The 54070-nt window shown below is 73.7% G+C and carries 56 protein-coding genes and 1 riboswitch (1 of these 57 cut by a window edge); of the genes, 25 read left to right on the top strand and 31 right to left on the bottom strand.

Going from position 1 to position 54070, the window contains the following annotated elements; all coding sequences use genetic code 11:
- Both ACFVU7_RS34475 and ACFVU7_RS34470 read right to left on the bottom strand, forming a co-directional pair.
- Window positions 1-2822 carry the 5' portion of a sacsin N-terminal ATP-binding-like domain-containing protein gene (locus tag ACFVU7_RS34475; protein WP_380740368.1) on the bottom strand. Its footprint begins 475 nt before the window's first position, so the window shows 2822 of its 3297 coding nt (coding positions 1-2822); it begins with the start codon at window positions 2820-2822; the stop codon falls past the left edge of the window.
- A gap of 225 nt (window positions 2823-3047) precedes the next feature.
- Window positions 3048-3929: a DUF3027 domain-containing protein gene (locus ACFVU7_RS34470; protein WP_049659506.1), complete on the bottom strand. Its 882-nt coding sequence runs from the start codon at window positions 3927-3929 to the stop codon at window positions 3048-3050.
- Window positions 3930-4501: 572 nt separating this feature from the next.
- On the opposite strand from ACFVU7_RS34470, the gene ACFVU7_RS34465 reads away from it, so the two are divergent.
- From ACFVU7_RS34465 to ACFVU7_RS34450, 4 genes are all read left to right on the top strand, one after another.
- Window positions 4502-5854 (top strand): MFS transporter, encoded by a 1353-nt coding sequence (locus tag ACFVU7_RS34465; protein WP_049659510.1) that lies wholly within the window; start codon window positions 4502-4504, stop codon window positions 5852-5854.
- Window positions 5855-5927: 73 nt separating this feature from the next.
- Window positions 5928-6458 (top strand): hypothetical protein, encoded by a 531-nt coding sequence (locus ACFVU7_RS34460; RefSeq protein ID WP_049659504.1) that lies wholly within the window; start codon window positions 5928-5930, stop codon window positions 6456-6458.
- A 10-nt stretch (window positions 6459-6468) separates the two neighbouring features.
- Window positions 6469-7218 carry a futalosine hydrolase gene (locus tag ACFVU7_RS34455; RefSeq protein ID WP_388049132.1) on the top strand — a complete coding sequence of 250 codons (750 nt, stop codon included), beginning with the start codon at window positions 6469-6471 and terminating at the stop codon, window positions 7216-7218.
- Window positions 7219-7229: 11 nt separating this feature from the next.
- Entirely contained in the window at window positions 7230-8081 is an 852-nt protein-coding gene (locus ACFVU7_RS34450; RefSeq protein ID WP_388049129.1) for a 1,4-dihydroxy-6-naphthoate synthase, read from the top strand.
- Between the two features lie 49 nt (window positions 8082-8130).
- Here the strand turns inward: ACFVU7_RS34450 and ACFVU7_RS34445 are convergent, their stop codons facing one another.
- Window positions 8131-8514, bottom strand: a complete 384-nt coding sequence (locus ACFVU7_RS34445; RefSeq protein WP_049658465.1) for a cold-shock protein — start codon at window positions 8512-8514, stop codon at window positions 8131-8133.
- 470 nt (window positions 8515-8984) lie between these two features.
- Between ACFVU7_RS34445 and ACFVU7_RS34440 the strand changes: the two genes are divergently transcribed.
- A complete protein-coding gene (locus tag ACFVU7_RS34440) occupies window positions 8985-9224 on the top strand; it encodes a hypothetical protein (RefSeq protein ID WP_049658468.1) in 240 nt (79 codons plus the stop codon).
- A gap of 45 nt (window positions 9225-9269) precedes the next feature.
- Here the strand turns inward: ACFVU7_RS34440 and ACFVU7_RS34435 are convergent, their stop codons facing one another.
- Window positions 9270-9899: an HAD family hydrolase gene (locus ACFVU7_RS34435; RefSeq protein ID WP_049658472.1), complete on the bottom strand. Its 630-nt coding sequence runs from the start codon at window positions 9897-9899 to the stop codon at window positions 9270-9272.
- Window positions 9900-9998: 99 nt separating this feature from the next.
- Between ACFVU7_RS34435 and ACFVU7_RS34430 the strand changes: the two genes are divergently transcribed.
- The 4 genes from ACFVU7_RS34430 to ACFVU7_RS34415 all read left to right on the top strand — a co-directional run bounded on the left by ACFVU7_RS34430 (window position 9999) and on the right by ACFVU7_RS34415 (window position 14026).
- Complete coding sequence (locus tag ACFVU7_RS34430; RefSeq protein WP_049658474.1) at window positions 9999-11042, top strand: iron ABC transporter permease; 1044 nt, start codon at window positions 9999-10001, stop codon at window positions 11040-11042.
- The gene (locus tag ACFVU7_RS34425; RefSeq protein ID WP_074005464.1) at window positions 11039-12133 is read left to right on the top strand and encodes an iron chelate uptake ABC transporter family permease subunit; all 1095 of its coding nucleotides are present in this window, start codon (window positions 11039-11041) and stop codon (window positions 12131-12133) included. Before ACFVU7_RS34430 ends, ACFVU7_RS34425 begins: the two co-directional genes overlap by 4 nt.
- Entirely contained in the window at window positions 12133-12951 is an 819-nt protein-coding gene (locus ACFVU7_RS34420; protein WP_074005463.1) for an ABC transporter ATP-binding protein, read from the top strand. The genes ACFVU7_RS34425 and ACFVU7_RS34420 overlap by 1 nt, the downstream gene beginning before the upstream one ends.
- A gap of 85 nt (window positions 12952-13036) precedes the next feature.
- A complete protein-coding gene (locus tag ACFVU7_RS34415; protein ID WP_388049126.1) occupies window positions 13037-14026 on the top strand; it encodes an ABC transporter substrate-binding protein in 990 nt (329 codons plus the stop codon).
- A gap of 421 nt (window positions 14027-14447) precedes the next feature.
- On the opposite strand, the gene ACFVU7_RS34410 is transcribed toward ACFVU7_RS34415, so the two are convergent.
- A complete protein-coding gene (locus ACFVU7_RS34410) occupies window positions 14448-14816 on the bottom strand; it encodes a hypothetical protein (RefSeq protein ID WP_388049123.1) in 369 nt (122 codons plus the stop codon).
- A 170-nt stretch (window positions 14817-14986) separates the two neighbouring features.
- Between ACFVU7_RS34410 and ACFVU7_RS34405 the strand changes: the two genes are divergently transcribed.
- Window positions 14987-15256 carry a GntR family transcriptional regulator gene (locus ACFVU7_RS34405; RefSeq protein WP_388049120.1) on the top strand — a complete coding sequence of 90 codons (270 nt, stop codon included), beginning with the start codon at window positions 14987-14989 and terminating at the stop codon, window positions 15254-15256.
- A 97-nt stretch (window positions 15257-15353) separates the two neighbouring features.
- On the opposite strand, the gene ACFVU7_RS34400 is transcribed toward ACFVU7_RS34405, so the two are convergent.
- The 3 genes from ACFVU7_RS34400 to ACFVU7_RS34390 form a co-directional block, all read right to left on the bottom strand.
- Entirely contained in the window at window positions 15354-15584 is a 231-nt protein-coding gene (locus tag ACFVU7_RS34400; protein WP_388049118.1) for a hypothetical protein, read from the bottom strand.
- A gap of 32 nt (window positions 15585-15616) precedes the next feature.
- Window positions 15617-16129: an NUDIX domain-containing protein gene (locus tag ACFVU7_RS34395; protein WP_388049115.1), complete on the bottom strand. Its 513-nt coding sequence runs from the start codon at window positions 16127-16129 to the stop codon at window positions 15617-15619.
- A gap of 513 nt (window positions 16130-16642) precedes the next feature.
- Window positions 16643-16894 carry a hypothetical protein gene (locus tag ACFVU7_RS34390; RefSeq protein WP_388049112.1) on the bottom strand — a complete coding sequence of 84 codons (252 nt, stop codon included), beginning with the start codon at window positions 16892-16894 and terminating at the stop codon, window positions 16643-16645.
- Between the two features lie 115 nt (window positions 16895-17009).
- On the opposite strand from ACFVU7_RS34390, the gene ACFVU7_RS34385 reads away from it, so the two are divergent.
- Window positions 17010-17882 carry a Scr1 family TA system antitoxin-like transcriptional regulator gene (locus tag ACFVU7_RS34385; protein ID WP_388049109.1) on the top strand — a complete coding sequence of 291 codons (873 nt, stop codon included), beginning with the start codon at window positions 17010-17012 and terminating at the stop codon, window positions 17880-17882.
- Entirely contained in the window at window positions 17842-18045 is a 204-nt protein-coding gene (locus ACFVU7_RS34380) for a DUF397 domain-containing protein (protein WP_388049106.1), read from the top strand. Before ACFVU7_RS34385 ends, ACFVU7_RS34380 begins: the two co-directional genes overlap by 41 nt.
- Before the next feature lie 78 nt (window positions 18046-18123).
- On the opposite strand, the gene ACFVU7_RS34375 is transcribed toward ACFVU7_RS34380, so the two are convergent.
- On the bottom strand, window positions 18124-19059 hold the full coding sequence (locus ACFVU7_RS34375) for a major capsid protein (protein WP_388049103.1): 936 nt from the start codon (window positions 19057-19059) through the stop codon (window positions 18124-18126).
- A 629-nt stretch (window positions 19060-19688) separates the two neighbouring features.
- On the opposite strand from ACFVU7_RS34375, the gene ACFVU7_RS34370 reads away from it, so the two are divergent.
- Window positions 19689-20066, top strand: coding sequence for a hypothetical protein (locus tag ACFVU7_RS34370; protein WP_388049100.1), 378 nt, complete (start codon window positions 19689-19691; stop codon window positions 20064-20066).
- A 12-nt stretch (window positions 20067-20078) separates the two neighbouring features.
- On the opposite strand, the gene ACFVU7_RS34365 is transcribed toward ACFVU7_RS34370, so the two are convergent.
- From ACFVU7_RS34365 to ACFVU7_RS34355, 3 genes are all read right to left on the bottom strand, one after another.
- Window positions 20079-20312 (bottom strand): HNH endonuclease, encoded by a 234-nt coding sequence (locus tag ACFVU7_RS34365; RefSeq protein WP_388049097.1) that lies wholly within the window; start codon window positions 20310-20312, stop codon window positions 20079-20081.
- A 628-nt stretch (window positions 20313-20940) separates the two neighbouring features.
- A complete protein-coding gene (locus ACFVU7_RS34360) occupies window positions 20941-22608 on the bottom strand; it encodes a recombinase family protein (RefSeq protein WP_388049094.1) in 1668 nt (555 codons plus the stop codon).
- Window positions 22609-22767: 159 nt separating this feature from the next.
- A complete protein-coding gene (locus ACFVU7_RS34355; protein WP_388049091.1) occupies window positions 22768-23550 on the bottom strand; it encodes a DUF6597 domain-containing transcriptional factor in 783 nt (260 codons plus the stop codon).
- A gap of 65 nt (window positions 23551-23615) precedes the next feature.
- Between ACFVU7_RS34355 and ACFVU7_RS34350 the strand changes: the two genes are divergently transcribed.
- Complete coding sequence (locus tag ACFVU7_RS34350) at window positions 23616-24203, top strand: TIGR03086 family metal-binding protein (RefSeq protein WP_388049089.1); 588 nt, start codon at window positions 23616-23618, stop codon at window positions 24201-24203.
- A 69-nt stretch (window positions 24204-24272) separates the two neighbouring features.
- Here ACFVU7_RS34350 and ACFVU7_RS34345 read toward each other — a convergent pair whose 3' ends face one another.
- Window positions 24273-25148, bottom strand: a complete 876-nt coding sequence (locus ACFVU7_RS34345) for a LysR family transcriptional regulator (RefSeq protein WP_388049087.1) — start codon at window positions 25146-25148, stop codon at window positions 24273-24275.
- A 107-nt stretch (window positions 25149-25255) separates the two neighbouring features.
- Between ACFVU7_RS34345 and ACFVU7_RS34340 the strand changes: the two genes are divergently transcribed.
- The 3 genes from ACFVU7_RS34340 (at window position 25256) to ACFVU7_RS34330 (ending at window position 27518) form a co-directional block, all read left to right on the top strand.
- A complete protein-coding gene (locus ACFVU7_RS34340; RefSeq protein WP_049657787.1) occupies window positions 25256-25618 on the top strand; it encodes a nuclear transport factor 2 family protein in 363 nt (120 codons plus the stop codon).
- 149 nt (window positions 25619-25767) lie between these two features.
- Window positions 25768-26307, top strand: coding sequence for a hypothetical protein (locus ACFVU7_RS34335; RefSeq protein ID WP_388049084.1), 540 nt, complete (start codon window positions 25768-25770; stop codon window positions 26305-26307).
- The gene (locus tag ACFVU7_RS34330) at window positions 26304-27518 is read left to right on the top strand and encodes a sensor histidine kinase (RefSeq protein WP_388049081.1); all 1215 of its coding nucleotides are present in this window, start codon (window positions 26304-26306) and stop codon (window positions 27516-27518) included. The genes ACFVU7_RS34335 and ACFVU7_RS34330 overlap by 4 nt, the downstream gene beginning before the upstream one ends.
- Window positions 27519-27540: 22 nt before the next feature.
- On the opposite strand, the gene ACFVU7_RS34325 is transcribed toward ACFVU7_RS34330, so the two are convergent.
- From ACFVU7_RS34325 to ACFVU7_RS34315, 3 genes are all read right to left on the bottom strand, one after another.
- Window positions 27541-28341: a hypothetical protein gene (locus tag ACFVU7_RS34325; protein WP_388049078.1), complete on the bottom strand. Its 801-nt coding sequence runs from the start codon at window positions 28339-28341 to the stop codon at window positions 27541-27543.
- Between the two features lie 134 nt (window positions 28342-28475).
- On the bottom strand, window positions 28476-29534 hold the full coding sequence (locus tag ACFVU7_RS34320; protein ID WP_079272734.1) for an acyl-CoA desaturase: 1059 nt from the start codon (window positions 29532-29534) through the stop codon (window positions 28476-28478).
- A gap of 163 nt (window positions 29535-29697) precedes the next feature.
- Window positions 29698-30303, bottom strand: a complete 606-nt coding sequence (locus ACFVU7_RS34315; protein WP_388049075.1) for a TetR/AcrR family transcriptional regulator — start codon at window positions 30301-30303, stop codon at window positions 29698-29700.
- Between the two features lie 68 nt (window positions 30304-30371).
- Between ACFVU7_RS34315 and ACFVU7_RS34310 the strand changes: the two genes are divergently transcribed.
- Entirely contained in the window at window positions 30372-31244 is an 873-nt protein-coding gene (locus ACFVU7_RS34310; RefSeq protein WP_388049072.1) for an alpha/beta fold hydrolase, read from the top strand.
- Between the two features lie 8 nt (window positions 31245-31252).
- Here ACFVU7_RS34310 and ACFVU7_RS34305 read toward each other — a convergent pair whose 3' ends face one another.
- Entirely contained in the window at window positions 31253-31870 is a 618-nt protein-coding gene (locus ACFVU7_RS34305) for a TetR/AcrR family transcriptional regulator (protein ID WP_388049069.1), read from the bottom strand.
- A gap of 97 nt (window positions 31871-31967) precedes the next feature.
- On the bottom strand, window positions 31968-32741 hold the full coding sequence (locus ACFVU7_RS34300; protein ID WP_388049067.1) for an SDR family NAD(P)-dependent oxidoreductase: 774 nt from the start codon (window positions 32739-32741) through the stop codon (window positions 31968-31970).
- A gap of 134 nt (window positions 32742-32875) precedes the next feature.
- Here ACFVU7_RS34300 and ACFVU7_RS34295 point away from each other — a divergent pair, with 134 nt between their 5' ends.
- Window positions 32876-33514, top strand: coding sequence for an NAD(P)-dependent oxidoreductase (locus ACFVU7_RS34295; protein ID WP_063780391.1), 639 nt, complete (start codon window positions 32876-32878; stop codon window positions 33512-33514).
- Window positions 33515-33640: 126 nt separating this feature from the next.
- On the opposite strand, the gene ACFVU7_RS34290 is transcribed toward ACFVU7_RS34295, so the two are convergent.
- Window positions 33641-34621 (bottom strand): hypothetical protein, encoded by a 981-nt coding sequence (locus ACFVU7_RS34290; RefSeq protein ID WP_388049064.1) that lies wholly within the window; start codon window positions 34619-34621, stop codon window positions 33641-33643.
- 171 nt (window positions 34622-34792) lie between these two features.
- On the opposite strand from ACFVU7_RS34290, the gene ACFVU7_RS34285 reads away from it, so the two are divergent.
- A complete protein-coding gene (locus tag ACFVU7_RS34285) occupies window positions 34793-37294 on the top strand; it encodes a helicase-associated domain-containing protein (RefSeq protein WP_388049061.1) in 2502 nt (833 codons plus the stop codon).
- 21 nt (window positions 37295-37315) lie between these two features.
- On the opposite strand, the gene ACFVU7_RS34280 is transcribed toward ACFVU7_RS34285, so the two are convergent.
- A complete protein-coding gene (locus ACFVU7_RS34280; RefSeq protein WP_049652328.1) occupies window positions 37316-37570 on the bottom strand; it encodes a hypothetical protein in 255 nt (84 codons plus the stop codon).
- Window positions 37571-37694: 124 nt separating this feature from the next.
- Here ACFVU7_RS34280 and ACFVU7_RS34275 point away from each other — a divergent pair, with 124 nt between their 5' ends.
- Window positions 37695-39332, top strand: coding sequence for a DNA repair helicase XPB (locus ACFVU7_RS34275; protein WP_049652330.1), 1638 nt, complete (start codon window positions 37695-37697; stop codon window positions 39330-39332).
- Between the two features lie 58 nt (window positions 39333-39390).
- On the opposite strand, the gene ACFVU7_RS34270 is transcribed toward ACFVU7_RS34275, so the two are convergent.
- On the bottom strand, window positions 39391-39552 hold the full coding sequence (locus tag ACFVU7_RS34270; RefSeq protein ID WP_158077777.1) for a hypothetical protein: 162 nt from the start codon (window positions 39550-39552) through the stop codon (window positions 39391-39393).
- A 337-nt stretch (window positions 39553-39889) separates the two neighbouring features.
- On the opposite strand from ACFVU7_RS34270, the gene ACFVU7_RS34265 reads away from it, so the two are divergent.
- Window positions 39890-41977, top strand: a complete 2088-nt coding sequence (locus ACFVU7_RS34265) for a HelD family protein (protein WP_388049057.1) — start codon at window positions 39890-39892, stop codon at window positions 41975-41977.
- Window positions 41978-42042: 65 nt separating this feature from the next.
- Here ACFVU7_RS34265 and ACFVU7_RS34260 read toward each other — a convergent pair whose 3' ends face one another.
- The 3 genes from ACFVU7_RS34260 to ACFVU7_RS34250 all read right to left on the bottom strand — a co-directional run bounded on the left by ACFVU7_RS34260 (window position 42043) and on the right by ACFVU7_RS34250 (window position 44171).
- Window positions 42043-42729, bottom strand: a complete 687-nt coding sequence (locus ACFVU7_RS34260) for a copper homeostasis protein CutC (RefSeq protein WP_049652332.1) — start codon at window positions 42727-42729, stop codon at window positions 42043-42045.
- Window positions 42730-42816: 87 nt separating this feature from the next.
- The gene (locus ACFVU7_RS34255; protein ID WP_388049054.1) at window positions 42817-43791 is read right to left on the bottom strand and encodes a hypothetical protein; all 975 of its coding nucleotides are present in this window, start codon (window positions 43789-43791) and stop codon (window positions 42817-42819) included.
- Window positions 43788-44171 carry a PadR family transcriptional regulator gene (locus ACFVU7_RS34250; protein WP_049652335.1) on the bottom strand — a complete coding sequence of 128 codons (384 nt, stop codon included), beginning with the start codon at window positions 44169-44171 and terminating at the stop codon, window positions 43788-43790. Before ACFVU7_RS34250 ends, ACFVU7_RS34255 begins: the two co-directional genes overlap by 4 nt.
- A gap of 78 nt (window positions 44172-44249) precedes the next feature.
- On the opposite strand from ACFVU7_RS34250, the gene ACFVU7_RS34245 reads away from it, so the two are divergent.
- Window positions 44250-44960 carry a hypothetical protein gene (locus ACFVU7_RS34245; protein WP_388049051.1) on the top strand — a complete coding sequence of 237 codons (711 nt, stop codon included), beginning with the start codon at window positions 44250-44252 and terminating at the stop codon, window positions 44958-44960.
- Between the two features lie 6 nt (window positions 44961-44966).
- Here ACFVU7_RS34245 and ACFVU7_RS34240 read toward each other — a convergent pair whose 3' ends face one another.
- The 6 genes from ACFVU7_RS34240 to thrC all read right to left on the bottom strand — a co-directional run bounded on the left by ACFVU7_RS34240 (window position 44967) and on the right by thrC (window position 50026).
- Window positions 44967-45140, bottom strand: a complete 174-nt coding sequence (locus tag ACFVU7_RS34240) for a hypothetical protein (RefSeq protein ID WP_181970643.1) — start codon at window positions 45138-45140, stop codon at window positions 44967-44969.
- A 63-nt stretch (window positions 45141-45203) separates the two neighbouring features.
- Complete coding sequence (locus ACFVU7_RS34235) at window positions 45204-45560, bottom strand: hypothetical protein (RefSeq protein ID WP_049652339.1); 357 nt, start codon at window positions 45558-45560, stop codon at window positions 45204-45206.
- A gap of 159 nt (window positions 45561-45719) precedes the next feature.
- A complete protein-coding gene (gene groL / locus ACFVU7_RS34230) occupies window positions 45720-47342 on the bottom strand; it encodes a chaperonin GroEL (protein WP_049652341.1) in 1623 nt (540 codons plus the stop codon).
- Window positions 47343-47689: 347 nt separating this feature from the next.
- Complete coding sequence (locus tag ACFVU7_RS34225; RefSeq protein ID WP_030289665.1) at window positions 47690-47893, bottom strand: cold-shock protein; 204 nt, start codon at window positions 47891-47893, stop codon at window positions 47690-47692.
- 538 nt (window positions 47894-48431) lie between these two features.
- Entirely contained in the window at window positions 48432-48710 is a 279-nt protein-coding gene (locus ACFVU7_RS34220) for a MoaD/ThiS family protein (protein WP_049652344.1), read from the bottom strand.
- Window positions 48711-48745: 35 nt separating this feature from the next.
- Window positions 48746-50026 (bottom strand): threonine synthase, encoded by a 1281-nt coding sequence (gene thrC / locus ACFVU7_RS34215; protein ID WP_074005446.1) that lies wholly within the window; start codon window positions 50024-50026, stop codon window positions 48746-48748.
- A 16-nt stretch (window positions 50027-50042) separates the two neighbouring features.
- Window positions 50043-50179, bottom strand: a riboswitch (SAM riboswitch).
- Between the two features lie 111 nt (window positions 50180-50290).
- Here thrC and ACFVU7_RS34210 point away from each other — a divergent pair.
- Window positions 50291-51328 (top strand): glucosyl-3-phosphoglycerate synthase, encoded by a 1038-nt coding sequence (locus ACFVU7_RS34210; protein ID WP_388049049.1) that lies wholly within the window; start codon window positions 50291-50293, stop codon window positions 51326-51328.
- 60 nt (window positions 51329-51388) lie between these two features.
- Window positions 51389-52855, top strand: coding sequence for a trehalose-6-phosphate synthase (locus ACFVU7_RS34205; RefSeq protein ID WP_388049046.1), 1467 nt, complete (start codon window positions 51389-51391; stop codon window positions 52853-52855).
- Here the strand turns inward: ACFVU7_RS34205 and otsB are convergent.
- Complete coding sequence (gene otsB, locus ACFVU7_RS34200) at window positions 52842-53681, bottom strand: trehalose-phosphatase (RefSeq protein ID WP_375876431.1); 840 nt, start codon at window positions 53679-53681, stop codon at window positions 52842-52844. The two genes, ACFVU7_RS34205 and otsB, sit on opposite strands and share 14 nt — an antisense overlap.
- Window positions 53682-54070: the final 389 nt, after the last annotated feature.

Raw genomic sequence — 54070 nt, 5'->3', positions numbered from 1 at the left:
GGGTGCAGCAGCTGGACCAGGTCGGGGGCGTCGGCGACGACCGCCTCGGTGGCGTCCACCACCACGGTGTGGGCCGGCCGGCGCCCGGTGTCCGGGTCCATCGGCGGCAGCGCCCGCACCACGTCCAGCGGCTCGATCCGCTCGCGGTCCACCCGGGCCAGCGCGGTGTGGATGCCGTGCAGCTGGCGGTGGCCGACCTCGGCGTCCGGGTCGGTCATCCGGTCCAGCACCTCGTCCGGCCCGTGCGGCTCGGCGAGCAGCGCGGCCAGCGTGGTGCGCACCCCGAGCGCGTGCAGGAACTGCTCGTCCAGGGTGGTGCGGGCCTCGTCGTACAGGCCGCGCAGCAGCGGGTCGGCCCCGGCGGCGCGCAGGCCGGCCGGCTCACGGCCCGCCAGCACCGGGTGGTCGCGCAGCCACCAGGCGGTGTACGGCGGCAGGTCGGCGTACGAGCCGTCCGGCAGCAGGGTGCGCACCGGGCCGACCACGGCCTCCCGGTACGGCGGGCGGGCCAGCGCGGCGAGCGCCTCCGGCCAGGCGTCGTCGTCCACCAGGTCGAGGTCGCGCACGGCCAGCAGCTCGGCGGCGACCGGCGGGACGCCGACCGCCTCGTCGGCCTGCAGCGCCTCCAGCGCGTCCTCGGCCCACTCGGCGAGCCCGTCCGGCGCCTCGTCCAGCAGGCCGGTGGGGTGGCCGCCGGCCGCGCGGTCGGCGGGGACGGTCGGGTCGAGCCGCTCCAGGTCGTCCGGGTCGAGCACCACGTCCTCGGCGCGCACCAGCACGAAGTCGGCCAGCACGCCGACCGCGGCGAGCACCTCGGACCCCCAGCGCTCCAGCAGCTCGTCGTCCACCCAGCCGGCGTCCTCCTCGCGGGCGAGCGCGGCGAACGGGCTTCCGGGCAGCACGAGTTCGCCGGCCCGGGCGGGCTCGCCCTCGTCGTCGAGCAGGGCCAACCGGGCCAGCCAGGGGTGGGCGCCCGGCTCCGGGGCGGCGGCCTTCACCAACGCCAGGACGGCGTCGGCGAGTTCGAGCGCCGCGTCGAGGTCGTCCTCGGCCAGCTCGTAGGAGCGGGCGACGGCGGCCCGCGCCTCGGGGGTGTCCAGCACCCCGGCCGGGGTGGCGGTGCCGGCGCCGAGCCTGGCCAGCAGCGGGTGGGCGGCCTCGGGGTGGGCCAGCCGCAGGTCGAGCGCCGCGAGCGCGCCCGCGAGCGACCCGGGATAGCCGGGGAAGGCCGCCCAGTCGGCGTCCTCGGAGGGCAGCAGGACGCGCCGCGGCCCGGTGACCGTCCGCCCGTCGGCGAGCGGGACGGGCAGCGCGCCGAGCGCCTCCGGGTCGGCCGCGCCGAGCGCCGCGTACAGGTTGCGCCACCACGCGGGCTCGCGGTCCAGGCCGCCGAGCTGGTCCACCACCTCGGCCAGCGGCACCCGGCGCACGTTCAGCACCCGCAGCTCGGTACGGCGCTCCAGGCCGGCCGGCAGCAGCCCGGGGAAGATCGGCGAGAGCGCCTCGACCACCGAGCCGTCCGCGCCCTCCAGCAGCGTCGCGTCCCGGGGCCGCAGCGCGGGCGTGCCCTCCTCGACCGGCGCCGGGTGCGGCAGGAACGGCGTGTCGGGCAGCCGGGAGAGCACCCCGGCGCGCAGCGCGTTGTCCAGCGCGCCCTGGCCGAGCGGGGCCGGGACGAGGCCGAGCGAGCCGAGGTCGGCGCCACGGGCGCGCAGCAGCTCGGCGTAGCTGTCGGCGGCCCGCTCGGTGAGGAAGTCGGCCAGCGGGCCGGGGGCGACGTGCCGGCGGGTGGAGTCCAGCGGGTAGGAGGCGATCAGCAGCGCGGGCAGGCCGACCGGCTCGTCGCTGGGGGTGGGCGCGTGCAGCACGGAGGCGATCCGGGGCCGCTGCGGGGCGCCGTCCTCGCCGACCGGGACGGCCCAGGTCACCGTCCAGTACGGGCGGGCGCGCTCCTCGGTGGGCCGGTCGGCCAGCAGCTCGGCGGCGAGCGTGCCGGAGGCGCCGGCGGTCTGCCAGACCGTCCGCCGCGGCCGGCCGTCCGCGTCGTCGGTGACGGTCACCTCGGTGACCCCGTCCGGGCGGGTCTCGGCGGCGTCCCGGGTGAGCGTCCGGACGCCGTCCGGGGTCTCCACCACGACCTCGCGCAGGCCGGGCAGGGTGAGCAGCAGCGCGTCGTCGATCCCGGCCAGCAGACGGCGGGTCAGGTCCTCGGCGGCGGCGTCCCGCAGCGGCAGCACGACCACCGTGTCGTAGCCCTCCGGGGCGGTGCCCTCGGCCGCGAACGGCAGCCGCAGCAGCGGCACGTGGCCGTCCCGGCGGCGCAGCTCCTCGGCCAGCTCGGGCTGGGCCCCGGCCAGCGACCGGGCCTCGCCGAGCGACCAGCGCACCCCGCCGCCGGCGCCCAGCACGGCGGGCTCGTCGGTGACCGCGAGGACGGCGGCGAAGCCGACCCCGAACCGGCCCACGGCGGGCGCCTCGCCGCGCTTGGAGGAGGCGCGCAGGGTGGACAGCGACTCGACGGCGGCCGCGTCCAGCGGGGCGCCGGTGTTGGCGGCGGCGAGCACGCCGTCGGCGAGGGTCAGCCGCAGCCGGCCGGGGCCGTGGCCGGCCCGGACCGCGGCGTCGGCCGCGTTCTGCGCCAACTCGACCACCAGGCGGTCCCGGTAGCCGCCGAGCGCCAGCTCCTCCTCGGCGTTGGCGTCCTCCCGGAACCGGGACGGCGAGGCGGCCCAGGCGTCCAGCACCCGCCGGCGCAGCGCGGCGCTCCCGAAGGGGTCCGCGAGGTGCTCGTCCGTGCCGCTGCCGATGATCCGAGGTTCCACTGGACCTGCCACCTTCCGCTGCCCTGTTCGTCGTAGGGCATTCTTCCCTGCCCCACCGACTGCTCCCGACCACGGACCCCGCCGGCGTCGGCCCCGGGACGGCGCCGACGGCGCCTCCCGCCACCCGCCCGGAGCCGCGCGGAACCGTCCGGACAGCACCGCGGCCCGCACCGGTCGGTGACCAGTGCGGGCCGCGGAAGACAGACCCGAGGGAAGGCCCGGGGCTCAGGAGTGGCCGAGCTCCTCGGCCGGGCCGTCGGGCTCGACAGAGCCGGAGGCACGGTCCGGGTGCAGCGGCAGCGGCTCGACCACCAGCTCGTCCAGGATCAGCTCGGACGGCGCCGGCGGAGCCGGGATGACGGCCGCCTCGGAGTGCCCGCCGCAGCCGTACGCGAAGGAGACGATCTGGCCGTCGGCCGGACCGAACTCGTTGCCGCACACGCCGAAGGCCTGCCCGAGCGAGCCGCCGATCGGCACCAGGAAGCCGCAGCTCGCGCACGAGGCCGGGGCGGCCTGCGCCATCGGGGTCTGCGGGCCGTGGGACTTCTCCCAGCGCTCGGCGGCCAGGTGCAGGCCGAGCCGGGAGAGCACCCGGCTGCGGCCGAGGCCCAGCTCCTCGGCGACGGCGTTGATCCGGGCACGGGCCGGAGCGGGCTGGACGTGCGGGTCGGTGACGACCAGGTCCTCGTCGTCCACCAGGGCGACCGCGGAGTTCGGCGCCGGCTCGTCCTCGCCGGTCCAGCCGGGCTCCAGCCGCAGGTCGTCGGCGCCGGTGGGCAGCAGGTCGCCCGGGCCCATGTCGCCGGGGCGCAGCCGGTCGCTCCACGGCACCCACTCGGGGGCGAGCACCGCGTCGGCGCCCGGCAGCAGCACGACCTCGTCCAGGGTCACGTTCTTGGCGCGCGGGGCGCGGGCGACGGTGACCGCCCAGTGCCACCCGCGGTAGGCCGCGTCCAGGCACTCGAAGGTGTGGGTGACGACGCGGTCGGCGTCGGCCTGGACGCCCAGGTGCGGCCCGACGGCCTCCGCACCGACGGCCTCCTCGGCGGCCTGGCGGGCGAGTTCGACGGCCTCGGCACAGAGCCGGTCGGGGGTACGGCTTCGCATCGCAGCACTCACGGCGTCGATTCTCTCCCAGTTCTTCTGTCGCCCACGGCGTGTTGCCTGTTCCGTCGCGGCTCGGTGTCCCTCGTCCATTCTGCGCGACCGGGAGCCCCCTCGGGTACCGGCCGCGCCGCTCGACCGGCCTGCCGGCGCCCCGGCGCTCCGGCGGGTCGACCTTGGGCAGGCTACCCGTCGGCCGGTGCCCCGGCACAGTCCGGGGCGGACACGGCCGCTCCGGGGCCGCGCCGAGCGGAGTCCGGTCCCGCGTCGGCTCGGCGTTTCTGGGGCAGGATGGGCTTGTGGCGGACCACGACCCGTCGCAGCACGCACTGCGCGCCCCGCAGGCCGGCAGCCCCGACCAGGCGGACGCCGTGCCGCGACAGCAGCCCCCGGTCCCCGGCGCGGACGAACCGCAGCCGGCGGACGGCCCCGAGGCGCCCGCCGGCCCCCCGGACCGGCCCGGGAACGAGGCCCCGGAGACGCCAGGAGCCCCCGACCGGACCGCGCGGCAGCCGGACGGGCACGGGGACGACGACGAGTTCGGGGACGAGGTCCCCGAGCCCCGCCGGCACTTCCTGGTCCGCACCGCCTCCGCCGCCGGCTCCCGCACCGGCAAGGTGGTGCACGGCACCGGCCGGCGGATCCGCCGGGCCACCGCCGCCGAGGGCGCGGGCGAGTCCGGCCTCGCCAAACTGATCGAGCTGCACGCGCTCAACTCCTTCGGCGACATGCTGATCACCATCGCGCTGGCGTCCACCATCTTCTTCTCGGTGCCCACCGGCGAGGCCCGCGGCCGGGTCGCGCTCTACCTGCTGATCACGATGGCCCCGTTCGCCCTCCTCGCCCCGGTGGTCGGCCCGCTGCTGGACCGCCTCCCGCACGGCCGCCGGGCGGCCATGGCGATGGCCATGCTGGCCCGCGCCGTGCTGGCCTGGACGATGGCCGGGGTGATCGCCGGCGGCGGCATCGCGCTCTACCCGGAGGCGCTCGGCGTGCTGGTCGCGTCCAAGGCGTACGGGGTGGTGCGCAGCGTGGTGGTGCCCCGGCTGCTGCCGAGCCGGCTGTCCCTGGTGAAGGCGAACTCCCGGGTCACCCTGGCCGGGCTGCTGGCCACCGGCGTGGCCGCCGCGGTGGGCGGGCTGCTGCACCTGATCGGGCCTGGCTGGCCGCTGCGCGGCGCCTTCCTGGTGTTCGTCGTCGGCACCCTGATGGCCTTCCACCTGCCGCCCACGGTGGACTCCGCCAAGGGCGAGCAGCGGGCCGTCCTGCACGCCGAGGTGCACGGCGAGGGCTCGCACCTGATCCACCACCGGCCGCCGCCGGTCAAGGCCTCGCTGCGCACGGTCGGCCCCTCGGTGATCCTGGCGCTGCGGGCGATGTCGGCGATGAAGTGGCTGGTCGGCTTCCTGGTGATGTTCCTGGCCTTCCTGCTGCGGGAGGAGCCGATCGGCGGGCTGCGGCCGACGGTGGCGCTGGGCCTGGTGGCGCTGGCGGCCGGGACGGGCAACGCGCTGGGCTCGGTGCTCGGCTCCTGGCTGCGCACCCGGGGCCCGGAGGCGACGGTCGCCGCGATGCTGCTGCTGGCGACCTGCGTGACGGCGGCGGCCGCGCTCTGGTACGGCGTGGTGACGGTGGTTCTGGTCGCCGGGGTGGCCGGGATGGCGGCCTCGCTGGGCAAGCTGGCGCTGGACGCGCTGATCCAGCGGGACGTCCCGGAGGCGGTGCGGACCTCGGCGTTCGCCCGGTCGGAGACCCTGATGCAGGTGTCCTGGGTGGCCGGCGGCGCGGTCGGCATCCTGCTGCCGCTGAACGGGGAGCTGGGCCTGTCGATCGCCGCCGGGGTGGTCGGCCTGGCGCTGCTGTGGACGCTCCGCTCGCTCTTCCGGGTGGGCCTGCGGCGGCACCCGGCGACCCCCCGGGTGGCCTGAACGGGGCGGTGCGGCAACACGCGGTGCCTACCCCCGCGTCGCGTGATCGGCCCGGCCCGGTAGATTCTGACGCATGAGCCTCAATTCCCGTGCCATCGCCGCCCTCGGCGCCGTCGTCGTGGTCGGCGCCGCCACGGTGGGCACCTCCGTCGCCATCGCCGCCGGCCAGACCGAGCACATCTCCCACCAGGCCACGCTCACGGTGGGCAACTCCTCGGTCGTCGCGCAGCCGCTGTGCTGGAACGGCGGCAGCCCGCTCACCGAGGACCAGCAGCAGCAGTGCCAGGAGGACGCGACCAAGGCGCTGAAGGACGGCTCGCTGCCCTCCTCGGACGTCGTGGGCAGCGACCGGGTCGGCGTCGGCGTCTCGCCGAACGTGGCCGACACGGGCTGGTGGGCCTTCACCAACGGCGGCTCGGCCAACCAGGGCGGGCGCTACAGCCTGTTCTCGGCCGCCAAGGGCCAGACCTGGTCCGGCGCCCAGGCCGCGGGCAAGCTGCTGAACTCCAGCGGCAAGACCGTGGTGACCGTGGTCGAGGGCGACCCGAACCAGGAGGCCCCGATCGCCGTCTGGTACTTCCAGCTGAACACCCAGGACAGCTGACGGTCCCGCGATGACCGCGCACGCCGTCGCCGACGGCCGGGGCGAGCGGTCGGACCCCGCGGGGGCCCGGCTGCTCGTCGTCGTCGCGGTCGCCGCCGAGGCCGAGGCGGTGCTGCGCGGCCTGCCCGGCGGGTCCGCCGCGCTGCCGCTGCCCGGCGGCACGCTGCACCGGGCCCTGGCGGTGCCGGTGGACGTGCTGGCCGCCGGGGTCGGCCCGGCCGCCGCCGCGGCCGCCGCCGCCACCGCGCTGGCGGCCCACCCGTACGCCCTGGCCGTCTCGGCCGGGATCGCCGGCGGCTTCGCCCCGCTCGCCCCGGTCGGCGCCACCGTGCTGGCCGACGCGATCGTGGCCGCGGACCTCGGCGCCGAGACCCCCGAGGGCTTCGCCGACGTCACCGAGCTGGGCTTCGGCACCGTCCAGCACACCCCGCCGCCGGCCGCCGTCGCGCTGGCCGCGCGGGCGCTGGACGCCGTGACCGGCCCGGTGCTGACCGTCTCCACCGTCACCGGCAGCGCCGAGCGCGCCGCCGCGCTGGCCGCCCGCCACCCGGGCGCCGTCGCCGAGGCGATGGAGGGCTTCGGCGTGGCCGAGGCCGCCGCCCGGTACGGCGTGCCGGCCCTCGAACTGCGCACCGTGTCCAACCCGGTGGGCCCGCGCGACCGGGCCGCCTGGCGGATCGGCGAGGCCCTGGGCGCGCTGGAACGGGCCTTCGCCGCCCTGCCCGTCCACGAGCTGGCATCCGCACCACGAACCGATTGAGGAGGCCGGCCGTGGCTGAACGGCTGAGCATCGCGTACTCGCCCTGCCCGAACGACACCTTCGTCTTCCACGCCTGGGCGCACGGCCTGGTGCCCGGGGCGGACGCCCCCGAGGTGACCTTCGCCGACATCGACATCACCAACGGGCAGGCCGAACGCGGCGAGCTGGACGTCCTGAAGATCAGCTACGGCGCGCTGCCCTGGGTCCTGGAGCAGTACGCCCTGCTGCCCTGCGGCGGCGCGCTGGGCCGCGGCTGCGGCCCGCTGGTGCTCACCCTGCCGGGCGTGGACTCCCCCGCCGACCTGGCCGGGAAGACCGTCGCGGTGCCCTCCGAGCGCTCCACCGCCTACCTGCTGTTCCGGCTCTGGGCGGCGAAGGCGGTGCCGGGCGGCTTCGGCGAGATCGTCGTCCTGCCGTTCCACGAGATCATGCCCGCCGTCCGGGACGGCCGGGTGGACGCCGGCCTGGTCATCCACGAGGCCCGCTTCACGTACCAGCAGTACGGCCTGCACAGCCTGGCCGACATGGGCGAGGCCTGGGAGCGGGAGACCGGCCTGCCGATCCCGCTGGGCGCGATCGTCGCCCGGCGCTCGCTCGGCGCCGAGCGGCTGCGGGAGATCGCCGACGCGATCCGCTCCTCCGTCCGGCAGGCCTGGGCGGACCCGGCCGCGAGCCGGGGGTACGTGCTGGCGCACGCCCAGGAGATGGACCTGGACGTCGCCGAGCAGCACATCGGTCTGTACGTCACCGAGTTCACCGAGGACCTCGGCGAGGAGGGCTACGCGGCCGTCCGCGCGCTGCTCACCCGGGCCGCCGCGGAGGGGCTGGTGCCCCCGCTCGACCCGGGTGTGCTGGCGTTCTAGAGCGTTCCGACTTCAGCGCGTTCCGGCTCCAGGGCTGTCCGGCTCCCCGTCAGACGTCGAAGTTGTCGGCCACCGCGCGCAGCAGGCCGGCCAGCTTCTGGCCGGTCGGCTTGGCGGGGTAGCGCCCGCGCTGGAGGCCGGGCAGCACCGCGTCCAGCGTGGTGATCAGGTCCTGGACGATCGGCGCCATGTCGTCGGCGCTCCGCCGCTGGGCGGCGGCCACCGAGGGCAGTGCGTCCAGCAGCTGCACGGCCATCGCCTGGTCCCCGCGGTGGCCGGCGACCACGCCGAACTCGACCCGCTGACCCGGCTTCAGCGACGTGACACCGTCGGGCAGCGCCTTGGTGTGGACGAAGACGTCCCCGCCGTCGTCGCGCGACAGGAAGCCGAAGCCCTTCGTCTCGTTGAACCACTTGACCTGGCCGGTGGGCATCTCGAACAGTCCTCGAATGGGTGTGAGGGATCCCGGCCCTGGCCGGGGATCACTGGGTGGTGGGGAAAGGCGGCCGACCTCGGCTCGGCGCCCGTGGGCGCTCGTGGCCGGCACGCGGTCAGGAGCAGACTAACCGTCCGTCACTGCCTCATCCGCGTTCCGCGAGGGACCCGCGTTCCGAGGCCCGGTGGGGGCGGCGGGAACGGGATCTCGCGGTCACGGGCGACCCGGCACTGGCACGGCCGGGGCGCGGCTCCGCGCGGTCCATCGGCTCACACCCCCGGGTCTGAGGACGCGGGGCGCACCTGTAGCGCCCCTCGGCACCCCGTGCATACCCCCGCTCAACAGGGATCAAAACGTTCAGCTGCCGGGAAACTGCGCAACGTGACCGGCCCGCTCCGGTGGGCCTCCCCGGCGGCCGCTCTGCCAGACTGGGGGCAGTTCCGACCGGCCCGTAGGAGTGAGCAGACGTGAGCAGCCAGAGCGCCGACCCCGGCGACGTGTACGTCAAGGCCGGGGTGATCGTCTTCGGTCTCGGCGCGCTCGCCACCCTGGTCACCTTCGTCCCGCTGTTCCTGCACCTGACGCCGCTGCCGACGGCCGCGTACTGGCTGAGCATGCTGATGCCGGCCGGCTTCCTGGCCGCGCTGACCGGACTGCTGCTGAACGCGCGGGCCCAGCGCCGCCGGATCGAGCCGGTCGAGTCCTGAGGCCCTCCGGCTCCTGAGGCCCGCGGGCCTGCTCCGGCGCCCGCCCTAGCGGTCGGCCAGGTGGCCGGCGAGCCAGTCCGGGAAGCCGGTGAGGTCGTCCAGCACCACGTCCGCGCCCGCCTCGTGGAGTTCCCGCGCGCTGTACGGGCCGGTGGGCACGCAGACCGCGAGGGCGTCGGCGTGCCGGGCCCCGCGGATGTCGCCGAGGTGGTCGCCGACGTAGACGCTCGCGCCGTGCTCGCGCAGCGCGTCGCCCTTGGTCTCCGCCCACAGGTCGCCGATCACGGTGTCCGCGGCCAGCCCGGCGTGCTCCAGGTGGAGGCGGGCGTTCGGCTCGTACTTGCCGGTGATCACCGCGACCCGGCCGCCGTGGGCGCGGACCGCCTCGACGGCGGCGTGGGCGCCGGGCAGGGCCACGGTCGGGGCGAAGGCGTGGTCGCGGTAGAGCTCGCGGTAGCGGGTGACGGCCCGCTCCACCTCGTGCTCCGGGAACCAGTTGCGGATCTCGTCCAGCAGCGGCGGGCCGAGCCGGGTGACCACCAGGTCGGCGTCGATGGGGGTGCCGGTCTCGGCGGAGAGCGCCAGGTAGGTGGCGCGGATACCCGGCCGGGTGTCCAGCAGCGTCATGTCGAGGTCGAAGCCGACGGTGAGCGGGGCGGGTGAGGTCGCGGGCATGCCGCCAGGCTACCCAACGGGTGCCCCGGGCCACGAGGCGATTTGCCCGGGCTTCACGGCGGAACTTAGGTTTGCCTGAGTTGTCAGCGGAGAGGGCCCATGACCGACACCAGCGCACCACCCGGTGCGCCCCGCGCGCCGTACCGCGCGCCGCGGCGCCGAATACTGTGGCTGGCCGCCGCACTCGTCGTGCTGGCCGCCGCGGTGCTGCTGAGCCTGGCGGTCGGCAGCCGGACCATCCCGTTCGGCGACACGCTGGACGCCCTGCTGCACGGCGGCGACACCGCGAACGCCGTGGTGGTCCGCGAACTGCGGGTGCCGCGCACCGTCGTCGGACTGGCCGTCGGCGCGGCGCTCGGCCTGGCCGGGGCCGTCATGCAGGGCCTGACCCGCAACCCGATCGCCGACCCCGGCATCCTCGGCGTCTCCCAGGGCGCGGCGGCCGGCGTGGTGGTCGCCATCTCCGGCTTCGGCGTCTCCACCCTCACCGGGTACGTCTGGTTCGGCTTCGCCGGCGCGGTGATCGCCACCGTGCTGGTGTACGGGCTCGCCGGGCGCGGCCGGGGCGGGGCCACGCCGATCAAGCTGGCGCTGGCCGGCTCGGCGACGTCCGCCTTCATCGCCTCGCTCAACACCCTGGTGCTGACCACCGACGCGGCCACCATGGACCAGTTCCGCTTCTGGCACGTCGGCTCGCTCTCCGGGCGGACCTCGGACGTGGCCTGGCAGCTGCTGCCGTTCCTGGCCGTCGGCACGGTGCTGGTGGTCGCGGTGGCGCGCGGACTGGACGCGCTGGCGCTCGGCGACGACACCGCGAAGGGGCTGGGCGCCAAGACCGGCCTGGTCCGGGCGGTCGGCGCGCTCGGCGCGACCGTCCTGACCGGCTCGGCGGTCGCGGCGGCCGGCCCGATCGCCTTCGTCGGCCTCGCCGTCCCGCACGCGGCCCGCGCGCTGGCCGGCGCCGACCACCGCTGGATCCTCGCCTTCTCCGCCGTCCTCGGCCCGGCGCTGCTGCTGCTCGCCGACACCCTCGGCCGGGTCCTGTTCCCGCCGTCCGAGGTCCCGGCGGGCGTGATGACGGCGCTGGTCGGCGTCCCGGTGCTGGTGGCCCTGGTCCGCCGCCGCAAGGTGGTGGCGGCATGACTTCCGTCCCCGGTACGAGCTCCGTCCCCGGCACGGCATCCGTCTCCCGCAAGGTCTCGCTGCGCGGCTACACCGTCGTCCGGGCCGGGCGGGCGTCGTTCCTGGTGCACCGGCGCTCGCTGGCCGTCACCGTCGGGCTGCTGGTGGCGCTGGCGGCGACCGTGGTGGCCTCGCTCTGCCTGGGCGAGTCCACCGTCGCGCCGTCCGAGGTGGTCAAGGTGGTGCTCGGCCGGCCGAGCCCGCACGAGCTGGTGGTCGGCGAGTTCCGGCTGCCCCGGGTGGTGGTCGGGCTGCTGGTCGGCCTGGCGCTCGGGCTGGCCGGGGCGCTGATCCAGACCGTCGCCCGCAATCCGCTGGCCAGCCCCGACGTGGTGGGCGTGACCTGGGGCGCGACCGCGACCGTGGTCGGTCTGATGGCGTACGGCGTGGTCGGCTCGACCGGCCAGGCCCCGTACGCGGCGGTGGCCGGCGGCCTGGTGGCCGGGCTGCTGGTGTACGCGCTGGCCTGGCGGCGCGGCCTGCACGCGCAGCGCTTCGTGCTGATCGGCATCGGCATCAGCGTCGCGCTGTCCTCGCTCACCTCCGTCTTCCTCACCAAGGGCGACGGCTTCCAGGCCCAGGCCGCCAAGGTCTGGATGACCGGCAGCCTGAACGGCGCCGGCTACGACCAGGCCGACTGGCTCGCCTGGGTGCTGCTCGCCGCCGTGCCGGTCGCGCTGTGGGCCGCCCGCGCCCAGCGGTCGATCTCCTTCGACGACGCCACCGCCGTCGGCCTCGGCCTGCGCCTGGACCGGATCCGCCTCGGCATGGCGCTGCTCGGCATCGTGCTGGCCTCGTGCGCGGCCGGGGCCGCCGGGCCGGTGGACTTCGTCGCGCTGATGGCCCCGCAGATCGCGCTGCGGCTGGCCCGCTCGGCACAGGTCCCGCTGTTCTGCTCGGCGCTGACCGGCGCGCTGGTGGTGGTCCTCGCCGACCTGGTCGCCCGACGGCTGCTGGCTCCGACGGAGCTGCCGGTGGGCGTGGTGACCGGCCTGGTCGGCGCGCCGTACCTGATGTGGCTGCTGATCCGATCCCGCCGTGGAGGTTCCTGATGTCCGAACACCGCCTGGAGGCCCGGGGCCTCACCCTGGCCTACGAGGCGCGCACGGTCGTCGAGGACCTGGACGTGGCCGTCCCGGACGGGCGGGTGACGGTGATCGTCGGCCCGAACGCGTGCGGCAAGTCGACCCTGCTGCGGGCCCTCGGCCGGCTGCTGAAGCCGGTCCGGGGCGCGGTGCTGCTGGACGGCGAGGAGCTGGCGCGGATCCCGACCAAGCGGATCGCCCAGCGGCTCGGCCTGCTGCCGCAGTCGCCGTCCGCCCCGGAGGGCATCTCGGTGGCGGACCTGGTCGCGCGCGGCCGCCAGCCGCATCAGAGCTGGTGGCAGCAGTGGTCGCCGGAGGACGAGGCGGCGGTCGCGGAGGCGCTGGAGCGCACCTCCACCGCCGAGCTGGCCGAGCGGAGCATGGACGAGCTGTCCGGCGGCCAGCGCCAGCGCGCCTGGATCGCGATGGCGCTCGCCCAGGGCACCGACATCCTGCTGCTGGACGAGCCGACCACCTACCTGGACATCGCGCACCAGGTGGAGGTGCTGGACCTGGTCCGCCGGCTGAACGTCGAGCGCGGCCGGACGGTCGTCGCGGTGCTGCACGACCTCAACCAGGCCGCCCGGTACGCGGACCACCTGGTGGCGATGCGGGACGGCCGGGTGGTGGCGCAGGGCGCGCCCGGGGACGTGGTGACGGCCGAACTGGTACGGGAGGTGTTCGGACTGGACTCGGTGGTGGTGCCGGACCCGGTGACCGGCACGCCGCTGGTCGTGCCGGGCGCCCCGTGGGCGGCGCTCGCCCCGGACGCCACTCGCGCCTGACGGCCCGCGCTTAACGGCACTTTAAGTGCCATTTCGGACATAATCGACGGCGCCCCGACCCCACCGCGCCGCCAGAGGACCGCCGATGCCCCGGATCTCCCGCCGCACCCTCCTCACCGGCCTCGGCGCGGGCGCGCTCGCGGCGGCCACCGGCTGCACCGCCGCCCGGCGGCCGGCCCCGGCGACCGCGGACGGCCCCGCCGGCGGCGCCTCGCCGTCCCCGACCCCGGTGCCGTCGGTGACGGTGAACGCCGCCACCGGCCCCGTCGTGGTGCCGGGCGCGCCGATGCGGGTGGTCGTGCTGGACACCGACGTGCTCGACTCCGCGCTGACCCTCGGCATCACCCCGGTCGGCGCCGCGCTCCCGGCCCGCGACACCCGCTACCCCGAGTACTGGCCGACCTCCCGGACGGCCGGGATCCGGCTGGTCGGCCCGGCCGGCTCACCCGACCTGCCGACCGTACGGGCGCTGCGGCCGGACCTGATCCTCTCCAACCAGACCCGCGACGGCGACCGCTACGAGCAGCTGCGCGAGATCGCCCCGACCGTGCTCACCCAGACCGCCGGGGCGCCGTGGAAGGCCGACTTCCAGCTGCACGCCCAGGCGCTCAACCGGGAGGCGGCCGCGGCGGCCTTCGCCGGCGCGTACCAGAAGCACGCCGGGCAGGTGGCCCAGGCGCTGGCGGCGGCGAAGCTGTCCGGGCGCAAGGTGAGCCTGGTGCGGTTCGTGGAGGGCGGCGGCATCCGGCTGTTCGGCCGGCAGAGCTTCCCCGGCACGGTGCTCGCCGACGCCCAGGTCGGCCGGCCGGACGCGCAGAACGTCGACCAGTCCGACACCGAGATCCCGCCGGACCAGCTCGCCAAGGCCGACGGCGACCTGCTGCTCTACGCGACGTACGGCGATCCGGAGCTGTCCGGGGCCAACGCCGCCCTGGCGAGCCCGGGTTGGCAGGCGCTGGGGGCGGTCAAGGGGCACCGGGCGTTCCCGGTCGACGACCAGCTGTGGTTCCAGGGGATCGGGTACACCGGGGCCAACTACGTCCTGGACGAGCTGCAGCGCTTCCTCGGAGCCTGACCCGCCCCCGCGTAGCGGGCCGGGGGCACGCCGACGGCGGCGGCGAAGTCCCGGGTGAGGTGCGCCTGCTCCCCTTAGACGTAGCATACGCGGCCGCCTCTGATCCGGGGTCAGACCGCAGAAAGCCCCGTCCGGAGAGGTTCCGGACGGGGCAAGGTGGGGTCTCACTCGGGACAGGACAGCGAGCACGCCCACAGGGTGTACCCGGGCCCGCTTGCGGCTTCCTGGTGGCCAATCGGGACCGGGGTGGTAGTTGGGCCCTTGCAGCGCGTGCAACGCACGGGAGCGAGACGGGGCCACGTTTCACCGAGCCGGTTCGCGTGGTCGTCTCCGTGGAACGGCTCACGGTTGCACGGCGCACCGACGGGACGTCCGGGGCGAGGGGCACCGCACGTCGGCTTCGCGGCGGTCGCCGGGGTCATCACGCCACCGCCCCGGAGAAGGTAGGCGCACCCGGGTAGGTGTACCCGGTGTCCGGCCGGTTCCTGGCCACCGCGCGCAGTGCTTCGCGCCGTTCGCGCTGACGCTGCCTCTCGTTGTAGTCGCGCTGCATCTCGTCCAGCTCGGCGAGCCACGCGGCGTGGTCGATGTGCGGACGGATGAGCGGGCCCATGTACTGGCGTTCCGGCTCCGGGGTCGGTTCGCACGGGGCAGGAGTCGACGGCTCGGAGACGGGCAGCCGGGCGGGGACCATGGGGGCCGCAAAAGGCTGCGGGGCGCGGTGCTGGCCGTGAGCCGGCAGCAGCAAGCGCAGCACCCAGAGTGCGGCCAGGACGATAAGCTGAGTCATGTCTTAGCTCCGAGAAAGCTAGGGCCATCCCCGGGACGAATCAGCGGCTGCAACCGCCCTCGTCGCCGGGTTTTCTGTTGGGCTGCTGACGATATCCCCACTCCTCTAAGTCGTCTACTCCTCTACCCTTCTAAGTAGAGCTCGAAGCCGGGTCTCCGTACTCTTCTGGCATGCCCGTCAGCCCCGCTCAGCGCCCAAAGCGCGTTCCGCCGTACCTTCTCGTTGCCGACGAACTCACGGTCGAAATTCACGCGGGCGTGTACGACGCCGGGACGCCGTTCCCGTCTGAGTCGGCGCTCGCGGAGCGCTTCAAGCGGGCTCCAATGACCATTCGGCGGTCACTCGAAGTGCTCCGCGAGCGCGGACTGATCGAGACGGAATGGGGTAAGGGCTCGTGGGTGGTCCCGCTGGAGAAGCGCCCGGCCCCGACCACGGAGTAGGGCAATGCCCCGCCCGAGCGGACTCGGACGGGGCTAGACCCGTCCGATCGGACTAGCCATCCAAGTTGGCAGTCGGACCGGACGGGAGTCGGGATCGTCACGGCCGAACCGTGCGGCCGGAGATGAGAATGGCTTCCCAGGGCGTGGATTCGACGTGTCGCATGATCGCCTCATCCAGAGACCGGACGGCATACCCGCTGGCGCTCAGCTGATCACGAAGCCATTCGGGGTTGCACCCGTAGAGGATGCCGAGAGTACGCAGACCGACACCGGTCGTGTGACGGTGGGCAACGGCGGGCAGTGCGGCGGCAACGAGCTTGCGAAGCATGTGCTGGTGGTCAGCTTCGGTGACGGCCCACATCAGGCGTCGCGCCGTTCGATCGCCGGCTGACCGATGTACAGAAGCGGCTGACACAGCCCTTGGGCCAGGATGCCCAGGGCCACCCGGATGTGCAGCAGCGTGCCGGGGCTCACGACTTCGGCCAGCTCATCGGGCGAGAACCATCGGTACCCGCTGAACCGCTTGAACCCGGCCACCGGCATGCCCTGTTCGGCCAGCAGCTTCATCTCCAGCCGGGACGCTTCCCCGCCGTCACAGACGATCGTGACCCCTTCGGGTTCTCCGGTCGCCGGGTTGGCCGGGATCTGGTCAACGCCCAGGTGGTGCGAGACGAACCGGCGAAGCCCGGTCTGTTCGGCGAGTTCGCGCGCCGCAGCGTCGGCGATCTGCTCTCCCTGGCGCACGTAGCCTCCCGGCAGCAGCAGCCCCGGCTGATCGGTGGGCACCATGAGCAGGACCCGCCGATCCGCGTTCGTGATCAGAATCTCGGCCCGAACCCAGCGTTCGGGACGTCGAAGTTCCTTGTCCTTCAAGGGCGTTCCTATCGTTGTGGAGCCCGTCCGGTCGGCTCGGCAACTTCGGACGGCTGGACGACCGGGACGGGGGCCTGAGCATCGTTCCCCGGCCGTCCGTCGGTGGGGGTCTGTGTGGTGGCCCCGCCCATCCACGACGGGGGATGCGCGTACGGACGGAGCCACCACTCCCGTACCGGGCGTTCCGCCCCCGACCAGCTTCCCCAGGGCGGGGCACGGGAGTTGGAGCCCGTCCCAACCGGGGGTGCCCGGAAGGCGTCTGGTCGGGACGGGAGCCTGTAGGTGCTACTCGGGGGTCGGCGGCAGTCGCAGGCGCCGCCGGTCGAGCTCCGCACGAAGCTCCACATGCCGGGGGGGTCACGTGGGTGTACTCGGTGCGGACGATCTGTCGTCGCCTCGGACTGAACAGGGCGACTGGCCAAGCGAATTGGAGGTGCAGACCCCAGAGCATCTGAGTCGTGACCACCGGGTGGGTGACCCGGTGGAACCACAGCCGGCCCCAGGACCGAACCGTCACGCCATGACCGGGGCGGGGACGCTGGTGACTCGCTTCCGGCCACAGACCTGAACGCGGTCGTCCTGCGGGTGCATCTTCAGGTGCTCCGACGGCAGCAGGAAGCCGAAGTGGCCGTGGGAGCACGCCCAGGTGCTGATGCCGTCCGGCTGCGGCGGGTCCGGGCTGATCTCCTCGCCGTCCGGGCACCGGTCGGGTTCCTGGTCATGGGTGAGCAATGAGGGAAGGACGGTGCCGTGTCGCGTCAACATGCTGCTCCGTTCCGTAGTCGGCCTGCTACCAGCATCGGCACACGGCGCTAGCATCGGAAGGGCCGTCATGTTTCCAACGGCAGCAGCAACCGGGGCGAAACATGAAGGAGCAGCAGTGGGTTGGAAAGAACGGGAGCTTCAGCCCGACAAGAGCCCGCGCCACTTCTACGGCTCTGAGATCCGGCGACTCCGCAAGCTGCACGACAACATGTCGCTCGGCAGACTCGCCAAGATCCTCAACTTCTCGCTGGGACACCTCAGCCGGATTGAGGGTGGCGACTCGAAGCCACCAGAGGGTCTGTCCGAGAAGTTGGACACAGCGTTCAACACCGACGGGTCGTTCCAGCGCTACTACGCACTTGCAAAGCGGGAACCCTTCCCCGACAAGTACTCGACGTACCTGAAGTTGGCCAACACTGCCATCGGCCATGCGTCGTACACGCTGACAGTGCCCGGCCTGCTCCAATCGGAAGCCTTTGCCAGCGCGGTGCTCAACGCTGGCGAGCCGCTCGCTACTCCGGAGGAGTTGGAGGACTGGCTGACCACGCGTATGGCGCGTCAGACCCGGCTCCACCAAGACCCACCACCGTGCCGGTACTGGTTCATCGTGGACGAGTGGGCATTGCGGCGCCCGGTTGGTGGGGCCGCAGTCATGGTCGAGCAACTGTCTTTGCTTCTCGCCGCATGCCAGCTTCGACATGTCACGGTCCAGGTACTCCCGTTCAGCGCAGGAGTCCACTCGGAGATGGGAGGCACGTCCCTGATCTTGCTGACCCTGCCCGATCAAGAGGTGATCGCGTACGAGGAAGGCAGTCGGTCGGGCCACCTGATTGAGGATGCGCACGCCGTGGCTCAACGCCGCGACCTCTACGATCTGCTGAGGGCCCAGTCTCTCTCTCCACACGACACCGAGGCCGTGATCAGATCGGCACTGGAAGGATTCGCCAATGCACTCCGAGGAACTGCCCGCCCACTGGCGGACGAGTAGCTACACCAACGGGAACGGCGGAGACTGCGTCGAAGTAGATGACAACCGCCCTGGAACTGTCCGTGACACCAAGGACCGCCAAGGACCCTGGCTGCATTTCACCCCCGAGGCATGGGCGTCGTTCGTCGCGGGTGTCCAGGCCGGGGACTTCGGCACCGTCTGACCCGCCAACGCAAAAGAGGCCCCCGGCCCCACAACCCGCAAGGGAAGTGGGGACGGGGGCCTTTGCCATGTTAGTAAGTCAGCCAGCGAGAACGTTCACCAGGCGCGCCGCCGCCTTACCGCCGAACAGCGCAATGCCGCAATAGAACTCAATGCGGGTTCGATAAACCGGCTTGTCGTGCGCTTCGCCGAGGTCGGTCACCTGAATGCCACCGTTCGTCAGACCCGTGACACCGGCGTCCGCCTCGGTGGTACCGAACCGAACCGCGTAAATGTCGCCAGTCTCCTTACCGCCGGTACCGGCCGTGAGCGGGAGAATGTCGGTGCCGTCGAGCTTCTGGCCGGGGTCGAGCATCGGGATTCCGTTCCACATGGTGGCCTTCTTGCCGTTGATCTCGGACGTCAGCAGCTCCGCGCCACCGAGCCGGCGGAACCCGGAGCGGATCTTCGCCAGGATCGCTGCGTTCATGTACAGCGCACCGTTCTGCCCGGTAATCCCACGAACCTGCGCGGTCAGCGCGTCGAGCGCATCGAAGAAGTCGTATCCGTTGGCAACCGGGCCGACTCCCTTCGCATCGAGCACCTGCCGCCCGATCAGGCGCTTACGCAGACCGTCAAGTCCCTTCGGATCCACTGCGGTGTCACCGTTGAAAAACTGGTCAGCAAAATGCAGCGAAGCGGCCTTGACCTTCAGCGTCTCCTGGATTGCCCGCTGATCATTGACATCGCCGCGCGTCTGCACAAGGAACTTGTCCACATCGGAGTCACCACCGAGAATGGCAAGGGTTTCGATGCGAGAACTCACCGCACCCACACTCTCGGGGTACGCTTCATTGACAGCTCGGAAGGAAACTCCGGGAAGTGCGGATTCCTCATTGTATCGATACGCCGTTCCCTTGGTCTGAATAAGGGGCAAGCGGTCAAGGATAGGCGACTCCTGGATGAACGTTTCGATTACGCCACGCTGGAGGTCTTCCGTAGAGAGCTTGGCGGATTCAGCAAGAGTCAGGGCCATAGTTAAAATCCTCCATTTTGAACAGTGGAATTCGGCATCGAGCCTCGGCTCGTAGAAATGTCGAAATTAGCCATCGGAAAGTTTTGCCTCCCTGCCGGTCAGGGTCAGGAGGGAAGGGGGTCACCCCCCTGGGTAAACCCGCAGGTCAGAGCCCTGTGACCGGCTTAACCCGCTCGGCAGCCCAACCGCCCGGCTGGTGGGTGGCGGTCTCTCGGTTGTGACACTGCGTACACAGCGGGCGGAGCCGCGACCATGCATCCGGATCTTCGACACCTCGGGCAAGCAGCGAGCGACGCGACTCCGGGTGATGGTCGGCGACCACGGCCGACCGTCCGCACAGCAGGCACCAGGGGTGCGCGTAGATGTACGCCCGTCGGACCCGGGCCCATCGACGGGAGTCGTAGCCGCGCTCTGCCGCACTGCCTCGCTGCTGCTCTGCCTCGCGCTGGTGCTGCGGACAGCGACCACCACGGACGGTCAGCTCGGGGCATCCGGGAACGCTGCACGGGGGGCGGGGTCTTCGGGGCACGGGGCACCTCCGATCTGTCAAGAGGTAGTGGTTTGATAACGCTCCGTCATGGGAAGATCCACCGCGCGTCGGCAGCGAGCCGGCCAGTAAGGAGACAGCCATGCCCGAGGACACGCCCAACTCAAAGGGCCCCGCGAAGGTGCAGATGTCACCCGAGCAGATGGCAAACCTTGGACTGACTCCCACCCCCGCAGCAACGGCGCCCACGGAACCCGCACGCGTTCCGGCCGACCAGGTCAAGCCCGAGGACATCGGCACGCTGGCAATCGAGTACCGCGACGGTCAGCCCGTGATCGTCGTCAGGGGCGGAAGCGTGATTCCCGCAGCGCTCGCCGTAGTGGATGCGTCAGGCAATCCTGCCGCGCGGTTCCAGCCCCTGGATCTTTCCGAGTTGGGGGGCGTCAAGCCTTCCGCCTTCAACCAGTACACCTTCAGCAGGAACGACCCGGTCAATTTCATTGACGCGAACGGCAACTAACGTTCTAGTGGGTCAGATCTGTGGACGCTGGTGGTCGAAGTCCTCTCGGGTCTTGGCCTGATGGCACGACTTGCAGAGCACTTGAACGTTGCTGTCGGTGTCCTCGCCGCCGAGGGCGAGCGGCTGCCGGTGGTCGACGTCGACCAGCTCGGCGGGGAAAGTCTCGCCGCACAGTCCGCACATCGCGGAGCCTGTCCGGTCGACCAGCCGGCGAAGCCTCTCCGCGCCGCTGTGGCGCCGTGCCACCAGGGCGAGCAGCCGGCGGCGGGCACAGACACTCGGGCGGGCTTCGTAGGCCGTGTGGTGGGCCTCGCAGCGCCCCCGGTGAGTCGGGGGCGAGGGGCAGTCGATACAGCGCACGATGCCCCCTCGGTGAACAGTTGCATCAAGCCGAAGACCACGATCTCTGTGCATCGCGCCATCTGGCGATGGTGGGGACTGCACGCGCTTACGACCCCTTTCGGCCCGCCCTGGCGGACGGGGTTACTCGTGGGCGGTGCAGCCCCCGCACCCTGCCGCACGACTCCGGCGGCCACCCGGTAACGCGGGTACGTGGTGCACGGGCAGGGTTGCGAGAGAGGGGCGCAGGCACTCGGTCCGCCGGGTCCCGTCGGTGGGGTGCGCGGTACTCCTGCGCTCCCTCTCACTATTAGAAGAGGGGGACGAATTCCCGCGGGCCGCCGAACGTGCCGCCGGAAGCGTCCCGCCCCCTCTCACTACTAGAAGAGGGGACGAATTCCCGCGAACGTCGAAGGGGTGACGGGGTGACGTTCGAAGGGGTGATTTCAGTTTCTTCTTAGACTTGCTGTGTCATAGAAGAAACTGAATTTGGCCCTTCGAACGTCACCCCGTCACCCCTCGGGCTGTCGAGCGGCTACGCAGCGAGGGCGGACTCCGACGCTGGTGCGCCCACCGGCACGGGCGGTACCGAGTCCGGGTCGTCCTCGGCAGGCTCCGCACCGGGCTCGGCGAGCCGGACGGTCGTACGGCCCACCTGCGGAGCCTCGGACTGCGGCTGCGGGGCCTCGGGACGGTCCTGGTCGCCTTCGACCGCGCCCGTTACCTCGGCCCCGGGGTCGTGGTTGATCTCGGCCGTGATGACCACGCGGTTGGCCTTCCCGCGGCCCCACACCGGGTACAGCACGACCTTGACGCCGTACTCGTCCAGCATCTCGCGGCGCCCCGCTCCGTCCGCCTCGCGCCATCGGTCGGCGACGGTCTGCCCGGTCGGTACGACGTGCCAACCGGCGGGCCGCTCGGGCTTCTTCTTCAACTCGGCTATGTCGCTGGTGAGCTGCTGGTACCGGTCCTGGTACCACGCTGCGTCGTCCTCATCCTCGTACAGTCCTGCGTTCCGGTCGTCCCGGAGCCGCTTCCGGGCTGCTTGCAGCTCGGCAATCTGGCTGGCGTAGCCGGTGCCCGGGTCGAAGACCCGTTGCATGATCTCTGCGGAGCCGTAGCGCTCCAGGAACCAGGTCGCGACCCGCCCTTCGACGTCCGGTACGCCGATTGCGGGGGCGGGTTGGCAGTCCTGCGAAGTGATGATTCCCATCATCCGGCCCGTGCACCGGTAGGCAGGTATCGCCCCTTCCTTCGTGTTGATAGCTCCGTTCCGGTACAGCCGCTCATTACAGTTTCCGCAGGTGATCCGGCCCGCACATGTGAGGGTGCTGCCCGGGGTCCTTACAGCACGTGGCAGCGTGGGCACCTTTTTGGCGGGAACAAGCTTCGTCTTCAGCGCTTCGTGTGTCGCGCGGTTCCACAGCTCAGGCCCGATACGGATTGGCCGTCCGTCATCACCGATCAAGGGGCGCCCCTTGTACATGCGATAGCCCAAGGCAATTTCGGAGATGAGAATCCCCTGCAAACTGTCGCCTCGCCATGGCTTGCCCTGCGGCTCGCGGCCGTACATCACGGCCCGCCAGTCATCCGGGCTCAGCACCCCTGCCCGGGTCAGGCGTGCAGCCTCGCTGTAAACGGTGATCTTGCCGGTCGAGTCTGCAAGAATCCGCCGGGCCACCTCCTGAATGTTGGCCTGTGCGCCGGGCTCGAACTCCCGGCCGGTGATCTTTCCGGCCTTGTCCCGGACGTTCCGGTACCCGTAGCTCGGCTTACAGTTCACCTGCCCGGCGGCTACGGCGCGCTTCGTCTCGTCCTGTACCCGCTTCTTGATCGACCGGTGTTCCATCTGCGCACCGAGCGACTTGATAGAGAACTCGGTTTCCTGGTTCGAGTCGTCAAGGTCCCACAGCCCGGGGTGGTCCGCGGTCACCAGGTGGCGCCCAGCCGCCTTGTTCTCGTAGGCGGTCACAAGGGTGTCGACCTGGTTCCGGCCGATCCGGTCGACTGCCGCAGCAGCCAACCCGTCGTAGGGGCCACGCTCACCGCGGAGCCACGGACCGAGTCCCGGCCGGGTCTTCGGGTCGGTGGCGCCGGACACCTCCCAGTCGTCCGCCCACGCGATGATGTGCCCGCCGACTGCCGTAGCTCCCTCGATCACCTGCCCCATCTGTCGCGCGGGGCTGTTGGTGCCGGCGGTCACTCGGGACAGTCGACGGACGCCCACCAGGCACATGCCGCACCCGTCGTACGGTGTCACCGGGGCGTTCTCGGTGCCCGCGATTTTCTTTGGGGCCATGGGGCCTCACTCCTCATCACTAGTTCTAGTACATGAGGAGCAGGACAAATTCCTGTACTACGGCTAGGCCGACCAGCCGTGCGCCTGGTCCGCGTACCCCAGCTCGGCGGCGAGCGCGGCCAGGTCCAACCCGCCGTCCGTCCCGGCGCGTTCGGCGGCCTCGTGGAGGCGGGCCCGGCGCAGCACCCACTTCGGGGAGGCGCCGACGTACTCGGCGAACAGGCGCTGGAGGCGGCGGACCGTCAGGCCCAGCTCGGCGGCCAGCGCGTCCACCCGGCACAGGTCCGGCCTGCCGGTGATCCGGTCCACCATCGCGGCGACCTCGGCGGCGACCGGGTCGGGCTCGGGCAGCCGGGGGCGGAGGAAGGCGTCGGCGAGGGCCGCGGGGTCGCCGGACGCCCCGAGGACCTCCGCGTTGAACCGGTCGGCCCCGGGCCCGAAGTACTCGGCGGCGGGCACCGACCGGTCGGCCAGCCCGCTCACCGGGTGCCCGGCGAGCGCGCGGAAGGCGCCGGCCCGGAACCGCGCGCCCAGCACGTGCCCCGCGCCCTCCAGTCGGCGGACGAAGAGCGAGCGGTCCACCCCGTACACGCGCGCCCGCGGGGCCTCGAAGACCAGGTGGACGTTCGGGTGGGCGAGCACCTTCTGCTCGTACGGCGGCAGGCCGCACAGGTCCCAGCGGACCAGCCAGTAGTACTCGACGAACCGGGCCACGGCCGGGTCGGGGACGAGCCGGTCCACGGTGATCAGCTCCGCCGCCCGGGCGGGGTGGAGCACGCCGCGGCCGAGGCCGGGAGCGTCCGGGGGTTCCAACGGGTCCAGGGGGTCCAGGGGGTCCGTGCCCATGCCGCCAGGCTAGTCGTCGCGTTTCTTCAAGACCGGCCGGTACGGCCCCGCGCAGAATCGGCGCCATGACCGCCCACCCGTTGCACCCGCTCCTGGCCCGCGCCGCCTCCGCCGCCGCCGCTGTCGCCACCGCCGTCCCGGCCGACCAGCCCCTGGACGCGCCGACGCCCTGCACGGAGTTCGACACCCGTGCGCTGATCAACCACTGGGTGCTCTACACCTCGCACGGCCTGGAGCACCGGGCCCGGCGGGTCGAACTGCCCGAGGAGCTCGGCGCGCGGGACTTCACCGCCGACGCCGACTGGCGCTCCGGCTACGCGGCCCAGCTGGAGCGCGCGGTCGCGGCCTGGGCGGACCCGGCCGTCTGGGAGGGGGACGTCGACCTCGGCGGCGCCCCGGTACCGGCGGTCGGGATCGCCCGGATGCTGGTCCTGGAGCTGCTGCTGCACGGCTGGGACGTGGCCCGGGCGACCGGCGGGCGCATCGGGGTCGACGAGGAACTCGCCCTGCTGGCCGGGGAGATCGTGGCGGAGAACGCCGAGCTGTACCGCCGGTACGCGGGCTTCGCCGAGTCGGTGGCGCTGCCGGAGGACGCCTCCGCCTGGGACCGCGCGCTGGCCGCCTCGGGGCGCGATCCGCGCTGGAAGGCCTGAGCTCCGGTCGACGGGCCCGCCGGCCCGCCCGCGCCGGTACGGGGGACGGCGCGGCGCGGCGGGCGGCGCTCAGGCCGGGCGCATCGCCGCGGCGAGCTTCGCGCGCAACAGCCGTACCGCCGGGGACTGCTGGTCGCGGCGGACGACCAGCCCAAGCCGGGCGCAGGTGGCGGCGTCGGCCAGCGGGACGGCCCGCAGCCCGGCACCCGTGGCGGAGGAGGCGCTGAGGACGGCGACGCCCGCTCCGCGCTCGGCGAGCCGGAGCAGGGCGGCCGGGGAGCTGGCCTCGATGTCCACCCGCGGATCGAGGCCGAGCCGGCGGCAGGAGTCCTGGTAGGCGGCGCGCAGGCCGGTGCCCGGGGGGAGGCAGAGGACCTTCTCGCCGCGCAGGTCGGCGAGGCGGAGCCGCGCCCGGTCGAGGGGGTGCCCGGCGGGGACGACGGCGGCGATCGGCTCGTCGACGACGACGGTGTCCTCCAGCCCCGGGGCGGCCTCGCCGGTGTAGCCGATCAGGGCCAGGTCGAGGGAGCCGGCCAGGACCTGTGCCTGGAGGTCCTCGGAGTGCCCCTCGTGCAGGCTGAGTTCGATGCCGGGGTGGCTGCGGCCGAGGTCGGCGACGGTGTCCAGGAAGGGCGGGATCGAGCAGCCCATGATCATGCCGAGCCGGACCCGGCCGCGGACGGCGTCGGCGAACTCGGCGGCGGTGTGCTGGATGGCGCCGAGGGTGGCCAGGGCGTTCCTCGCCAGCGGGAGGACCGCCTCGCCGACCGGGGTGAGGCGCACCTGGCGGCCGGTCCGGTCGAGCAGCTGCTGGCCCAGTTCGCGCTCCAGCTTGGCCACTTGGGTGCTGACGCCGGACTGGCTCACGTGCAGCCGGGCGGCGGCGGCGGTGAAGGTGCCCTCGTCGACCACGGCGGCGAAGTAGCGCAGCTGGTGCATCTCCATGGGCGACGACGATAGGCGACCGGACCCCTGCGGCATAACCGGAAGAGATGGAATCCATCCGATCCATCTGTTGGACGGATGGGTTGGGTGCTCGGGAGGATGGTGGCATGACGACGACGAAGACCGCGCGTGAGCTTGCCGAGACCTACTTCACCGCCTGGGAGGCGGGCGACTTCGAGACCGTCCGGGGCCTGCTGGCCGACGACGTCGACTTCGTCGGCGCGCTGGGGACGGCCTCCGGGGTGGAGGAGGCGCTGGCCGGGCTGAAGGGGCTCGGACAGGTGCTGGAGAAGATCGACGTGAAGGTCCGGGTGGCCGAGGGCGACGAGGTGATCACCTGGTTCGAGCTGCGCACCAGCATCGCCCCGCCGGCGCCGACGGCGAACTGGATGCACGTCGAGGACGGGCGGATCACCCGGATCCGGGTGACCTTCGACCCGCGCGGGCTGCTGGCCGGCTTCGGCGGCTGAGGGGCCTCGCGGCCGCCCGCGGGACGCGTGCGGGGGGCCGCGACCGACCCCGCTCGGTCACTCACCCGAGCAGTCATCCCCCGCAGGCGACGCGGGACGGGGCGCGCTACCACTGGGTGAAAGCCCCACTCCCCTCCGGGAGCCCCACCATGAGCGAATCGACGATCCCCGCGCCCACCGTCGGTGCCACCGTGCACCACGTCGAGTCGGACGGGAAGGCTGGTCCGGCCCTCGCCCACGGCATCCTCATCGGCCCCCGCACTCTCCTGGTGCCCGATCCGCCGCGCACGGTCGGCGACCCGTGGCAGAGCCTCGCCGTCCGCATCACCGTCGCCCCCGACCCGGGCGACGGCACCGAGGCCCTGCGCGTGGCCGGCATCAGCCTGGCCGCCTTCGCCACCGACGACGTCCGCGCCGCGGCGGCCTTCCTGACCCTGCTCACGCCGTCACGGCACGCGCCCGCCCCCGGAGAGGTCACCCGGGACCGGCTCAACGACACCCTGCGGCAGTACCGCGGCGACCTGTGGGCCGCCCACGCCGCCCTCGGCTATCCGGTCCGTCCACCGGAGCGCGCCACCCCGCCGGAACCGTGGTGGTCCGACATCCCGGTGGAGGGGTTCCGGGAGTTCGACGACAACTGGTGCTGCCTCGGCTCGAACACCTCGTGCTGCCGGGAACTCCAGTTGTGACGGAGGTCGCGACAGACGGCGTCCGCCGCCGGGGGTCACCGACCGTCACGGCGGCGGACGCCGCGCTGGCACTGGCGGTCACCGTCCCCGACGTCTTCTTCTACGCGGCCCCACTCGCGACCGGGACGAACGTCCGCGACCAGCTGCTGCTGGCCGCGTTCGCCGTCCCGGAGGCCGTCGCGCTGACCTTCCGCCGACGGTGGCCGGAGGCGGTGTTCGCCGTCGTCTGGGCCGCCGCCGTGGGCGCGGCCCTGCTCTCCCTGAACAGCGGCTTCGCCTTCACCCCCTTCTTCGGCGTACTGCTCGCGCTGTACACGGCGGCCCGGCTGAGCGGCCGGCCCGCCTCCGTCGCCGCCCTCGTGCTGACGGCCCTGCCGATCGCCCTGGCCATCTGGTACCCGATCGCCGACCGGGCGGTGCCTCCCTCCCGTCGGACGTCGTACCTCGTCAGCGGCATCGCCTACTTCCTGCCGATCACCGCCGTCGCCTGGGGCGCCGGCCGCCGGGTCCGGGCCGCCGCCCTCGCCGCCGAGCGCGACCAGCGCGAACTCGCGCGCGCCCGCCAGGCCGTCCTCGGTGAACGCGTCCAGATCGCCCGGGAGTTGCACGACATCGTGGCCAACGCGGTGGCCGTCATCGTCATGCAGGCCGACACCGCCCGCTGCACCGCGCCCGCCGACGCCGACCGGCTGGCCGGCACCCTCCGCGACATCGAGGAACTGGGCCGCAACGCGATGGCCGAACTGCGCCGCATGCTCCGGCTGTTGCGCACCGCCGACGTCCCCATGACGGACGGGACCGGGCGCCACGGGCTCGCCGACCTGGGCCCGCTGCTGGAGGACGCCCGACGCGCCGGGGTCCTGATCGACCTGGAGGTGCGCGGCACCCCGGCCCACCTCGACGACAGCGTCGACCTGACGGCCTACCGGCTGGTCCAGGAGGCCGTCACCAACATCATCAAGCACTCCGGCGCCGGCAGCCACGCCTCGGTGCGGATCAGCTGGTCCGAGGTGCTGACCCTCGACGTGGTCGACGACGGCGCGGGCCGCCGCCCCGAGGCCCGCCGGGGACTGTCCACCGGGCACGGCCTGCTCGGACTCGCCGAGCGGATCGCGCTGTTCGGCGGCGAGCTGACCGCCTCGCCCTACCGCACGGGCTTCCGGGTCACCGCCACCCTGCCGCTCTCCCCGCCGCCCGGCACGGCGGGCTGACCGGCCACGGCGGCTCCCGGCCTCACGGCGCCTCCTGCTGCTCCGCGTACCTGGTCGTGAAGCCCAGGACCGCCACGTACCGGCCCTCGGCCGGCCCGGTGACCTCGCTCGGCCGCACCGGCTGCCAGGCCAGGTACTCGGACCGCTGCCCCTCGTCGTTCCGGTAGCGCCGGCCGCCGTACTTCTCGTACCAGTAGTCCTCGCCGGAGGTCAGGAGTTCGGGGCCCGGCGGCCGGGAGACGCTCACGACCAGCTCCGTCCGCACCGCCTCGTCCGTCGCCGGCCTGAACTCCACCGACGGGGCGATCGGCCGGGCCGCCGCCTCCGCCACCTCCTCCGGGGTCGGGTCGGCGGGCGGCTGGTGGGCGTACTCGTCGGCCGCGACCAGTCCGCTCCACCGCTGCGAGCTCCGCCAGCCCTCGGCGTCCAGGTACCGGTCCAGATCGGCCAGCCGGGAGCGGACGTCGCCGCCGTCGAAGGCCAGGTACACGTTCACGGTCCGCTCGCAGGCCACCGGCAGCCACAGCCCCCGGAGGAACAGGCCGCCGTGGTAGTCGGTGCGGCACACGTCGACCGTCGACCGCCCCAACCCCTGGGCCCACGGCAGCAGTTCGGGCAGCCGGTCGATCCGGTCGGCCATCCGCCGCTCGGCCGCCAGGCGGGCCTCCTCGGTCTCCGGCGCCCGCGCCACCCCCGGGACGTCCGGCGGGGCCGGAATGGCCGTGTCGCGGTAGAACCGCCACCCGGCCCAGCCGCCGAACACGACCGCCACTCCCAGGAGCGCGATCAGCGCCCACCTCAGCCAGAACCGAACCACACCCACCCCCGGTCTCCACCCACCCCGCTCGGGCATCGTACGGGCGCGAACGCGTCGGCGGACGGGCGATGCCGCCGAAGGGCCGTCCCGGCGACGGATCCCGGCGCCAGGGCGTGACGGTCACCCGCCGGACGTGACGGTCACCCGCCGGAGCGGATCGGCTCGCCCGTCCGGTGCAGGTGGGTGAAGATCTCCCGGTAGGAGCGGAACAGGCCCGTCTCGTAGTACGCGACGCCCTTCTCGGCGCAGAACTCCCGGGTGATCCGGGCGGCCCGCCCGAGCGCCGGAGTCGGCATGCTGGGGAACAGGTGGTGCTCCACCTGGTAGTTGAGGCCGCCCATCACCGCGTCGATGAGCAGCCCGCCGCGGACGTTGCGCGAGGTGAGCACCTGGCGGCGCAGGAAGTCGAGCTTCATCTCCGGGGTCACCATCAGCATGCCCTTGTGGTTCGGGGCGAAGACGCTGCCCAGGTAGACGCCGAACAGCGCCTGGTGCACGGCGATGAAGGCGACGGCCTTGCCGGCCGGGAGCGCGGCGAACACCAGGCCGAAGTAGGCGAGGAAGTGGACCACCAGCAGCACGCCCTCCAGCACCGGGCGCTTCACCACGGGCCCGCGCAGCGCGCGGAAGCTGTTGAAGCTGAGGTTGAGGCCCTCCAGCAGGAGCAGCGGCACGAACAGGTACGCCTGCCGGCGGCCGATGAACCGGGCGACGCCGCTCGCCTTCCGGGCCTGCCGCTGGGACCACACCAGGAGTTCGGGGGCGACGTCCGGGTCCCGCTCCTCGTGGTTCGGGTTGGCGTGGTGGCGGGTGTGCTTGTTCATCCACCAGCCGTAGCTCATGCCCATCAGCAGGTTGGCGGCGATCCGGCCGCCGATCTCGCTCGGCACCCGCCGGTCGAAGACCTGACGGTGCGCCAGGTCGTGGGAGAGCAGGCCGATCTGGGCGAAGACGACGGACATCGCCGCCGCCAGGCCGAGCTGCCACCAGGTGTCGCCCAGCGCGAACAGGGCGTACCAGCCGCCGAGGAAGGCGGCGAACACCAGGGCCATGCGGGCGGCGTAGTAGCCGGGGCGCCGGTCGAGCAGGCCCTCGTCGACTATTCGGCGGGTCAACTGGGCGAAGTCGCTGCCGCCGCTCCCGGACCGGGAGGAGGGGGCTTCGGGCGCTTCGGTCGTCATCACGGGCTGCGCGGACATACCCCGGAGTCTGTCAGTGACAGGCCCTCCAGCGGAACGGGGAAAGCACCCGCCCCGTACGGGTGTTAGCCCCCTTGCCGCGAGGGGTGCCCGCCTGCCGCGCCGATCGGCGGGCCGGACCGGCGGACCGGAGGACCGTCGCGAGGGTCGACGGCACCGGCCGTCAGCCCGCTTCCGGCCGCCCGAACAGCTCGTCCAGGTGGTACGCGAGGACCGCGAGCGCCTGCTCACCGGTGCGCTGGCCGCCCAGCACGCTGGAGCCGAGCCCGTTGACCATCGCCAGCAGCCCGGCCGCGACCGCCTCGACGTCCCGCTCCGGCCCGATCCCCCCGGCCTGCTGCGCCGCCCGGAGCTGCTTGGTGAGGAAGCCCTCCAGGACGACCGGCGGCTGCGCGGCCTGCTTCGCCAGCACCTCGGGGTCGCCGAGCACCAGCGCGTAGTACGCCGCGTACGTCCTGGTGATCCGGCGGCTCTCGGCGTCCGTCGGCAGGATGCAGGACAGGATCGCCGTCACCACCTCCCGGGGGGCGCGGGCCTGGCCGATCCACCGTTCCATCCGGGCCTGGAGCTGGGTGCCGAGCCTGGCCAGGGCGTCCAGCAGCAGGCCCTCCTTGGTCGTGAAGTAGTACTGGACGAGCCGCAGCGAGACCCCGGCCTCCGTGGCGACGGCCCGCATGCTGGCGGACTGCAGGCCCTGGGTGTCGGCGATGCGCAGCAGGGCCTCGGCGATCTGCCGGCGGCGTTCCTCGTGGTCGACCTTCGCGGTCATTCCGGCCTCCGTCTGTTCGTCCCGCTTCACTTGGTACACCCGTATCATGCATGTGATACACATGTACCATGCGAATCAGCGAGTTCAAGAACGGCAAGGCCGAAGCCCGCTTCCGCGCCGCCTACGAGCGCGCGCTGACCGAACTCCGGCCGGGGCCCTGGACACCGCTCGACGTCCCCACCGGCTACGGCACCACCCGGGTGTACCGCACCGGCCGCACCGAGGGCCGGCCGATCGTGCTGCTGCCCGGCTCCGGCGGCAACGCGCTGATGTGGCACGCCCACCTCGACGCCCTCGCCGCACAGCACCCCGTGATCGCCGTGGACACCGTCGGCGAACCGGGCGCCAGCGTGCAGAGCGCCCCCGTCACCGACGGCCGCGACGCCGCCGCCTGGCTGGAGGAGCTGCTCACCGCCCTCGACCTGCCCTCCGCCCACCTGGTCGGCTGCTCCTACGGCGGCTGGATCGCCCTCAACCACCAGATCCACCACCCCGGACGGACCGCCGCCCTCACCCTGGTCGAAACGGCGGGCCTCGCCGACCTGGACCGCCGCTTCTACACCTGGCTCGTCCTCGGCGGCCTCGCCGCGACGGCCCCGCGCCCGCTGCGCCCCCGGCTGGCCCGACTGGTCGGCAACAGCGCCGTCCTGGAGACCGAACTGATGGCGCTGGTCCGCGCCTCGATGGGCTTCCGCCGCCGCCTGCCCCCGGCCGCCACCCTCACCGACCGGGAACTCGGCCGGCTCACCGCCCCCGCCCTCTTCCTCCTCGGCGAACGCAGCGCCCTGCACGACGCCCGGGCCGTCGCCGACCGCCTGCACCGGCTGGTGCCCACCGCCCGGGTCGAGATCGTCCCCGGCGCCGGCCACGCACTGCCCACCGACGACCCGGCGGCCGTCACCGCCGGCATCCTCGGCACGGCCGCGCGGCAGGCCGGCTGACCGGGGCCCTACGACCCGTCGGCCGGCCCGCCGAGAGCGGCGCGGACCAGGCGGGTGACCGCCGGGGTGGCCACAGCCAGGTCGGCCCCGCCGCCCACGGTTCCCGCCTCCGCCTCCGCCGCCAGCGCGTCGTAGGTCTCGAAGGCGGTGAGCACGAACAGCAGGCGCGCCGCGTCCGCCGGGGCGTCGGGCAGCCGGCCGGCCAGCACCGCGGCGCCCTCCCGGCGGCGGGCGTCGCGGTCGGCGATGACCCGGCCGACCTCCTCGTCGAGCGCGGCGAGGGCGCGCAGGCGGCGGGTGCAGACCCGGTCGACCGCCCAGAAGCCGCCCATCACCTCGACGAAGCGGTCCACCGCCGCCCAGGGGTCGGCCTGGGTGAAGGCCTCGGCGAGCCGGGCCATGCCGCCCTGCTCGGCGAGGGAGTCGCAGACCGCCTCCAGCAGGCCCGCCTTGGAGCCGAACTGGTAGTAGACGGTCGCCCGGGCGACGTCCGCGCGGCGGGCGACCGCGTCCAGCGAGACCCCGCCGGTCTCGGCCAGGTGCGCGCGGGCGGCCGCGACGATCCGGGCGCGGGTCTCGTCGACCTCCGCCTGCCGCTGTCCCATCCGGTAGGACCGGGGGCTCATCCCGCTCGCCTCCACTCGTTCCGTGTGAACTGGCAGTATCGCCGATCGGTTCACCCGGGCGGGGAAGGCCCGGCGCCCGGCGGAGCGGGCCCGGTGCTCAGATCATGACCCGCCCGCCGCTGACGTCCAGGGTCTGCCCGGTGATCCAGGAGGACGCGTCGGAGGCCAGGAAGAGCGTGGCCGAGGCGACGTCCGCCGGCTCGCCGAGGCGGCCCAGCGGGTGCGCGGCGGCGACCGCGGCCTGCACCTCGGGCGGCATCTGCGCGGCGGTCCGCTCGGTGCGGACGGCGCCCGGTGCGATGGCGTTGACCCGCACGCCCTCACCGGCGACCTCCAGCGCGAGGTGCCGGGTGAACATCAGCACCCCCGCCTTGGCCGTGGCGTATGCCGCGGAGGCGCCGCCGGCCAGCCGGCCGGCCGTGGAGGCCATGGTGACGATCGAACCGCCGCGGCGGGCCAGCAGGCCGGGCAGGAAGGCCTGGACGGTGAGGAAGGTGGCGGTGAGGTTGCCGTCGAGCACGGCCCGCCAGTGCTCCTCGGTCTCGCGGACGGTCGGTACCGGGTAGCCTCCGCCGCCGGCGAAGGCGGCCAGGGTGTCGACGGGGCCGAGGTCCCGCTCGATCCGGGCGGCGGCGGAGCCGAGTGCCGCCGCGTCCGTGCAGTCGGCGACCAGTCCGAGCGCCCGGACCCCCTCCGCCCGCAGGCCGTCCGCCACCTCCGCCAGCGCCTGCGCGTCGCGCCCGAGGACGGCGACGGCCGCGCCCTGCCGGGCGAAGGCGCGGGCGGTCTCCGCGCCGATGCCGCGGCTGCCGCCGGCGACCACGACCACCCGGCCGTCCAGGTCGGGGTACCGATCCTGCCGAACTCCCATGTTCCATCGCTCCTTCGGGTTCGCACGCGCGGTGCGCCGTGGTTCACTTGATTTCATTCATACAGTCCGTCTGAATGAATGACAAGGCGCCATCCGAGACCGAACCATCCCGAACCATCCCGAGGAGGGAACCGATGAGGATCGCAGTCGTGGGTGCCACCGGACGCACCGGCCGTCTGGTGGTCGACCTCGCACTGGCCGCCGGACACACCGTCACCGCCGTCGCCCGCGACCCCGCCCGGCTGCCGGAGTACGCGCACGGCACCCCGCTCACCGCCCGGGCCGACGTCGGCCGGCCGGGCTCCCTGCGGGGGCCGCTGAGCGACCAGGACGCCGTCGTCGCCACCCTCGGCACCACCGGCCGCCGGACCGCCACCACCGTCTTCTCCGACGGCGCCCGGGAGTTGACCGCGGCACTGCGGGACGGCGGCGCCCGGCACCTGGTCACGATGAGCTCGGCGGGGCTGGACACCAGCCGGCTCCCGCGCGCCCAACGGGTGGTGGCCAGGCTGGTGGTCGACCGGCTGTACCGGGAGGTCCACCACGACCTGGCCCGGATGGAGGCGGTGCTCGCCGGCTCCGACACCGCCTGGACGGTCGTCCGCGTGCCGATGCTCAAGGACGGCCCGCCGTCCCCGGGCCCGCAGGTCTCGTACGACCGACCACTCCCCCGGGCCGGCACCGCCACCCGCGCCACCGTCGCCCACTGGATCGTCGACCACCTCGGCGACCCGACGACCTTCCGCCGACTCGTCCACCTCGCCGACGACTGACGCCCCGCCCGCGCCCCGGCGGCACCGTCACACAACGGCGGCACCCACGCCGTCGTGGACGGCTCCGGCTGCTTCGTCCGCCAGTAGCCCTGCCCGGCGGGGGCCGGACCGGACCGGCCCCCGCGCTCAGCCCTGCTGTTGCGGCGGGCGGCGGCGCAGGGCGAGCAGCAGCAGGACCACCGCCGACAGCACGGCGGACAGCCGCAGCACGTTCGGGGCGGACGACCAGCTGATCGCGCCCAGCGGCGAGCCCGACTGGAGGCCGCCGCCCTGTCCGCCGGCCTGCTTGGCCTGCTGCATGGAGTAGAAGGTGGACACGCTCATCGTGACCAGTGGGATGCCGAGGATCACGAACTTCCGCATCAGGTCGGAGATCTGGCGGGACAGGTAGCCGAGGCCCCAGCCGGCCAGCATGGCCGGGAGGAAGCCGGAGACCGCCCCGCCGACCAGCAGGGCGCAGGAGAGCAGGATCAGCGGGGAGGGCTTGCGGGCGGGCGCCTCCTTCTCCGCCTCCTGGCCCTTCCCCTTGGCCTTCCCCTTCCCTCTCGCCTTGGCCTTGCCCCCGGCCTTCCCGGCCGGGGGCTCGGGCGGCGCGGGAGGGGCGGCGGGGGCCGGCCTGAGCCAGCCCCTGCGCGGCTTCTTCGTCAGGTCCGCGGCGGGCGCCGCCGCCGTCTCCGCCGCCTCCGCCGCCGCCTGCTCGGCGGCCTCCTCGGCGGTGCGCTGCCCGGGGATCGGCTTCGGCGCGGGCCGCGGCCCGTCCGAGAAGTCGAAGAGCGTCATCGTCCACGGGCCGGTGCTCGACACCGTCGTCGGCGGGGGCCCGTCCGGCCGGTCCCCGGCGACGGTCTCCGGCAGGTGCAGCGGCACGGACGGGATGCCGCCCGCGCTCGGCGCCGGCGGGTCGTACACGCTGTCGGGGTCGAAGTCCGGAGCGGGAACGGGGGCGGACGGAGCCTCCGGAGCGCCGCCGGACGCGGCCTCACCTGAACCGGCGCCCGAGCCCGAACCCGAGCCGGCGTCCGAAACGGCGTCCGGGCCCGCGTCCGGGCCGCCGACCGAACGCTCGCTCCACGGCCCGCTCTTGCGCCACCACTCGCCGTCCGTCATCACCGACCACCCCGCCTCGCCCGTACCGGCCGCCCACCGAACCGCCCTCGGCGTGACGCTACCCACCCCGCCCCCGCCCGCGCGAGTCCGTCCGCCGGTACGGCGGAGCGCCGGAGGTGCGCCCGGACGACGGACACCCCGTCGTCCCCGCGCCCGACTAACCTAGGTCGAATGACCACACAGCAGGGCCCTCAACGCCGGGGCAGGTCCGCCACCGGCCCGCGCACCCTCGCCGAGGAGTTGCGCGCCCGTCCCGACGACGCGCTCGCCGCCCTGCTCCGCTCCCGCCCCGACCTGCTGAACCCCGTCCCCGGCGACCTCACCCAGCTGTCCGCCCGGCTCTCCTCGCGCGCCTCCGCGCTGCGCGCCCTGGAGCGGCTCGACCGCTTCACCCTCCAGGTCGCCGAGGCCCTGGCCACCGCCCCGGACGGCACCTCGCTGAGCACCGTCCGCACCCTGCTGACCGGCCCGGCGAAGGTCAAGCCGCACCCCGGCGCCACCCCGCTCACCCCCGCCGACCGGTCCGCCGTCGCCACCGCCCTGCCGCGCGCGATCGCCACCCTGCGCGACCGGGCGCTGCTCTGGGGCCCGGACAACGGGCTGCGGCTGGTCCTCGCCGTCCGCGAGGCGCTCGCCCCGACCGCCGTCAACCCGGGCCGCACCGGCCTCGGCCCCACCCTCGCCGACGCCACCGTCGGCATGTCCCCGGCCCGGCTGCAGCAGCTGCTCGCCTCGGCGGGAGAGCCCGGCACCCCGGACCCGGTCAGCGCCGTCGCCTCGCTCACCGCGCTGCTCACCGACCGCGCCCGCTGCGCCGCACTGCTCGACACCGCGCCCGAGGCCGCGCTGCGGCTGCTGGAGCGGCTGGTCTGGGGCCCGCCCACCGGCACCGTCCCGGACGCCACCCGCCCGGTCACCGCCGAGGACGCGCAGAGCCCCGTCGAGTGGCTGCTCGCCCGCGGCCTGCTGCTACCCAGCAGCCCCGGCAGCGTCGTGCTGCCCCGCGAGCTCGCCCTGCACCTGCGCGGCGGCCGCACCCACCGCACCGTCGAACCGGTCCAGCCCGAGCCCGCGCCCGCCGCCGCCCCGCGCGACCCGCAGACCGTGGACGCCGCCGCGGCCGGCCAGGCGCACACCGCCGTCAAGACCGTCGAGGAGCTGCTGGACGGCTGGGGCCTCACCCCGCCGCTGACCCTGCGCGCCGGCGGCCTCGGCGTCCGCGACCTCAAGCGCACCGCCCAGGCCCTGGAGAACACCGAGCAGCAGACCGCCTTCTGGCTCGAACTCGCCTACACCGCAGGGCTGCTGGCCCCCGACGGCGAGGTGGACGAACGCTGGGCCCCCACCCCGGGGTACGACACCTGGCTGCACCTGGACACCGCCGAGCGCTGGTCCGTCCTGGCCGGCGCCTGGCTCGCCGCCACCCGCGTCCCCGCCCTCACCGGCACCCCGGACGGCCGGGGCAAGCCGCGCGCCGCCCTCGGCCCCGAACTCGACCGCACCCTCGCCCCGTCCGTCCGCCGCGCCACCCTCGCCCTGCTCGCCGAACTGCCGCCCGGCACCCCGGCCACCGCCGAGGAGCTGCTCCCCGCCCTGCGCTGGCAGCGCCCGCTGCGCGGCGGCCCCGTCGGCCCGGACGGCCGCGACCTGCGCGACGAGCTCACCGCCTGGACCCTCGACGAGGCCGAACTCCTCGGCATCACCGGCCGCGGCGCCCTGGCCGCCCCCGCCCGCGCCCTGCTCACCGCCGAGTCCGACCCGGCCGAGGTGCTCGCCCCGCTGCTCCCGCAGCCGCTGGACCACGTGATCCTCCAGCCGGACCTCACCGCGATCGCCCCCGGCCCGCTGCTCACCCCGCTCGCCCAGGCCCTCGCCCTGTGCGCCAACATCGAGTCCAAGGGCGGCGCCACCGTCTACCGCTTCACCCCGGCCTCGGTGCGCCGCGCCCTCGACGCCGGCCGCACCGCCACCGACCTGCGGGCCTTCCTGGAGCAGCACAGCCGTACGCCCGTCCCGCAGCCGCTCGCGTACCTGGTCGACGACGTCGCCCGCCGGCACGGCGTCCTGCGGGTCGGCGCCGCCTCCTCCTACCTGCGCTGCGACGACCCGTCGCTGCTCGGCGAGGTCCTCGCCGACCGCCGCTCCGCCGACCTGCGGCTGCGGCTGCTCGCCCCCACCGTCCTCGCCTCCCAGGCCGCCCCGGACGTCCTGCTCGCCGCCCTGCGCACCATGGGCTACGCCCCGGCCGCCGAGTCCGCCGAGGGAGACGTGCTGATCACCCGCCCGGACAGCCGCCGCACCCCGCCCCGGACGGCCCCCGTGCCCGTCCCCGACGGACCGCCCGCCCCCGACGACACCCTGCTCGCGGCCGCCATCAAGGCCATCCGGGCCGGCGACCGCGCCGCCACCGCCACCCGCCGCGACCCCGCCCCCGACCCGCGCCGGCTCCCCCGCACCGCCGCCGCCGAGACCCTGGCCGCCCTCCAGACGGCCGTCCTGCTCGGCGAGCGCATGTGGATCGGCTACCTCAACGCCGAGGGCATCGCCAGCCAGCGCATCATCGACCCGGTCAAGGTCGAAGGCGGCTTCGTCACCGCCTTCGACCACCACGCCGACGAACTCCGCACCTTCGCCCTGCACCGCATCACCGGCGTCGCGGAACTCGACGAGTGACCCCGGGGAGGCCGGGGGCCTTCAGTGCCCCTGCTGCGCCTCCTTCATCTTGTCCTGGACGGCCTTGTCCGCCAGGCTGCCGATCTGCCCCTGCCCGACCGGCATCGACCCCCCGGTGACGGTGTCCGCCAGCAGGAACCCGGGCGCCGCGAGCAGGCCGCCGGGCCCCTCGCCGATGCCCGCGAGGGCGTGGGCCGAGCCGGCCGAGGAGGCGGTGGCCGCGAAGGCCGAGCCCATCAGGGCGAGGGCGGTGAGAACACGCTTCGACTTCTTCATGACCAGCTCAACGAGCGAGTACGGACGGTGGTCACTCCGGGCGGCTCCCGCGCACCGCCCGCGATGCGCGACACTGGAGGGTCTGCGTCAATCCACCCTGTCAGCCAGTGGAGGGCTCCCCCGCGTGAACGACGGACCGCTCATCGTCCAGAGCGACAAAACTCTTCTCCTGGAGATCGACCACCCCAGGGCCTCCGACTGCCGTCGCGCCATCGCGCCGTTCGCCGAGCTGGAGCGGGCGCCCGAGCACGTGCACACGTACCGGGTGACGCCGCTCGGGCTGTGGAACGCGCGGGCGGCCGGGCACGACGCCGAGCAGGTGGTGGACGCCCTGGTGACGTACTCGCGCTACCCGGTGCCGCACGCGCTGCTGGTGGACGTGGCGGACACCATGGGCCGGTACGGGCGGCTCCAGCTGCTCAAGCACCCGACCCACGGGCTGGTGCTCACCACCACCGACCGGCCGGTGCTGGAGGAGGTGCTGCGCTCCAAGAAGGTCGTCCCGCTGGTCGGCGCCCGGGTCGACCCGGACACCGTGGTGGTGCACCCCTCCGAGCGCGGGCAGATCAAGCAGGTGCTGCTCAAACTCGGCTGGCCCGCCGAGGACTTCGCCGGGTACGTGGACGGCGAGGCGCACCCGATCGACCTGGACGAGGACGGCTGGCAGCTGCGCCCGTACCAGGCGCAGGCCGTCGAGGGCTTCTGGCACGGCGGCTCGGGCGTGGTCGTGCTGCCCTGCGGCGCCGGCAAGACGCTGGTCGGCGCGGCCGCGATGGCGCACGCCAAGTCGACCACGCTGATCCTGGTCACCAACACCGTCTCGGCCCGCCAGTGGAAGCACGAGCTGGTCAAGCGCACCTCGCTCACCGAGGACGAGATCGGCGAGTACAGCGGGACGAAGAAGGAGATCCGCCCGGTCACCATCGCCACCTACCAGGTGATGACGACCAAGCGGAAGGGCGTCTACGCCCACCTGGAGCTGTTCGACGCCCGCAACTGGGGCCTGGTGGTCTACGACGAGGTGCACCTGCTGCCCGCGCCGGTGTTCAAGTTCACCGCCGACCTCCAGGCCCGCCGCCGGCTCGGCCTGACCGCGACGCTGGTGCGCGAGGACGGCCGCGAGGGCGACGTGTTCAGCCTGATCGGCCCCAAGCGCTTCGACGCGCCGTGGAAGGAGATCGAGGCGCAGGGCTACATCGCGCCCGCCGACTGCTGCGAGGTGCGGGTCACCCTGACCGACTCCGAGCGGCTCGCCTACGCGACCGCCGAGCCGGAGGAGCGCTACCGCTACTGCGCCACCACGGCGACCAAGCGGCGGGTGGTGGAGGCGCTGGTCAGGAAGCACGAGAAGGACCAGACGCTGATCATCGGCCAGTACATCGACCAGCTGGACGAGCTCGGCGAGGCCCTGGACGCCCCGGTGATCAAGGGCGAGACCAGCAACGCCCAGCGCGAGAAGCTCTTCGAGGCCTTCCGGAACAAGGAGATCGGCGTCCTGGTGGTCTCCAAGGTCGCGAACTTCTCGATCGACCTGCCCGAGGCCACCGTGGCCATCCAGGTCTCCGGGACCTTCGGCTCCCGCCAGGAGGAGGCCCAGCGCCTCGGCCGGGTGCTGCGCCCCAAGGCAGACGGCCACTCGGCCCACTTCTACTCGGTGGTCGCCCGGGACACCGTGGACCAGGACTTCGCCGCCCACCGGCAGCGCTTCCTGGCCGAGCAGGGCTACGCGTACCGGATCATGGACGCGGACGACGTGCTGTGACGCACGGGCGGTAGGCCGTCCCGGGAACGGACACGGCCCTCAGGACCGGACGGCGCCTTCAGTACCGGACACCGTCGCGCCCGAGGAAGATCACGCGCGCGGCGGTGTCCAGGGCGATGCCGACGTTGCGGACGGCGGTGCTCAGCGGGTTGCGGTGGCGCCCGGAGACGGCGGTGGCGCCGGACGGGCCGGGTCGGGGGGTTCGGTTCGTGGTGCTCATGTCTTCAACGGTAGGCACCCGACCGGCGGTCGGCATCACTCCAAAGGCCGTATCCGCAGGTGCGCGGCTCGTCCGCCGGGTGTACGGCGGCCCCCGAGGCCGGGGTAGGGCGAACCCCGAGGCCGGTACGGCCGGAACCCCGAGACCCGCGCGGCTGGCCCCCAGGGGCGGACGGGTCTAAGATCGTCCGTCTGCCCCCTCCCGAACCGTGGTACCTGCTGAAGTCCCGCAGGCAGCCGGGGGAGGTACCGACCGTTCGGCAACCGGTCGGCCGTACCCACCGTGAGCTCCTACGATCCGCTGCGCCCGCCACCGGGGGCAGCCGGGAAGGTTCGCTGTGCCCGCCACCTCCACCACCGACCCCCTCCAGCGCGAACGCGACCACCTGGCCGCTTCCCGGGCCGCGCTGCGCGCGATGCGCGAGGACGTCGAGTCGCTCGACATCCGCGACGTGACCGGCACCTGGGTCACCGCCCTCGTGCTCCAGAACCAGATCGAGGCCAGGATCGCCGCCCTGGCCGACCTCTCGCACACCCCGCTGTTCTTCGGCCGCCTCGACTACCTGCACGCGATCAGCGAGGAGCTGAGCGAGGGCAGCGGCGGCGAGAGCTTCTACATCGGCCGCCGGCACGTCCACGACGCCGACGGCGACCCGATGGTGATCGACTGGCGCGCGCCGGTCTCCCAGCCGTTCTACCGGGCCAGCCGCACCGACCCGATGGACGTCGACCGCCGCCGCCGCTTCGGCTACACCGGCGGCGAGCTCACCGCCTACGAGGACGAGCACCTCAGCGACCCGGCCGAGACCGATTCCGCCTCCGCGCTGCTGGCCGCCGAGATCGAGAAGCCCCGCGTCGGCCCGATGCGCGACATCGTCGCCACCATCCAGCCCGAGCAGGACGAGATCGTCCGCTCGGACATCACGGGCACCATCTGCGTCCAGGGGGCGCCCGGCACCGGGAAGACCGCCGTCGGCCTGCACCGCGTCGCGTACCTGCTGTACGCGCACCGCGAGCGCCTGGCCCGGACCGGCACCCTGGTGATCGGGCCGAACAACGCCTTCCTCTCCTACATCGAGCAGGTGCTCCCGGCCCTCGGCGAGCTGGAGGTCGCCCAGGCCACCGTGCAGCAGCTGGTCGGGCACGTCGAGGTGAGGGGCGAGGACGACCCGGAGGCGGCCCGGCTGAAGGGCGACGCCCGGATGGCCGAGGTGCTGCGCCGGGCGGTGCGGTCGGGCATCGCGCTGCCCACCGAGCCCTGCGTGGTGGTCCGCGGCTCCCGCCGCTGGCGCGTACCGGTGTACGAACTGGTCGAGATCATCGAGGAGTTGAAGGGCCGCGAGACCCGCTACGGCGCGGCCAGGGACGCCCTGCCGCAGCGCATCGCGCACGCCGTGCTGCTGAAGATGGAGCAGGGCGGCGAGGCCCCGGACGACCGGGTGCAGGACGCGGTGGCCCGCAACAGCGCCGTCAAGGCGGTGGTCAAGGAGTGCTGGCCGGCCGTCGACCCGGCGAAGCTGGTCCTGCGGCTGCTCTCCGAGCCGGAGTTCCTGGCCGCCTGCGCCGAGGGCGTGCTGACGCCCGAGGAGCAGCGGGCGGTGCTGTGGCCCAAGCCCGGCCGCTCGGTGAAGACCGCCCGCTGGACGGCGGCCGACGCCGTCCTGGTCGACGAGGCCACCGACCTGGTGCAGCGCACCCCCTCGCTCGGGCACGTGGTGCTGGACGAGGCCCAGGACCTCTCCCCGATGCAGTACCGCGCGGTCGGCCGCCGCTGCACCACCGGATCGGCGACCGTCCTCGGCGACCTCGCCCAGGGCACCACCCCGTGGGCGACGGCGAGTTGGCCGGAGGCGCTGCGCCACCTGGGCAAGCCGCAGGCGCACATCGAGGAGCTGACCAAGGGCTTCCGGGTGCCGGAGGAGGTCATCGCGTACGCCTCCCGGCTGCTCCCGGCGATCGCCCCCGGCCTGGCCCCGGCCTCCTCGGTCCGTGAGGCGCCCGGTTCGCTGACGATCCGCCGGATCGCGGACGGCGCCGCCAACGGAGACACGGACGGGAACGGCGACGCGGCCGGCACGGAGGCGGTCCTGGCCGCCTGCCGGGAGGCGCTGGAGCACGAGGGCTCGACCGGCCTGATCGCCGCCGACGCCCGCGTCCCGCGGCTCGCCGAGGCGCTGACCGCGGCCAGCCTACCGTACCTCTCCCCCGGCGACGAGACCAGCGCGGAGGCCCGGCTCACCCTCGTCCCGGCCTCGCTGGCCAAGGGTCTGGAGTACGACTACGTGGTGCTGGACGAGCCGGCCGCGGTGGTCGCCGGGGAGCCGGACGAGCGGACCGGCCTGCGGCGGCTGTACGTGGCGCTGACCCGTGCGGTCTCCGGGCTGACGGTGCTGCACCGCGAGCCGCTGCCGGAGCAGCTGCGGTAGCGCGCGGAAGGGCCGGTCCGCGGACCGGCCCTTCCGTACGAACGCCCGCACCGGCGCACCCGCGCTCAGGCGTCGATCAGCGCCCGCCACTCGGCGACCTTGGCCGCGTCCACCGGCGTCCGCCAGCCGTCGACCCGCACCGCGCCGCCGACGTGGAAGGCGTCGAAGCCCTCCGCCCGCAGCTCCTTCAGGTGCTCGGCCCGCAGGCCGCCGCCGATCAGGATCCGCTGCCGGTACCCGGGCTCGCCGGCCCGGGCCAGCTCGGCCGACAGCACCTCGCGCCCGGCGTCCACCCCGGCGGCCGCGCCGGAGGTGAGGAAGGTGTCCAGGCCGGGCAGCCCGCCGACGGCGGCCCGCAGGGCGGCCCGGTCGGCGCTGTGGTCGATCGCCCGGTGGAAGGTCCAGCGGCAGCCGGCGATCGCCTCGGCGACGGCCGTGGTGGCGGCCAGGTCGACGGCGCCGTCGGCGTCGAGGAAGCCGAGCACGAACTCCTCGGCCCCCTCGGCCCGCAGCGCGGCGGCCCGGGCGCACAGCCCGTCCACGTCGCCGGGGGCGAAGCCGTCCCGGATCCGCAGCATGACCCGCAGCGGGATGCCGACGGCGGCCCGGATCCGGCCGAAGTCCTCGACGGACGGGGTGAGCCCGTCGGCGGCCATGTCGGTGACCAGTTCGAGCCGGTCGGCGCCGCCCGACTCGGCGGCCTGGGCGTCCTGGGGCGTCAGCGCGATGACTTCGAAAATTGGTCTAGACATATTCGACAGCCTGCCACATCGGACCGCCCCCGGAAACTCCCAGGGGGCCGTTCCGGTCACGCCGGAACGGCCCCCCGAACCTCCCGGTCACGCCGGACCGTGGACCGCCCCGATCGCACCGGACGCCCCGGCCGCCTCCGACCGGCCGAACCGGTGCACCGCCACCGCCACCAGCACCAGCGCGGCCACCGACGGCCCCACCGCCGGCAGCAGCTGCGAGACCCCGCCGGACCCGCGCCAGATGTTGAACAGGCAGCCCGGCCCGGCCAGCACCAGCGCCGCCACCCCCGCCGCCGTCGGCGCCACCCGCCCGCGCAGCCCGGCGAAGGTCAGCAGCAGCGGGACGACCAGCATCACCACGAACCACACCAGGTCCAGCGGGAAGGTGGTGTCGTCCCAGCCCTGGGCCGCCTCCAGCAGCCCGCCCACGGCCCCCGAGGCCAGCACCAGGCCGGCCGTACGCAGGCCCGGCCGGGGCAGCAGGTCCGTCGGCGCCGCCGCCAGCAGCAGCGCGGCCAGCACCAGCGGCAGCGTGGCCATCGCGATGTAGCCGCTCCACCACAGGTCGAAGGAGGAGGACCAGACGGCGTCCGCCAGGTTGTAGAGCCCCACCGCCCCCAGGACCAGCGCGCTGCCCCGCACCGCCGTCCACCGCCCCAGCAGCCCCGCCACCAGGAGCAGCGCGGCGGCCACCGGCGCGCAGAGCGACGAGAAGTAGACCTTGTACGGGTCCTCCCAGGTGAGCCAGTTGACGATCCGGTCCACGGTGGTCACCCAGGCCACCAACGTGGCACCGGCCACCGCCCCGGCGAGCATCGGCGCGACCAGCGCGAGCAGCCGCCCGGCCGCCGTGGCGCCGGTCAGCCCGAGCCGCACCCGCAGCCCGTACACCGCCAGGCCGAGGACCTCCCGGGCGACCGCCGGCCGGCTGCCCGCCGCCGTCGTGTCGGCGAACACCTCGGCCAGCTCCTCGCCGCGCTCGCGGCGGTACGGCTCCGGGTAGAGCTGGAGCGCGGCCCGCAGCACCGCGGAGGGCCCCGCGCCGATCACCGGTGTGGTCATGAGAGGCCTCCCCCCGTCGCGGGCCGCCCCTGCGACCCGGTCTTGCCCGGCAGCATCGACCGGATCCTGGTCAGCCGACGCTCGGCCTCGGTGGCGACCGCCCGCAGCCGCTCCGCCTCGGCGGCCAGCGCCTCGCGGCCGGCGGCGGTCAGCGCGTAGCTGCGCCGGGCCCGGCCGTCCACCACCTCCTCGGCGGCGACCTCGATCAGGCCCTGGCCCAGCAGCCGGTCGAGCGCCCCGTAGAGCGTGCCGGTGCGCATCTTGACCCGGCCGTCGGAGATCGCGGCGATCTCCTGGATGAGCGCGTAGCCGTGCCGCGGGGCGTCGGCCAGCGCGGTGAGCAGCAGCAGCGTGGGCTCCTGCATGGAGCGTTCTGTCATACGACTACATATATCGTCAACCTACCTATAGGTCCAGCGCCCACTCCCCCGGGTCCGGCACCCGGCCGGGCCGCCACAATGGTCGCCATGCCGACCACCGAGGACGCCCCGCCCGCCGAGGAACCGCTCACCGAAGCGCCCGCCGAGGGCCCGCTCGCCGACCCGCCCACCGACGACCTGCTCGCCGCCTGGACCGCCCTGCTGCACCGCTGCGGGGCCGCCGTCGACCCCGAGCCGTACGGCCGGGAGCTGCTGCGCCGCTGGTCGGAGCCGCAGCGCCGCTACCACACCGCCGCGCACCTGCGCGCGGTGCTGGGCCTGGTCGACGAGCTGGCCGGGCACGCCGCCGACCCGGAGGCCGTCCGCCTCGCGGCCTGGTTCCACGACGCCGTCTACCGCCCCGACCGCACCGAGAACGAGGAGCGCAGCGCCGCCCTGGCCGTCCGCGCACTGACCGCCGCCGGGCTGCCCGCCGAGCGGGTCGCCGAGGTCGAGCGCCTCGTGCTGCTCACCGTCGGCCACGACCCCGTCCCCGGCGACCGCGACGGCGAGGTGCTCTGCGACGCGGACCTCGCCGTCCTCGGCGGCTCCCCCGGGGCGTACGCGGCGTACGCGGCCGCCGTCCGCGAGGAGTACGGCTTCGTCCCCGCGCCGGACTTCGCGGCCGGCCGGGCCGCCGTGCTGCGCCACCTGCTCGCCCTGCCGGACCTCTACCGCACCCCGGCCGCCCGCGAGCGCTTCACCGCGGCCGCCCGCGCCAACCTGACCGCGGAGCTCGGCACCCTCTGAGGCCCGTCAGCCCCACCGCCCGCGCACCCGGTCCGCGGCGGCCACGCCCCCCGTCACGGCCAGGACCCGCCCGGCCACGGCCCACCACGCGTCGTGGCCGGCCCCCGCCGCCTCCAGTACGGCCCACCACAGCCCGAGCCCGCAGCACCCGCCCGCCACACCCCACACCCAGCGCCTCATGCGCGCACCGTACCCACCCGCGCACCACCCCCGGAAGGCGCCCCCGGCCCCGAGCCGACCGGGCTAGGCGAGCTTCCCCACCGGCGCCACCACCGCGCCCTGCTTGCCGCACACCCAGTGCGGCTCCGGCCCCAGCTCGGGCTCCACGCTCAGCGCGTGCGGGTCCCCGTCGGCCGCGCACCCGGTGCACAGCGGCCAGCGCCCGTACGCCTCCAGCAGCGCGTCCTGGACGTCCTGGGCGACCAGCCCGAGCACGTACTCGGTGCCGTCCGGCCACTGCTCCAGCCACCAGCGGCGGTGCGTCACGGCCTGCTCCACCAGCGAGACGACGGCGGCGTCCGCCACGTCCCGCGCGGTGAGGTCGGCCAGGATCAGTGCCCGCGCGTTGTGCAGGGCAGTCTCGATGTCGTCGGAAGCCATCCGTCCATTCTCCGTCCACCGGCCCGAACGCCGAAACGCCGGACGTCCGAACGCCCGGGCCCCGGAGCTTCCGGACGCCGGAACGCCGTGTGGGCGGCCCCCCGAAGGGAGCCGCCCACACGGACGAGGAACCAGCCGATCCGATCGGAGCGATCAGGATCAGAAGTCCATGTCACCGCCCGGCATGCCGCCGCCGGCGGCCGCGGCGGCCTTCTCCGGCTTGTCGGCGATGACGGCCTCGGTGGTCAGGAACAGCGCCGCGATGGAGGCGGCGTTCTGCAGCGCGGAGCGGGTCACCTTGGCCGGGTCGATGATGCCCTCGGCGATCAGGTCGACGTAGGTGTTGGTGGCCGCGTTCAGGCCGTGACCGGCGGGGAGGTTGCGCACCTTCTCCACCACGACGCCACCCTCCAGGCCGGCGTTGGTCGCGATCTGCTTGATCGGGGCCTCCAGCGCGACCTTGACGATGTTGGCACCGGTGGCCTCGTCGCCCTCCAGCTCCAGCTTGTCGAAGGCGACACCGGCCTGCAGCAGGGCGACGCCACCACCGGCGACGATGCCCTCCTCGACGGCGGCCTTGGCGTTGCGGACGGCGTCCTCGATGCGGTGCTTGCGCTCCTTGAGCTCCACCTCGGTGGCCGCGCCGGCCTTGATGACGGCCACGCCGCCGGCCAGCTTGGCGAGGCGCTCCTGGAGCTTCTCGCGGTCGTAGTCCGAGTCGCTGTTCTCGATCTCGGCGCGGATCTGGTTCACGCGGCCCGCGACCTGCTCGCTGTCGCCGCCACCGTCGACGATGGTGGTCTCGTCCTTGGTGATGACCACCTTGCGGGCGGTGCCCAGCAGGTCGATGCCGGCGTTCTCCAGCTTGAGGCCGACCTCCTCGGAGATCACGGTGCCACCGGTGAGGATGGCGATGTCGCCGAGCATGGCCTTGCGGCGGTCACCGAAGCCCGGGGCCTTGACGGCGACGGACTTGAAGGTGCCACGGATCTTGTTCACGACCAGGGTCGACAGGGCCTCGCCCTCGACGTCCTCGGCGATGATGACCAGCGGCTTGCCGCTCTGCATGACCTTCTCCAGCAGCGGGAGCAGGTCCTTGACCGAGCCGATCTTGGAGTTGGCGATGAGGATGTACGGGTCCTCGAACGTCGCCTCCATCCGCTCCAGGTCGGTGGCGAAGTAGGCGGAGATGTAGCCCTTGTCGAAGCGCATGCCCTCGGTGAGCTCGAGCTCCAGACCGAAGGTGTTGCTCTCCTCGACGGTGATGACGCCTTCCTTGCCGACCTTGTCCATGGCCTCGGCGATGAGCTCGCCGATCTGGGTGTCAGCGGCGGAGATGGAGGCGGTGGAGGCGATCTGCTCCTTGGTCTCCACGTCCTTGGCCTGGGCCAGCAGCTGGTCGGAGACGGCCGCGACGGCCTTCTCGATGCCGCGCTTCAGGGCCATCGGGTTGGCGCCGGCGGCGACGTTGCGCAGACCCTCGCGAACCAGGGCCTGGGCGAGCACGGTGGCGGTGGTGGTGCCGTCACCCGCGACGTCGTCCGTCTTCTTGGCGACCTCCTTGACGAGCTCCGCACCGATCTTCTCGTACGGGTCCTCGAGCTCGATCTCCTTGGCGATGGAGACACCGTCGTTGGTGATCGTGGGGGCGCCCCACTTCTTCTCCAGCACGACGTTGCGGCCCTTGGGGCCGAGCGTGACCTTCACGGCGTCGGCGAGCTGGTTCATGCCACGCTCAAGGCCGCGGCGAGCTTCCTCATCAAAGGCGATGATCTTGGCCATCTGAAGTGGTCCTCCGGGACACGGTCGACTGCTCGGACCAAGGGGTGCCCGCGACGGACGGCCCTGGTGTGCGGGGGTCCATTCCCCTACCGCTCCCGGGGGCCTCACCGACCCGGTCCGCTGTCACTCTCACGCTGTGAGTGCTAACGCCAATGATTAGCACTCCGGGTGGTCGAGTGCAAGCCCAATCGACGATCCGCGAGCCGTCGCCGGAGCCCCGCCGGAGCCCCGCCGGAGCCGCGTCGGGGAACGCCGACGGGCCCGTACGACACGCGTCGCACGGGCCCGTCGAGAAGCGAGTGGTCACCAGCCGTAGGGCCGCGCCGAGCTCCTGGAGTCGGAAGGGGTCAGACCGCCGCGCGGACCATGTCCGCCTGCGGGCCCTTCTGTCCCTGGGAGATCTCGAACTCGACCCGCTGGCCCTCCTCGAGGGTGCGGTAGCCGTCCATCTGGATCGCGCTGTAGTGGACGAAGACGTCCGCACCACCGTCGACCGCGATGAAGCCGTAGCCCTTCTCCGCGTTGAACCACTTGACGGTGCCCTGAGCCATTCCGAACTCCCCTAGTGCTGTGCTGGCCCTTCACGTGCCCGCAGGTCGCGGGCCCGGGTTGGTTGAAGGCCGGCCCGGGGAACCCCCCCTGGGCGCAGCCGTGCACGCCGCAACCATCCGCGCGGAACGCCGGGCGGCCTCCGGTGAGCGGGTGATTGCGTCGACCGCCGCTGAATGTATCCGGATCGACGCCCTCTGCAACAGGGCCAACCGCCGGTAATTCCGCCAAGGCGTCAAGGGACAGGACGGATCGAATCGGAATAATCTCGGCATTCCACGCCGGACATAGCGGACGAATTACTCAAATGCCCGCGCGAATTCTGACATCTGCCTGACATGTTTCACGGTCCGCCCCCGGCGGCCGGACGCCCCCGGGCCGAGCACTGCGGGGGCCGAAAGGGAAACCCTGTTCCCAGCCGAGCCACACTCTACTCCGACTCGACCCGGAAATATTCCCGCCGGAATGCGAGCGGTCGCCCGCGCATACGGAGAACGGATTTCCGTACGCGCGGGCGACCGCGGGTTCTGCTTTGTCGGCTCAGCAGCCGCCGGCCACCGCCGGGATGATCGAGACGCTGGCGCCGTCCTTGATCTCGGTCGCCAGACCCTCGGCGAAGCGCACGTCGTCGTCGTTCACGTAGACGTTCACGAAGCGGCGCAGCTTGCCCGTGTCGTCCAGGATGCGGGCCGCGATGCCCGCGTGGTTCTTCTCCAGGTCGGCGACGACCTCGGCCAGGGTGGCACCCTCGGCGGTCACCTCGGCGGCGCCGTCGGTGTAGGTGCGCAGGATGGTGGGGATGCGGACGGTGGCGCTCATGACTCTCCTAGCGGGGGCGGGGCCTATCGGGTGGTTCAGGCGGACACGAGGCCGGCGGCGCGGAACGAGTCCAGCGTCGGGCGGATGACGGCGGTCATCCCGGAATCGGAGACGGCGTCCAGGGTCTTCAGCCCGTCGCCGGTGTTGATCGCGACGGTCTCCTTGGCCGGGTCCAGCTGCCCGGTCTCGACCAGCTTCTTCAGCACGCCGACGGTCACCCCGCCCGCGGTCTCGGCGAAGATCCCCTCGGTCCGCGCCAGCAGCCGGATCGCCGCCACGACCTCGGCGTCCGTGACGTCCTCCACCGCGCCACCGGTACGGCGGGCGATGTCCAGCACGTACGGGCCGTCGGCCGGGTTGCCGATCGCCAGCGACTTGGCGATGGTGTCCGGCTTCACCGGCTTGATCACGTCCCGGCCGGCCTTGAACGCGGCCGACACCGGCGAGCAGCCCTCCGCCTGGGCGCCGAAGACCTTGTACGGCCGGTCCTCGACCAGGCCGAGCCTGATCAGCTCCTGGAGCCCCTTGTCGATCTTCGTCAGCTGCGAGCCCGAGGCGATCGGGATCACGATCTGCTCCGGCAGCCGCCAGCCGAGCTGCTCGCAGATCTCGTACGCCAGCGTCTTGGAGCCCTCGCCGTAGTACGGCCGCAGGTTCACGTTGACGAAGCCCCAGCCCTCGCCGGCCGGGTCGCCGATCAGCTCCGAGCAGAAGCGGTTCACGTCGTCGTAGTTGCCCTCGATGCCGACCAGCTCGCCGCCGTACACCCCGGCCATGACGACCTTGCCCTGCTCCAGGTCGTGCGGGATGAACACGCAGGACCGGAACCCGGCCCGGGCCGCCGCCGCACCCACCGCGCCGGCCAGGTTGCCGGTGGAGGAGCAGGACAGCGTGGTGTAGCCGAACGCCCGGGCCGCCTCGATCGCACACGCGACCACCCGGTCCTTGAACGAGTGCGTCGGGTTCCCGGAGTCGTCCTTGACGTGCAGCTGGGCGGTGAAACCGAGCTCCCGGCCCAGGTTGTCCGCCTTCACCAGCGGGGTCCACCCCGGGTTCAGGTTCGGCTTGGACGCCACGTCGGCCGGCACCGGCAGCAGCGGCGCGTACCGCCAGATGGAGGCCGGACCGGCCTCGATCCGCTTGCGCAGCTCCTCGGCGCCCTCGCTGCCGAACTCGTAGGCGATCTCCAGCGGGCCGAAGCACTCCAGGCACGCGAAGCTGGGGCCGAGCGGGAAGCGGGTGCCGCACTCGCGACAGGACAGCGCGGCGGCCGGGCCGAGGTCGACGGAAACGGGTGCGGCAGTGTCGATAGCCATGATGGCGAGGCCTCTCTCCTCATCTTCCCCGTGGCGCGGTCGCGACACGGGACGGAATTGGCACCTGTCCCGCCGGGGCCTGTCGACAGACAGCCGCGCGAGAAGGTTGCCGGGACGTCAACGGGCCGTTCCCTCAGTCCCTCTGGATGAGCTTGTGAAATTGTGGTGGTGCTCAACGGAGACCCCGGCGTGCAAAGGTCCGACCGCTGTACGAAGACTGTATCCGAAGGCGTCAAACCTGAACGGGACCGTCCGCCAAGCGAGATGACCCGTCCCACCGACCTCGCCGAGGAGATCTCCGTGCCCGCCGAACCGACTCCCGCGCTCCTCCCGCAGGCGGCGTCCTGGCTGCGCCGCCGCTCCTGGAGCGCGGCCGACCGGCCGGTCCGCACCCTGCTCGACGCCAAGGAGCGCACCGGTCGCACGGTCAGCGTGGTCCTCCCCGCCCTGGACGAGGAGGCCACCGTCGGCGACATCGTCCGCACCATCCGCCGCGAGCTGATGGAACGCCTCCCGCTCGTCGACGAACTCGTCGTCGTCGACTCCGGCTCCACCGACGCCACCGCCGCCGTCGCCGCCGAGGCCGGCGCCCGGGTCGAGCACCGCGACGCCGTCCTGCCCCGGCTGCCCGCCGTCCCCGGCAAGGGCGAGGTGCTCTGGCGCTCGCTGCTGGTCACCCACGGCGACATCGTCTGCTTCGTCGACGCCGACCTGCGCGAGTTCGACCCGGCCTTCGTCTCCGGCATCGTCGGCCCGCTGCTCACCGACGAGTCCATCCAGCTGGTCAAGGCCATGTACGACCGCCCGCTGGAGTCGGAGGGCGCCGTCCTGCCCGCCGGCGGCGGCCGGGTCACCGAACTCGTCGCCCGCCCCCTGCTCAACCTCCACTGGCCGGAACTCGCCGGTTTCGTCCAGCCGCTCGGCGGCGAGTACGCGGCCCGCCGCTCACTGCTCGAACGGCTGCCCTTCCCCACCGGCTACGGCGTCGAACTCGGCCTGCTGGTCGACGCCCTGGAGCTGGCCGGCCTGGACGCCCTCGCCCAGGTGGACGTCGGCGTCCGGCACCACCGCCACCAGGACGGCCAGGCCCTCGGCCGGATGGCCGCCACCATCTACCGGACCGCCCTGGAACGCCTCGACCGAACCCACCGCCTCAAGGCCTCCGCCGACCTCGTCCACCCCCACCTCACCCAGTTCACCCGCGACCCGGAAACCCGCGCCTTCACCGCCCACACCCACCCGGTGACCGCCCTCGAACGCCCCCCGATCCACACCCTCCCCGAGTACGCCGCCCACCATTAGGGCCTCTCTTCGACGGGCCGCACGGGTTTGCCACGCCGACCCCACGGCAACATGCCAACCATGGGCGATCTCACGACCAACCGTTCGAGCGTGACCGGCACCGCCCCCGTCCTGGTGGCGTCCAACCGGGGACCGGTGTCCTTCAGCACCGCCGACGACGGCACGCTGACCCTGCGCCGCGGCGGCGGCGGCCTGGTCTCCGGCCTCTCCGCCATCGACGACCCGAACGCCGTCTGGGTCTGCGCCGCCCTCGACGACTCCGACCGCAGGGCCGCCGCCGAGGCACCCCACGGCCGCCTCGACCTGGCCGGCCACGAGGTCGGCGGCCAGGCCGTACGGATGCTGGACATCGACCCGCTGACCTTCGCCCGCGCCTACAACGGCGTCGCCAACTCCACCCTCTGGTTCGTCCACCACCTGCTCTACGCGACCCCCACCGCGCCCTCCTTCGACGCCGCCTTCCGCACCGAATGGGCCGCCTACCGGGCCTACAACGAGGCCTTCGCCGAAGCCCTCGCCGCCGAGGCCGCCCCGAACGCCGCGGTCCTCGTCCAGGACTACCACCTCTCCCTGGTCCCGGCCCTGCTCCGCGAAGCCCGCCCCGACCTGCGGATCGGCCACTTCTCGCACACCCCCTGGGCCCCGCCCGAGTACTACCGGATGCTGCCCGACGACGTCGCCCGGGCCGTCCTCACCGGCATCCTCGGTGCCGACCGGGCCGGCTTCCTGACCCAGCGCTGGGCCCGCGCCTTCGCCGCCTGCTGCGAGGACCTCCTCGGCGCGACCGTCGACCACGACGCGCTCACCGTCACCGTCGACGGCCGCACCACGCGCCTCGGCGTCCACGCCCTCGGCGCCGACGCCGACTTCCTGCGCGAGCGCGCCCACCGCCCCGACGTCGACGAACGCCTCGCCGCCCTCCGCGCGGCCGTCGGCGACCGCCGCACCATCGTCCGGGTCGACCGCACCGAGCTGAGCAAGAACATCGTCCGCGGCCTCCAGGCCTACCGGCACCTGCTCCGCACCCGCCCCGAGTGGCACGACCGGGTGGTGCACATCGCCTTCGCCTACCCGTCCCGCACCGACCTCGCCGAGTACCGCGCCTACACGGCCGCCGTCCAACGGCTGGCCGAGGAGATCGACGCCGAGTTCGCCACCCCCGCCTGGCAGCCCCTGATCCTCCACGTCGACGACGACTTCCCGCGCTCCCTCGCCGCCTACCGGCTGGCCGACGTCGCCCTGGTCAACCCCATCCGCGACGGCATGAACCTGGTCGCCAAGGAGGTCCCGGTGGTCTCCGACCACGGCTGCGCCCTCGTCCTCTCCCGCGAGGCCGGCGCCCACGCCGAACTCAAGGACGACGCCCTCACCGTCAACCCCTACGACGTCATCGCCACCGCCGAGGCCCTCCACGCCGGCCTCACCATGAGCCCGGAGGAGCGCGCCGACCGCACCAAGCGCCTGGCGGCGGCGGCCACCGCGCTCCCCCCGCAGCAGTGGTTCCTGGACCAGCTCAACGCGCTGTGAGCGCGTCCGCCAAGGCCCCCAACAGCTCCACCACGCCCTCCGGCCCGGCGACCACCAGGTCCGCCCGGTCGGCCAGCTCCCGCACCGGCGCGTCCCCCACCGCACCGGCGCAGACCAGCACCCCGGCCACGCCCTCGCCGCGCAGCTCCTCCACCGCGGCGAAGGCCGCCACGTCCCCCAGGTCGTCCCCCGCGTAGAGCACCGACCGCGCCCCCCGCTCGCGCAGGAACCCGGTCAGCGCCGCCCCCTTGTCCACCCCCGGCGGCCGCAGCTCCAGCACCAGCCGCCCGGGCTCCACCACCAGCCCGTGCCCGGCCGCCAGCTCCCCCACCGGCGCCCGCAGCAGCTCCAACGCCTCCTCCGGCGCCGCCGTCCGCCGGGTGTGCACGGCCACCGACCGCCCCTTGTCCTCCACCCACGTCCCCTCGGGCGCCCCCACCCGCTCCAGCACCCCCGGCAGCACCGCCCGCACCCGCGCCACCCCCGGATGCACCTCCGGCGCCGAGAGCTCCCCGCCCTCCCACCGCTCGGCCCCGTAGTGCCCCAGCACCACCACCCCCGGCAGGTCCGCGAACCCCCCGTACTCCACCGCCACCCCGGCCGGCCGCCCCGTCACCACCACGACGCCCCCCACCACCGGCGCCAGCCGCCGCAACACCCCCACCACCCCCGGATGCGCCCGCGCCCGCCCCGGATCCGCCACGATCGGCGCCAGCGTCCCGTCGAAGTCCAACCCGATCACGGCATCCCCGGGCGCGCCCAGCACCGCCCGCACCCCGTCCCGCCCAGCCCCGGTCCCCGGCACGAACATCTCTTCAAAGCCCATACCGAAGCCCTACCCCGGAGCCCCCCACTCCGCACCCCGGCCTCCCCGGAGCCCCCGCACCCCGGCCTCCCCCACCAGGGCCACCTCCCCCACCCCCACCCACCCGCCCCTCCCCCACCCACCGCAACCACCCACCCACCCCTCGATTCACCCGGCGAGAGGGACGCGCTGCGGGAGGGGGTGGCGCAGGGGGTGGCCGCGGAGAGGGGCGTGACGGGTGATTTTCAGACTGCCAACGGCCTGAACGCCCCACCTCCAGGGTTGGCAGTCTGAAAATCATCCAGCCCCCGGAGCGACCCCCCCCGGGGCCCCCCCCCGGCCCCCCCCCCCCCCCCGGGCCCCCCCCCCCCCCCCCGCCCGCGCCCCCCCCCCCCCCCCCCCCCCCCCCG

The organism is Kitasatospora sp. NPDC058046 (assembly GCF_042885595.1).
In the GTDB taxonomy this organism is placed as follows: domain Bacteria; phylum Actinomycetota; class Actinomycetes; order Streptomycetales; family Streptomycetaceae; genus Kitasatospora.
This window is presented reverse-complemented; position numbering and strand designations above follow the sequence as displayed.

Excerpts from the sequence above, each read along its gene's own strand:
- ACFVU7_RS34375 (WP_388049103.1), bottom strand. The coding sequence starts at position 19,059 with ATGGCCCTGACTCTTGCTGAATCCGCCAAGCTCTCTACGGAAGACCTC.
- ACFVU7_RS34310 (WP_388049072.1), top strand. The coding sequence starts at position 30,372 with ATGCGAATCAGCGAGTTCAAGAACGGCAAGGCCGAAGCCCGCTTCCGC.
- ACFVU7_RS34250 (WP_049652335.1), bottom strand. The coding sequence starts at position 44,171 with ATGACAGAACGCTCCATGCAGGAGCCCACGCTGCTGCTGCTCACCGCG.
- ACFVU7_RS34205 (WP_388049046.1), top strand. The coding sequence starts at position 51,389 with ATGGGCGATCTCACGACCAACCGTTCGAGCGTGACCGGCACCGCCCCC.
- ACFVU7_RS34410 (WP_388049123.1), bottom strand. The coding sequence starts at position 14,816 with ATGACTCAGCTTATCGTCCTGGCCGCACTCTGGGTGCTGCGCTTGCTG.
- ACFVU7_RS34305 (WP_388049069.1), bottom strand. The coding sequence starts at position 31,870 with ATGAGCCCCCGGTCCTACCGGATGGGACAGCGGCAGGCGGAGGTCGAC.
- ACFVU7_RS34225 (WP_030289665.1), bottom strand. The coding sequence starts at position 47,893 with ATGGCTCAGGGCACCGTCAAGTGGTTCAACGCGGAGAAGGGCTACGGC.
- ACFVU7_RS34315 (WP_388049075.1), bottom strand. The coding sequence starts at position 30,303 with ATGACCGCGAAGGTCGACCACGAGGAACGCCGCCGGCAGATCGCCGAG.
- ACFVU7_RS34405 (WP_388049120.1), top strand. The coding sequence starts at position 14,987 with ATGCCCGTCAGCCCCGCTCAGCGCCCAAAGCGCGTTCCGCCGTACCTT.
- ACFVU7_RS34240 (WP_181970643.1), bottom strand. The coding sequence starts at position 45,140 with ATGAGGCGCTGGGTGTGGGGTGTGGCGGGCGGGTGCTGCGGGCTCGGG.
- thrC (WP_074005446.1), bottom strand. The coding sequence starts at position 50,026 with ATGGCTATCGACACTGCCGCACCCGTTTCCGTCGACCTCGGCCCGGCC.
- ACFVU7_RS34350 (WP_388049089.1), top strand. The coding sequence starts at position 23,616 with ATGACCGCCCACCCGTTGCACCCGCTCCTGGCCCGCGCCGCCTCCGCC.
- ACFVU7_RS34245 (WP_388049051.1), top strand. The coding sequence starts at position 44,250 with ATGGTCGCCATGCCGACCACCGAGGACGCCCCGCCCGCCGAGGAACCG.
- ACFVU7_RS34270 (WP_158077777.1), bottom strand. The coding sequence starts at position 39,552 with ATGAGCACCACGAACCGAACCCCCCGACCCGGCCCGTCCGGCGCCACC.
- ACFVU7_RS34380 (WP_388049106.1), top strand. The coding sequence starts at position 17,842 with ATGCACTCCGAGGAACTGCCCGCCCACTGGCGGACGAGTAGCTACACC.
- ACFVU7_RS34280 (WP_049652328.1), bottom strand. The coding sequence starts at position 37,570 with ATGAAGAAGTCGAAGCGTGTTCTCACCGCCCTCGCCCTGATGGGCTCG.
- ACFVU7_RS34295 (WP_063780391.1), top strand. The coding sequence starts at position 32,876 with ATGAGGATCGCAGTCGTGGGTGCCACCGGACGCACCGGCCGTCTGGTG.
- ACFVU7_RS34340 (WP_049657787.1), top strand. The coding sequence starts at position 25,256 with ATGACGACGACGAAGACCGCGCGTGAGCTTGCCGAGACCTACTTCACC.
- ACFVU7_RS34420 (WP_074005463.1), top strand. The coding sequence starts at position 12,133 with ATGTCCGAACACCGCCTGGAGGCCCGGGGCCTCACCCTGGCCTACGAG.
- ACFVU7_RS34285 (WP_388049061.1), top strand. The coding sequence starts at position 34,793 with ATGACCACACAGCAGGGCCCTCAACGCCGGGGCAGGTCCGCCACCGGC.
- ACFVU7_RS34425 (WP_074005464.1), top strand. The coding sequence starts at position 11,039 with ATGACTTCCGTCCCCGGTACGAGCTCCGTCCCCGGCACGGCATCCGTC.
- ACFVU7_RS34210 (WP_388049049.1), top strand. The coding sequence starts at position 50,291 with ATGACCCGTCCCACCGACCTCGCCGAGGAGATCTCCGTGCCCGCCGAA.
- ACFVU7_RS34355 (WP_388049091.1), bottom strand. The coding sequence starts at position 23,550 with ATGGGCACGGACCCCCTGGACCCCCTGGACCCGTTGGAACCCCCGGAC.
- ACFVU7_RS34345 (WP_388049087.1), bottom strand. The coding sequence starts at position 25,148 with ATGGAGATGCACCAGCTGCGCTACTTCGCCGCCGTGGTCGACGAGGGC.
- ACFVU7_RS34470 (WP_049659506.1), bottom strand. The coding sequence starts at position 3,929 with ATGCGAAGCCGTACCCCCGACCGGCTCTGTGCCGAGGCCGTCGAACTC.
- ACFVU7_RS34255 (WP_388049054.1), bottom strand. The coding sequence starts at position 43,791 with ATGACCACACCGGTGATCGGCGCGGGGCCCTCCGCGGTGCTGCGGGCC.
- ACFVU7_RS34320 (WP_079272734.1), bottom strand. The coding sequence starts at position 29,534 with ATGTCCGCGCAGCCCGTGATGACGACCGAAGCGCCCGAAGCCCCCTCC.
- ACFVU7_RS34455 (WP_388049132.1), top strand. The coding sequence starts at position 6,469 with ATGACCGCGCACGCCGTCGCCGACGGCCGGGGCGAGCGGTCGGACCCC.
- ACFVU7_RS34415 (WP_388049126.1), top strand. The coding sequence starts at position 13,037 with ATGCCCCGGATCTCCCGCCGCACCCTCCTCACCGGCCTCGGCGCGGGC.
- otsB (WP_375876431.1), bottom strand. The coding sequence starts at position 53,681 with ATGGGCTTTGAAGAGATGTTCGTGCCGGGGACCGGGGCTGGGCGGGAC.
- ACFVU7_RS34430 (WP_049658474.1), top strand. The coding sequence starts at position 9,999 with ATGACCGACACCAGCGCACCACCCGGTGCGCCCCGCGCGCCGTACCGC.
- groL (WP_049652341.1), bottom strand. The coding sequence starts at position 47,342 with ATGGCCAAGATCATCGCCTTTGATGAGGAAGCTCGCCGCGGCCTTGAG.
- ACFVU7_RS34290 (WP_388049064.1), bottom strand. The coding sequence starts at position 34,621 with ATGACGGACGGCGAGTGGTGGCGCAAGAGCGGGCCGTGGAGCGAGCGT.
- ACFVU7_RS34370 (WP_388049100.1), top strand. The coding sequence starts at position 19,689 with ATGCCCGAGGACACGCCCAACTCAAAGGGCCCCGCGAAGGTGCAGATG.
- ACFVU7_RS34300 (WP_388049067.1), bottom strand. The coding sequence starts at position 32,741 with ATGGGAGTTCGGCAGGATCGGTACCCCGACCTGGACGGCCGGGTGGTC.
- ACFVU7_RS34235 (WP_049652339.1), bottom strand. The coding sequence starts at position 45,560 with ATGGCTTCCGACGACATCGAGACTGCCCTGCACAACGCGCGGGCACTG.
- ACFVU7_RS34335 (WP_388049084.1), top strand. The coding sequence starts at position 25,768 with ATGAGCGAATCGACGATCCCCGCGCCCACCGTCGGTGCCACCGTGCAC.
- ACFVU7_RS34400 (WP_388049118.1), bottom strand. The coding sequence starts at position 15,584 with ATGCTTCGCAAGCTCGTTGCCGCCGCACTGCCCGCCGTTGCCCACCGT.
- ACFVU7_RS34260 (WP_049652332.1), bottom strand. The coding sequence starts at position 42,729 with ATGTCTAGACCAATTTTCGAAGTCATCGCGCTGACGCCCCAGGACGCC.
- ACFVU7_RS34390 (WP_388049112.1), bottom strand. The coding sequence starts at position 16,894 with ATGTTGACGCGACACGGCACCGTCCTTCCCTCATTGCTCACCCATGAC.
- ACFVU7_RS34460 (WP_049659504.1), top strand. The coding sequence starts at position 5,928 with ATGAGCCTCAATTCCCGTGCCATCGCCGCCCTCGGCGCCGTCGTCGTG.
- ACFVU7_RS34220 (WP_049652344.1), bottom strand. The coding sequence starts at position 48,710 with ATGAGCGCCACCGTCCGCATCCCCACCATCCTGCGCACCTACACCGAC.
- ACFVU7_RS34435 (WP_049658472.1), bottom strand. The coding sequence starts at position 9,899 with ATGCCCGCGACCTCACCCGCCCCGCTCACCGTCGGCTTCGACCTCGAC.
- ACFVU7_RS34445 (WP_049658465.1), bottom strand. The coding sequence starts at position 8,514 with ATGCCCACCGGCCAGGTCAAGTGGTTCAACGAGACGAAGGGCTTCGGC.